The sequence below is a fragment of the Curtobacterium sp. L3-7 genome (genome assembly GCF_048756585.1).
GTDB lineage: Bacteria > Actinomycetota > Actinomycetes > Actinomycetales > Microbacteriaceae > Curtobacterium.
This window is the reverse complement of sequence record NZ_CP151474.1, coordinates 2,085,539-2,142,039: the sequence shown is the minus strand read 5'-3', so window position 1 is coordinate 2,142,039 and position 56,501 is coordinate 2,085,539. Positions and strand designations below refer to the sequence as shown.

Below are 56,501 nucleotides of genomic sequence, written 5' to 3'. Positions count from 1 at the left end.
GGTGAGCGTGAAGCGCGTGCCGTCGCGGTCCGTGGACACACCGGACAGGCGGTAGTCGGCGTCGTCCGACGTGCCGAAGCCGACGACGCGGGCGGCCGTGAGGCCGCGCATGGCGGCGACGCGGTCGTCGTCGACGTTGAGGAGTACGGCCGCGCTGGCCGGCAGGTCGGTGACCATCTCGGACTTCGCGCGCTGCGTCGCCTCGATGCCGCCGAACTCCCCCGCGTGGGCGAGGCCGACCTTGAGGACGACACCGACGTCGGGTTCGGCGATGCGGACGAGCTTGGCGATGTGGCCGATGCCGCTCGCACCCATCTCGACGACCAGGTACCGGGTGTCGTGCGTGATCCGGAGCATCGAGATCGGTGCGCCGACGTGGTTGTTGAACGAGCCCTCCGGCGCGACGGTCTCGCCGTGCTGCTCCAGGATGGTCCGCAGCATGTTCTTCGTGCTCGTCTTGCCGTTCGAGCCGGTGATCCCGACGACCTCGAGGCCGCCACCCGCGCGGACGCGGGCGACCACCTCGTGTGCCAGTGCGGCGAGGGCGGCGTACCCGTCCGCGACGACGATCTGGGCGGTCGCGGTGCCGTCCGGCAGCGCGGTCTCGTGCTCGGTGATCACGAGGGCTGCGCCGGCTTCGGCGGCCGACGGCACGAACCGGTGTCCGTCGGTCTCCTCGCCGAGCAGGGCGAAGAAGACGCTGCCGGCAGTGACCAGGCGGGAGTCGGTCTCGACGGGGCCGTCCACGACCGTGTCGGCGGCACCGCGAACGAGCTCGCCGTCGACCGCGGCGGCGATCTCGGCGAGGGAGAGGGCGATCATCGCGTTTCCTCCACCGGGCCGGCGTTCGGCTCCCAGCCGGCCTCACGGAGGGCCGCACGGGCCTCGTCGCGGGCGGAGTACGGGGTCCTGACGCCCTGGATGTCGCGGTAGTCCTGGTGGCCGGGGCCCGCCCACAGGATCGAGTCCCCTTCGCCGACGAGCCCCACCGCGGTGCGGATCGCCGCTTCCGGCGGGCTGACCTCGTGGATCTCGTGGTCCGGGAACGCTGCGCGAGCGGCGTCGACCAGGGTCTTCCTGATGGACGCGGCGTCCTCGAAGCGGGGGTGGTGGTCGGTCACGACGAGGATGTCGGAGCCCTCGGCCGCGACCCTGGCCATGTCGCCGCGCTTCGTCGTGTCGCGATCGCCGTCGGCGCCGAACAGCATGACGACCTTGCCAGGGGTGAACTGGCGCACGGCGGCGAGGGTGTTGAGGAACGCGTCGGGGCTGTGCCCGAAGTCCACGTAGACGCTCGGCCCGCGGTCGCCGGAGACCCGCTCGGTGCGGCCGGGCAGGTAGCACTCGATGGCGCTGACCGTCTGGTCCGCACCGTCCTCGTAGTGCCGGTGGTTGCTCTCGAGCGCGTGCGCGATCGCACCCAGCTCGAAGCCGCCCTCGACGAGCATCACGATCGCCAGCGCGGCGTTCGCGGCCATGTGCCAGCCGATGAGCGGCACACGGGTGGTGAGTTCGCGACCCTCGGGGCCGGTCAGACGGAACTCCGTGTACGCGGCGTGCGCGTCGACGATGTCGACGTGCCACTCGGCCTCGACCTCGGGGTGCACCGTGATGGTCGTGACCGGGATGCGAGAGTCCTGGACGACGCGCTGACCCCAGTCGGTGTCGAGCGAGACGACGCCGCGACGACCGTGCTCCGGCTGGAACAGCGGCAGCTTCGCCTGGTAGTACTCCTCCATGTCGGCGTAGTCGTCGAGGTGGTCGTGGCTGAGGTTCGTGAACGCCACGACGTCGAAGACGATGCCGTCGACACGGTGCCGGCTGAGGGCCTGCGCGCTCACCTCGACGGCGACGGCGCGGACCTCGCTCTCGCGCATGCGGGCGAGCAGTGCGTGCATCTCACTCGCCTCGGGGGTCGTGAGCCGGCTCGTGACGCTGAGCGAGCCGATGTGGCGCTCCGCGGTGGAGCTGAGGCCCGAGACCAGGCCGAGCTGCTTGAGGATCCCCTCGAGGATGTACGACGTGCTGGTCTTGCCGTTCGTGCCGGTGACCGCGAACAGCTGCGGCAGGTCGGTCGCCTCGTCCGGGTGCGTGCGGTAGACCCACGCCGAGACGTCGCCGAGCGCCGCTCGGGGGTCGTCGACGACCAGGACCGGCAGCCCGGACGGCTCGGCCAGCGCCACGCCGTCGGCGTCGGTCAGGACCGCGACGGCACCGCGCTCGGCGGCCTGGGTCGCGAACTCCGCGCCGTGCCGGTTCGCACCGTGCACGCCGACGAACAGGTCACCCGGCTGCACCTCGGCAGCGCTCAGCGTGACGCCGGTCGTCTCGACCGCGTCGAGCGAACCGACGACCCGCAGGCCGAAGGCGTTGGCCAGCTCGGCCACGGCCCTCGGGGTCGGGTGTTCGGGTCGGAGGACCGGGGGGATCCGTGCGGACAAGTGCTCCTTCTTCCTCTCCACGTGGACGGGTGGGTCTACCACGTCGACGGGTACGTCTTCGCCTCTGTCGTGGAGGGGGCGACACGGTACTTCTCGAGCACCTGGGACATGAGTGTGCGGAACGCCGGAGCCGCTCCGCTGGACCACTTGTTGGCCTGCGGCTTCGTGAACGTCACCGTGACAACATACTGGGGGTCCTCGGCGGGTGCCATTCCGGCCACCGAGGTGATGCGCTCCGAGCCGTAGCCCTTCGAGCCCTCCGCGACCTCGGCGGTCCCCGTCTTCGCGGCGATGTTGTAGCCGGAGATCGGCTTCATGCCCACGAGCGTGCCACCGGTGACCACGCTCTGGAGCATGTCGGTGACCTGCGTCGCTGCACTCGCGGACACGACGCGCTCGCTCTGCACGTCGGGCGCGTCGATCGTGGTGCCGTCCGCCGTCGTGCAGCCCTTGACGAAGTGCAGCGGGATGCGGACGCCGTCGTTGGCGATGGTCTGGTAGATGCTCGCGACCTGCATGGCCGTCGTCGAGATGCCCTGCCCGAACATCGAGTTGATGTCCGTCTGCTGGTCCCAGTTCGGGCTCGCGCCGTACTGCATCCCCGGCTGACCCGGGTAGTCGATCGCGGACTCCGGCTGGAACAGGCCGAACTTCTTCATGACGTCGTAGCGCTGCTGCTCGGTCAAGCGGGAGCCGAGCTCGGTGATGCCGACGTTCGACGAGTCACGGAGGATGCCCGTGAGCGTCAGGTTCTCGGTCTCGTGGAACTCGGAGTCGTGGATCGTGCCGCCCCAGGGGAACGTGCGGGAGTACGGCACGGTGACACCGGTCGTCGGCGTGGCCTTGCCCTGGTCGATCAGCGCGGCCGCGATGGCCGCCTTGATCGTCGACCCGGGTTCGTACGTGTCGGTGAGTGCCCTGGACCCGAACGCGCCCTTGTCGGTGGTGCCGTCGACGTTGTTCGGGTCCACCGTCGGGTAGTCGGCGACCGCGAGCACCTCGCCGGTCTTCGCCTTCACCACCGTGGCGGTCGCGGACACCGCGCCGAGCTGCTGGGCGGCATCGGCGATGTCCTGCGCTGCCATGTACTGCAGGTCGCTGTCGATCGTGGTCTCGAGCGTGCCGCCGTCCTTCGCCTCCTTGGTGGTGACCGTGCTGCCCGGGAGCTGCACACCGTCCTCACCGCGCTCGTACGTCTCGGAGCCGTTCGTGCCGGCGAGGCACTTGTTGTACGCGTACTCCAGACCGGCCTGGGCGCCGTCGGTGCCCATGAACCCGGTGATGTTGCCCGTCGTCGCACCGGTCGGGTACGTCCGGGCCGATTGCTGCTGCGGGTAGAGCCATGGCACGTCGAGGGCCTGGACCGCCTCGTAGTGCTTCACGTCGAGGCCCTTGACCAGGTAGGCGAAGTCCGACTTCGGGTTCGCCTCGATCGCCTTCTTCATGGCGGCCGCGTCGCCGCCCGATGCCTCCGCGATCGCGGCGAGGGCGTCGTCGACGGTGATGTCCTTCGTGCGGGTCCCGCCGAGCTTGCCCTCGAAGTCCTTCACCAGGCGCGGGGCGGTCGTGATGTTGTACCGCGTGACACTGTCGGCGAGCTCGGTGCCGTTGCGGTCGACGATCGACCCACGCGCGCCGTACAGCGTCACGGGGATGCTGCGCTTCGCGCTGGAGGCCTTGTTGAGCTCGGCCGCCTGGACCACCTGGATGTCGACCAGGCGGATCACGAACACCGCCACGAGCGCGATCACGGCGACGATCACGACGCTGTATCGGAGTCGGCGGTTGCGGATCGTCTTCGTCACGCGGTGCGGTCCTTCCCGGGTGGTACTGACCCCGTGGTCACCTGGTGGACGGCGCCTGGAGCTGGTTCGGGTCGGACTCTACGGACGACTTGGACGAACCCGAGTCCGACGCGCTGGCGCCGCTCGTGTTCCCAGCGTCGTCCTTGGCCGTCGCCGAGCTGTCCGTCGATCCGGTCGCCGCGCCGTTCTCCTTGCTGGTCGACGTGTCACCCTGCTTCGCGACCATGGGGACGTCGTCGAGCAGCGAGTTCGGGACCTGGTTCGCGGTGTTGCCCGTCGCCTCGTCCGGGGTCGCCGGGGTGGGCGTGCCGTACACCCGGCCGGTCTTCGGGTCGAGGTACACCGGCGTCGAGTTCGCGATCATCCCGAGGGCCTGGGCGTTGCGCGCCAGGTTCTGCGGTGAGTCGAGCACCCGGAGGTCCTCGGACAGCGACTGCTGGGTGCGGCTGAGCCGGGTCTGCTCCGCGGTCAGGGAGTTCAGCTCGTAGGCGCCCTGGCTGAGCACCATGCTGATGCCGAGCTGCGCCAGGAGCAGGGTGCCGAGCGCCGCGACCGCCACGATCGCGTAGGCGATGCGCGGACGTGCCCGACGCTGCGCCTTGGTCGGGGTGACCTCGACGAGCTCCGGTCGGTTGCGGGACGGGCGCGGTGCGCGCGACGGGGCGACGACGGGGTCGACGAGTGCGAGGTTCGTGCTCATGTCACTTCCGGATCCGCTCGGCCGCGCGGAGACGCACGGGTGTTGCTCGGGGGTTGGCGGCGCGTTCGGCCTCGTCGGCCAGTTCCGCGCCCTTGACGATCAGGGAGAAGGTGGGGGCGTGCTCGGGGAGCTCCACCGGCAGGTCGGCCGGCGCGCTCGACGTCGTCCGCTTGACGAGGGCCCGCTTGACGATGCGGTCCTCGAGCGACTGGTACGACTCGACGACGATGCGGCCACCCACGGCGATGGAGTCGAGAGCCGCCGGGATCGCCCGCTCCAGCACGCTGAGCTCCGTGTTGACCTCGATGCGGAGCGCCTGGAACACGCGCTTCGCGGGGTGGCCCTGCCGCTGGATGGCCACGGGGGTGGCGTCGTGGAGGACCTGCACGAGGTCGCCGGACATCGTGAACGGCGTCTCGGCGCGGCGCTCGACGATGGCCTTGGCGTAGCGGCCGGCGAGCTTCTCCTCGCCGTAGCGCTGGAAGATCCGCCGGAGTTCGCCCTCGTCGTAGTCGGCGAGGACCTCGGCCGCGGTGATGCCCTGCGTCCGGTCCATCCGCATGTCGAGCGGGGCGTCCTGGCTGTAGGCGAAGCCGCGCTCGGCACGGTCCAGCTGCAGCGAGGAGACGCCGAGGTCGAACAGCACGCCGTCCACCTCGTCGAACCCCTCACCGCGGATCGCGTCGACGATCTCGTCGTAGACGGTGTGCACGAGGCGTACCCGGTCGCCGAAGCGGGCGAGCCGCTCCCCCGCGATGCCGAGCGCGTCGGTGTCCCGGTCGAGGCCGATGAGCGTCAGCTCCGGGAACCGCTCGAGCAGCCCCTCGGAGTGCCCGCCCATGCCGAGCGTCGCGTCGACGACGACCTTGCCCGGTCCCTCGAGCGTCGGCGTGAAGAGGTCCACGATGCGCTCGAGCATGACGGGGGTGTGCGGGAATCGTTCGGTCTCTGCCATGTCCAGCCCTGCTCTTCGTGGGCCGCGGGTCCGGATCCCCATCCATACCGACCTGACACCGGGGAAGGTGCATCAGGGCGGACGGCTGGGAGTCCCGATCCGCGGATCAGAAGATGCCCGGGATCACCTCCTCGTCGTTCTCGGCGAAGGCCTCTTCGGCCTCGGCGTAGTAGGCCTCCCACGCGGTGGTCGACCAGATCTCGGCACGGTCACCGCTGCCGATGACCGTGAGGTCCCGCTCGAGCCCCGCGTACTCACGGAGGTTCTGCGGGATCGTCACGCGGTTCTGCTTGTCGGGCTGTTCTGCGCTGGCCCCCGAGAGGAACAGGCGCATGTAGTCCCTGGTGCGCTTCGACGTCATCGGCGCCTGACGGATGCGTTCGTGGAGTTCCTCGAACGTCCTGGCGCTGAAGACCACCACGCAGCGCTCCTGCCCACGGGTCATCACGAGACCCCCGGACAGCTCGTCCCGGAACTTGGCGGGGAGGATCACGCGACCCTTCTCGTCCAGCTTCGGGGCATGGGTACCGAGCAGCACGTCGGGGCCTCCCCTCAGCTCCACCGGTTGTCGATGAGCCCCACGGTACTCCACTTCCCTCCACCACGGTGCAAATCGGCTCCCCAAAACACCCCTGGCACCCCTTTTGGGGTGCAGACGGGAGGCTCGACCCACCTCGAGCAGGCAGCACAGGCCCGGAATTCCGCGGTTCTCCCGCCTCGGGTCACGTGGGGAGGAAAGTGGAGGGTTTTCGCAGGCCGCCCGACTCGGGATCCCGCCCGGGCACGAAAAAACGGGGCCGGCCCGTGTGGGCCGACCCCGTGGAGGAGTGTGGAGTGGAGTCCTACTGACTCTGGTCGTTCCGCTTGTCCCAGCGGTCGTTCATGCGGTCCATGAACGAGCCACCCGACGGCGACGATCCGCGAGCACCACCGGACGACGGCGTCCGGGGCGCCTTGGACTTCGGCGCTCGCATCCCCGGGCGCAGTGCGAAGAGCACGCCCGCGAGCATGACGACGAAGCCGACGATGCCGATGAGGGGCTGGCGCATGACCAACCCGAGGATGACGACGGCGACTCCAGCGAGCGCGCCCAGGACACCGAGTGTGATCGACGTGTAGGTCGGTCGCCCCTGTCGCCGGGTGACGCGCGCCACGAAGTCGGAGTCGTTCTGGTAGAGGCTGCGCTCCATCTCTTCGAGAAGTCGCTGCTCTTGCTCCGAGAGTGGCATCTTGATTCCCTCTTTGTCCCTGGGATCAACGCGTGGTCAGTGGACCGATTGTATGTCTCGGCCACCCACTAGGGTAGGGATCGTGGCTGAGAGTACGCGATTAGTGGACCTCGTTTCGGCTCGGATCGATCGAGCGCTCGACGAGCAACGTGATCGCCTCCTCGCGATCAGTCCCGACCTGGCTCCGTTCGACGAGTACGCGCGGGACCTGCTGTCCGGCGGCAAGCGGTTCCGGGCACTGTTCTGCTACTGGGGATGGCAGTCGGTCGCCGGCCGTTCCGGCTCGTTCGACCCGCTCGCCGAGGGTGCGAGGCAGACCACGGCAGAGGCGGTCGTCACCGTCGCCGCCGCGCTCGAGGTCTTCCACGCCGCGGCCCTGGTGCACGACGACATCATGGACCGCTCGGACACCCGTCGTGGTCGTCCCGCCGCACACCGCCGCTTCGAGTCCCGCCACGAGGAGTCCGGGTGGGTCGGCGACCGCGCGCTCTACGGCACCAACTCCGCGCTGCTCCTCGGCGACCTGCTGCTCTCCTTGAGCGACGCCGTCTTCGACGAGGGCCTCGCGCTCCTCGACCCGGTCCGTGCGCGCATCGTCCGTCAGGAGTTCCACGCCATGCGGCTCGACGTCACGGCGGGCCAGTACCTCGACATCCACGAGGAGACGGCCTGGCCGACCGTGGACGAGAGCGAACAGCTCCTCCGCGCGCAGCGGGTCATCGTCTTCAAGTCGGCGAAGTACTCGGTCGAGGCACCCCTCGTCATCGGTGCACTCGTCGCCGGCGCGACCGAGTCCCAGCTCGAGGGCCTCCGCGCCTTCGGGCTCCCGCTCGGCGTCGCGTACCAGCTGCGCGACGACATGCTCGGCGTCTTCGGTGACCCGGAGCTCACCGGCAAGCCCGCCGGTGACGACCTGCGCGAGGGCAAGCGCACCGTCCTGATCGCCACGGCACGCAAGGCGCTGCCGGGTGGAGCACGCTCGCTCCTCGACGAGCTGCTGGGCGACCCGGACCTCGACGAGGACCAGGTGCAGATGCTCCGCGCGACCCTCACCGAGTCCGGCGCCGTGACCGCGGTGGAGCGCTCGATCGACCGGCACGTGCAGCGTGCGAAGGCGGCGCTCGACGCCGCCCCGCTCACGCCGTCGGCGCGGGAGCAGCTCGCGACGCTCGCCGACACGGTCAGCCGCCGGTCCGCCTGATCCGCACCACCAACGGTCGGGTGGCGCGGTGCCAGCCGGCACCGGGCCTCCCGACCGGCGACGGGTCGCCGGGAGCCGACGGCGGCTAGAGGAGGGACTGCGCGATGCGGCGCACCTCGGCCTTGCGGCCGGCGCGCAGCGCGTTGATCGGCGAGTCGCCGATCGCGTCGTCCACCGTGAGCATCCAGCGCACGGCTTCGTCGTCCGAGAAGCCGTTGTCGTTCAGCACGATCAACGTGCCCCGGAGCTCGGGCCGCGGCTCACCGTCCTCGAAGAACTCGCTCGGGACGCGCAGCACACCGCCGATGCGGGCGGGCAGCAGGGTGCGCTGCTCGAACAGGCGGTGGACGCGGCCGGGGCTCACGCCGAGCATCTCGACGAGGTCCGGGACCGTCAACCAGCGTTCGGAAAGGGTCATGTCATCCGTGGGTGTGGCACTCACACGCCCATGTTGCCAGAGTGCCGCGGAACCGAGCACCAACTCACGAGTCACATTCGTCACACACTTCACACTCGACTCTCTGGTTGACTTGCGATTCACGACATGCCAGCGTGGAGCCACCTGTGAGTGCGCGCCTGCGTGCGCACGGCTCACCCGGAGACAGGAGCACACCGTGGACACCGAAGCCCAGGACCGCGCTCGACGCGCACGATCTGCACGATTCGCCACCATGCCGATCGTCCTCGCCGGGACGATCGCCGTGACCGCAGGCCTCACCGGCCCGGTCGCCCACGCCGAACCCCGCCACGACGACGACTCGAACAACAAGCGCCACGTGGACGAGGACCAGAACGTCGGGCACCGCTCGGTCTTCGGCACCGCGGTCGCCCGCCCGTCCCAGACCACGGTGACCACCGTCGCGTCGGTGCAGCAGGCGCCGACCACGTACACCGTGCGCCAGGGCGACACCGTCTCGGGCATCGCCGCCCGCTACGGCCTCTCCGCGCAGGAGATCCTCGTGCGCAACGGACTGGGTTGGAACACGATCATCCACCCGGGGCAGTCGCTCCACCTCGCCTCGACGCCCGTCGCGACCACCGCCAGCGCGACCACCTCGTCGAGCGCGACGTACCACGTCAAGCAGGGCGACACGATCTCGGGCATCGCGGCCAGGGTCGGCGTGCCGACCAGTGCGCTCCTCGGCGCGAACAAGCTCTCGCTCGGCAGCGTCATCTACCCGGGCCAGTCCCTCACCGTGCCCCGCGCCGGGTCCTCGGCACCGGCGGCAGCGGCCGCTGCTCCGACCTCGGCTGCTCCGGCCGCCGCTGCTCCGGCCGCGTCGAAGGGCGGATCGGTGACCATCGGCAACGGTGACACCATCGCGTCGATCGCGGCCTCGCACGGCGTGTCCGTCTCGGCGCTGCTCTCCGCCAACGGCCTGACCTACACGAGCACGATCTACGCAGGCAAGACGCTCGTCCTGCCGTCGTCCGGACCGTCGCTCACCACCGAGCAGCGCGCGAACGCCGAGACCATCGTCAGCGTCGGGCGCTCACTCGGCGTGTCCGACCGGGGCCTCGTGATCGCGCTGGCCGCCGCCATGCAGGAGTCCGGTCTCCGGAACCTGTCGCACGGCGACCGCGACTCGGTCGGACTGTTCCAGCAGCGTCCGAGCCAGGGTTGGGGCACGGCGGCACAGCTGCAGGACCCGACCTACGCGACCAGGCTGTTCTTCGGCGGGAAGTCGAACCCGAACGCCGGGAAGACCGCTGGACTGCTCGACATCCCGGGCTGGTCCACGAAGAGCGTGACGGACGCCGCGCAGGCCGTGCAGCTCTCCGCGTACCCGGAGGCGTACGCCCAGTGGGAGAAGTCGGCGACCGCCTGGCTGGCGACGCTCTGAACACGACCGCGAGCGGGCCCGGCTGCCGGTCCCGTGAGCGGTCCGGGGTCATCCGTTCGATCGAGATTGCATCACGACCGGTGCGCCGATGCGGTGTCGTGCACTCCGGATTCGTAGAATGCCGCCGATGAGCACGAACGCCGCCACGGATCCGATGATCGGTCGCATGATCGATCAGCGGTACCGCGTCCGATCCCGCATCGCGCGCGGGGGCATGGCGACCGTGTACCTCGCGACCGACGTCCGACTCGAGCGCAGGGTCGCGATCAAGATCATGCACGGCCACCTGGCCGACGACGCGGCCTTCCGCGAGCGCTTCATCCAGGAGGCCCGTTCCGCAGCACGGCTGTCGCACCCGAACCTCGTCGGCGTGTACGACCAGGGCGCAGAGGGCGACACCGCCTACATCGTCATGGAGTACATCCCGGGCATCACGCTCCGCGACCTCCTGCAGGAGCACCGCGCGCTGACGCCAGAACAGGCCACCGACATCATCCGCGCCGTGCTCGCCGGGTTGGCGTCCGCACACCGAGCCGGGATCGTGCACCGCGACCTCAAGCCCGAGAACGTGCTGCTCGCCGACGACGGCCGGATCAAGCTCGGCGACTTCGGGCTGGCCCGTGCGTCGACGCAGAACACCGCGACCGGAGCGGCGCTCCTCGGCACGATCGCGTACCTCTCCCCCGAGCTCGTCACGCGCGGCGCCGCCGACTCCCGCAGCGACATCTACGCCGTCGGCATCATGCTGTACGAGATGCTCACCGGCGAGCAGCCGTACAAGGGCGAGCAGCCGATGCAGATCGCCTACCAGCACGCCAACGACACCGTCCCCGCCCCGAGCGCCGTGGTCCCCGGCGTTCCGTCGGAGCTCGACGACCTGGTGGCATGGGCCACGGCGCGCGACCCCGACGACCGTCCGCGGGACGCCCGCGAGATGCTCGACCACATCACCGGGAACCAGCAGCGCGCGACCGGGCAGTACCGCACGGCGGTGCTCCGACCGGAGAACGCCACCGCGATCCTCCCGGCCGGCGCTCCCGGTCCTGACGCGTCCGACGCCACCACGGTCCTCGAGCCGCACGGCGGACGACAGCCATCGGGTGAGACCACAGCGGCGAAGCGTGCAGGCAAGAACACCCCGGGACCACGACGCATCGGGGTGGACCCGAACGCGCTCTCCCCCGCCGGGCAGCGGCTCGCGGACAAGTCTGCGAAGCGACGCAAGCGCGGCTGGATCCTCCTCGCCGTCTTCGTCGTGCTGGCGCTGGTCGGTGCCGGCGTCGGCTGGTACTTCGGCCCCGGCCCTGGTGGCAACGTGCGGATCCCGCAGGTCGCCGGCAAGTCCGTGTCCCAGGCGCGCCAGTTGCTCGAGGCACAGGGCCTGCAGGCGGCGGACAAGACCGGTACCCGGTTCGACGCCGTCGTGGCGAAGGGACAGGTGTCCGCGACGGCCCCCGCGGCATCCCGAGAGGTCCGCAAGGGCACCTCCGTGCAGATCCTGGTGTCCAACGGACCGAAGATGATCGCCCTCCCCGCGATCGTCGGGCAGTCGGTGTCCACCGCGCAGGCCGCGCTCGACGACGACTTCGACCTGCAGGACCCGCAGTACCAGTTCTCGGCCGACGTCGCGAAGGACACCGTCATCGCGGCGACCGGGCGGGACGCGGACGGCAACGGCGTCGACCTCACCACGGTCACCGAGTACGGCGAACGCGGCCCGATCACCCTCACGGTGTCGCTCGGCCCCGTGCCCGACGTCGTCGGCAAGTCCGCCGCCGATGCACAGGCGGCGCTCGAGGCCGTCGAGCTCACGGTCGGGTCGCAGGACCAGCAGTACAGCGACGACGTCCCGGAGGGACAGGTCATCTCCGCGAAGCCGCAGGACGACCCCGTCGTGCAGGGCACGGCCGTCGACCTCGTCGTGTCGAAGGGCCCGGCGCCGATCGCACTGCCCGACGTGCACGGCAAGACGATCAACCAGGCGACCTCGACCCTCGAGAACCTCGGGTTGAAGGTCTCGGTGCCCGACTGCACGAACATCCTCTGCGGGTTCTACGACTGGAAGGCGAGCCTGCCGGTCAGGTCCACGGACCCCGCGGCGGGGACCACGGTCCACAAGGGCGACACGATCACCCTGGCCTACGACCAGTAGCCGCGCGGTTCCGCCCGCGAGACGACGGACGGGAGGCCCGGTGCCAGCCGGCACCGGGCCTCCCGTCCGTCTCGTGGTCCCGACTACCGCGCGGTGTGCGGGTGCGCGCTCAGTTCCTCGGCCACGAGGAACGCCAGCTCCAGCGACTGCATGTGGTTCAGGCGCGGGTCGCACAGGGACTCGTAGCGGGTCGCGAGGGTGGCCTCGTCGATCTGCTCCGACCCGCCCAGGCACTCCGTGACGTCGTCGCCCGTGAGCTCGACGTGCATGCCACCCGGGTACGTGCCGGCTTCGCGGTGGACCTCGAAGAAGCCGAGGACCTCGTCCACGACGTCGTCGAACCGGCGCGTCTTGTAGCCGGTCGGCGTCGTCAGGCCGTTGCCGTGCATCGGGTCGGTCACCCACAGGGGGTTCGCGTCCATGCCCTTGATCGCCTCGAGGAGCTTCGGCAGCTCGTCGCGGATCTTGCCGGCACCCATGCGGGTGATGAAGGTCAGACGGCCGGGCTCGCGGTTCGGGTCGAGCTTCTCGATGAGCGCTTCCATGTCGGCGACCGACGTGGTCGGGCCGAGCTTGACGCCGATCGGGTTCCGCACGCGGGACAGGAAGTCCACGTGCGCACCGTCGAGGTCACGCGTGCGCTCCCCGATCCAGATGAAGTGGCCCGACGTGTCGTACGCCTCGCCGGAGCGGGAGTCGATCCGGGTCATCGGGCGCTCGTAGTCCATGAGCAGGCCCTCGTGCGAGGCGAAGAACTCGACGTGCTTGAGCTGGTCGAAGTCCGCGCCGCACGCACCCATGAACCGGATGGCGCGGTCGATCTCCTTCGCGAGGTGCTCGTAGCGCGCGTTCGCCGGGTTCGACGCGAAGCCCTTGTTCCACGAGTGGACCTGGCGGAGGTCCGCGAACCCGCCCTGCGTGAATGCGCGGACGAGGTTCAGCGTGGACGCTGCCGTGTGGTACCCCTGCACGAGGCGACGGGGGTCCGCCTGACGGCTCTCCGGCGTGAAGTCGTAGCCGTTCACGATGTCCCCGCGGTAGGCCGGCAGCGTCACGTCGCCACGGGTCTCGAAGTCGCTCGAGCGCGGCTTGGCGAACTGCCCGGCCATGCGACCCATCTTGACGACGGGCATCGAGGCGCCGTACGTCAGCACGACGGCCATCTGCAGGATCGTCTTGACGCGGTCACGGATGGAGTCCGCGGTCGCACCGGCGAAGGTCTCGGCGCAGTCACCACCCTGCAGCAGGAAGGCCTTGCCCTGCGCCGCAGCAGCGAGGCGGTCGCGGAGCTGGTCCACCTCGCCCGCGAAGACGAGCGGCGGGAGCGTGGCGAGCTCGGCCGAGGCGGCCTCGGCGGCGGCCTGGTCGGGCCAGCTCGGCTGCTGCTTGATCGGGAGCGTCCGCCAATAGTCGAGGCCCTCGATCACGTCCGGATCCTGCAGGGCGACGAAGTCGGTCGACTCGAACAAGGGAGTACCTCGGTGTTCTGGGAGTTGGTCCGTCCCGGCGGGGATGCCGGGACCATCAGAGCCTAACGTGCAGCCGTGCCCTGGCGTTCCCGCATGACCTTCTCGCGCGCCGAGCTCGCGCGCTCCTTGACGCTCGTCGCGTAGACGTCGGCGTACTCCTGCCGGCTGAGCCCGGCGAGCTCGTGCATGACCTCGTCCGTGACGCTCCGCAGGATGAACCGGTCGGTCTCGAACCCCTGGAAGCGGGAGAAGTCGAGCGGCTTGCCGAAGACGACGCCGACGCGCTTGAACTTCGGGATGCGCTGCCCGATCTGCTGCACCTCTCGCGTGCCGATCATGGCGACGGGGATCACCACGACGCGGCCCTCGAGGATCATCCGCGCGATGCCGGTACGGCCCCGGTAGAGCTTGCCGTCGGGGCTGCGCGTGCCCTCCGGGTAGATGCCGAGCTGCTCACCACGCGCCAGGACCTGGAGCCCGGTGCGGAGCGAGGCCTCCGACGCCTTGCCGCCGGAGCGGTCGATCGGCAGCTGACCGATCGCGTTGAAGAACGTCTTCGTCGCCCAGCCCTTGAGCCCACGGCCGGTGAAGTAGTCGCTCTTCGCGAGGAACGACATCCGGCGGTCCAGCACGGCCGGCAGGATCACCGAGTCGATGAAGGACACGTGGTTGGACGCGAAGATCACCGGTCCCGAGGTCGGGACGTACTCGCGCCCGACCACCCACGGCCGGAACAGCGTGAGGATGAGCGGACCGAGCAGGAAGTTCTTCAGCAGCCAGTAGAGCATCGTCGACTCCGGTTCGGGTGGTGCGTCAGGCGGTGCGGGCGTGGATCCGTGCGAGGTCCGCGGCACCGACGACGCCGGCGTCGTTGACCAGCTCGGCGATGACGAACTCGGGCTCCGGGTGGTACCCACGGGCCGGCAGGTTGTTGAGGTAGGCCTGACGGATGGGCTCGAGCAGCCGCTCCCCCGCGCTCGCGACGCCGCCGCCGAACACGAACAGCTGCGGGTCGAGCACGGCGGACAGCGAGGCACACGCCTCACCGAGGTGCCGGCCGAGACGACGGAGCGCCGCGAGCGCACCGGGGTCGTCTGCCAGGATCAGGTCGCCGACGACCTTGCCGTCCAGGTGGCCGCCGTTGTCGTCGCGGGCCTGGGCGAGCGCGACGCCGATGCCGCCGGCGTCGGCGACGTCGTTCGCCATGCGCTGCAAGGCGCGACCGGAGCCGTACTGCTCGATGCAGCCGCGGGCGCCGCACCCACACGGCAGGCCGTTCGGGACGATGCGCAGGTGGCCGATCTCACCACCGGTGCCGAAGCCGCCGCGGAACAGACGGTCCTCCGTCACGATGGCCCCGCCGACACCGGTGCCGATGGTGAGCATCGTCATGTCCGACACGAGCCGGCCGGCACCGAAGCGGAACTCCGCCCAGCCGGCGGCGTTCGCGTCGTTGTCGACGGTGATGTGCAGGTCGCCGAGCCGCTGCTGCAGCTTCTGGCGGAGCGGTTCGTTCCGCCACCGGATGTTCGGCGTGTAGTAGACGATCGACTGCGACGCGTCGATGAACCCCGGCGCCGCGACACCGACGGCCCCGACGTCCTGGGAGTCGCGAAGTCGCGAGACCATCGCGACGACGTCGTCGAGCATTGCGTCCGGGTCCGCAGCGTTCGTGGCCACACGGTCCTCGGCGATGATCTCGCCCAGTTCCGTGACGACCGCTCCCGCGATCTTGGTGCCCCCGATGTCGATTCCGATGGCGTGCACGAGGACCGAGCCTACCGGTTCGGTGCGTACTCATCGAACGCGCGACCTCGGGCCCTATGCTGGGAGCAGAGCTCTCGAAGATGAGAAGCACTCGAATCGAATCGGCCGACAAGGGAGTCACCGTGAACGATCAGCGGCCCGCCACAACCAGCGCAGCCACCACCCCGTCCAGCCAGGCCCCCGTCGCGCCCGACCACGGTTCGGCAGCGCGTCTGCTCGCCGACCGCGCACGGCTCACGCCGGACCGTCCGATCCTCGGTGAACGCCACGGCGACACCTGGACCACGATCCCCGCGTCCGACGTCCTGGCGCGTGTCCGCGGCATCGCCAAGGGGTTCGTCGCCGCCGGGCTCGAACCCGGCGCGCACGTCGCGATCCTCTCGCGGACCCGACTCGAGTGGACGCTCGTCGACTTCGCGATGTGGACCGCCGGGCTGGTCTCGGTCCCGGTCTACGAGACGAGTTCCCCCGACCAGATCCGGTGGATCCTCGGGGACTCCGAGTCCGTGGCGATCGTCGTCGAGCAAGAGGATCACGCCCGCCGCGTCGCCGGCATCGCACCCGACCTGCCGCACCTCGGGCAGCACTGGACGATCGACGGCGGTGGACTCGACGACCTGACCCGACTCGGTGAGGACGTCACCGACGAGGAGCTCGACGCCCGCACCGCAGCGGTGCACGGGCACGACGACGCCACGATCATCTACACCTCGGGCACCACCGGTCGCCCGAAGGGGTGCGTGCTCCGGCACGACAACTTCACGGGCACGGTCGAGGGGGCAGCCGAGGCGATGCCCGAGGTCGTCGCCGACGACGCGTCCACACTCCTCTTCATCCCGATGGCCCACGTGTTCGCGCGGTTCATCGCCGTGATGAGCGTCGCCGAGGGCGTCCTCGTCGGCCACGAGCCGGACACGAAGGACCTCATGCAGGCCGTGTCGACGTTCAAGCCGACGTTCCTGCTCGCGGTGCCGCGGGTGTTCGAGAAGATCTACAACTCCGCCGAGCAGAAGGCGGACCTCGGTGGGCGGGGCAGGATCTTCCGCGCAGCCGCCGACACCGCCGTCGCGCACTCCCAGGCCCTCGCGGCCGGCAAGGTGCCCCTCGTGCTGTCGCTGAAGTTCCGTCTGTTCGACAAGCTCGTCTACGCCAAGCTCCGCGACGCGATCGGTGGTCGCGTCCGGTACGCCATCAGCGGCTCCGCTCCCCTGTCGCCCCGGCTGTCGCACTTCTTCCGCTCGATCGGGGTGCTCATCCTCGAGGGCTACGGCCTCACCGAGACCACGGCGCCCGCCACCGTGAACCGCGCAGCCGAGCTCCGCATCGGGAGCGTCGGTCGGGCACTCCCCGGCGTCGAGATCCGCATCGCCGACGACGAGGAGATCCTGATCCGCGGCGTCGACGTCTTCGACCGGTACTGGAAGAACCCCGAGGCGACCGCGAAGGCCTTCGCCGACGGCTGGTTCCGCACCGGCGACCTCGGCCGGCTCGACGGCGACGGCGTGCTCACGGTCACCGGACGCGCCAAGGAGCTCATCGTCACCGCGAGCGGCAAGAACGTGGCACCGGCGCCGCTCGAGGACGGTGTGCGCGAGCACCCGCTCGTCGGGCAGGTCGTCGTGGTCGGCGAGGGCAAGCCCTTCGTGGCCGCGCTCGTGACCCTCGACCGGGACATGCTCCCCGGGTGGTGCGAGGCACGCGGCATCAGCCCGGCACTGTCCGCTCACGAAGCCGCCTACGACGAGCGTGTGCTCGCCGCAGTACAGGACGCCGTCGACACCGCGAACGGGCGGGTCTCCCGTGCCGAGTCCGTCCGGTCGTTCACGATCCTCGACACGGAGCTGACGGAGGCGTCCGGGCACCTCACGCCGAAGCTGACGATCAAGCGGAACGTCGTGCTCAAGGACTTCGCGGCGGACATCGAGCACATCTACTCGGGCTCGAAGGTGCAGACGACGGCGACGCCGGTGGTGCAGGGACGCAGGCGGTCCCGCGCGTAGGAGGTCGGTTGTTCCGGCCTCCTACGCGCGAATCGGCTTTCGATTGCGGGTGCGATGGGTCGGAACGCGACCGCAAGGAGGCCCGGTGCCGGTCTCAGGGACCGGCTCCGGGCCTCCAGTGCGTTGCGTTCATGGCGTGCGGTGCGTCGTCGACGGCACCGCGCGCGGTCAGCCGTTCTGCTGCTGCTGCACGTCCGTGGGCTCGAGCACGGCGGTCGCCGACGTCGTCGACTGGACCGGCTCGGGGCGGCGGTTCGTGCGGGTGCGGTGCGAGCTGAGCTCGTCGTCCTGAGGTGCCATCGTGCGTCCTGTGGGGGGTGGGAAACCGTGTCGGTGGGGATCCCGACCCGGACACGGTACCTCCTCGTCAGGACATGGCGACAATCCCGCGTCCGGGTGTCACGAACGTGCGGGGAACCGCAGCCGCGCGTGCGGGATCAGCGGCGCATGACGACGGGTGCCGCGGCGTACCGCGTCGCCTCGCTGCCGTCCGGGTGCCGCAGGGTGACCTTGACCCAGTACCGCCCCGGTGCCATCGAACCGAGCGTGAACTTCGCCCCGTTCGTCCCCTTCGCGACCGCGACGTCCTTCGCGATCGCCACGTACCCGCGGCTCCCCGGCGGGTGCATCCCGACCGCGACCGTGGCCGTCGAGCCGGCGACCCACGCCGCGTCGTGGAACTGCACCGTCGTCGAGCCCGCCGCCGCCGGGTCGGCGCGGAGGTGCAGGGATCGCAGGTGCCACGTGGCGGCTCCCGGGTCCTCGTTCGGGTCGAACCGCAGGCTGGTCACCGTTCGACCACCCCAGCCGAGGCGGGGAGCGATCGCGTTCTCGTCGAGCGGGTCACCTGCGGTGAGGTCGAGGGTCACCTCCGACTGGTTGCCGGAGTCGTAGGTCAGGATGTCGTTGCTGATCTGCGGCGTTCCCGACCCGGACACGTTCCAGATGAGCCGCGCCATCTTCCCGCCACCGGGATTGCCGGACAGGTCGAACTTGCCGTCGTAGGACATGTCGAACTGCAGGTAGTGGTAGGTGTTGCCGGAGAACGCGGACCCCGGGAACAGCACCCTGGGGTCGTTCTGCGCGGGCCCGGCGTTCCGCGCCGTGATCCCCCGTGCGTCGCGCGTCAGGAGGGTGGCGTCCTGGTAGCGCACCGCCCCTGTCGCCGGTGCCGATCGGAAGTCCCACGAACGACCGCGCTGCACGGCAGCGAGGTCGGCGCCCTGCGACGGGTTCGGCGAGTCGACGACGAGTTGCGGCGCCGGGGTCACGGTGTACGCGCCGTACGCTCCCGGCGGCATCGCCGCGTGCGGGTGCGCCGCGTCCGGTGCGGCGTGCAGCCGGACCCAGTCGATCTTCGCCGTCCCCGCCTTCGCGGTGTGCGCCGGCAGGACGACCGGGTCGAACCGGACGACGACCATCTTCGCCGAGCGCCACGCACGCTTGCCGAGCAGGGTCGACGAGGCGGCGAGGTCGAGGTCGTAGGTGTTCTTCCCCTGCACGGTCGGGAAGGTGACGCCGCCGCCGCAGGCCGCGGTCTGCTCCCGGCAGGTGAACCAGTAGACCGCGCCGATGCGGTTCGCCAGCGGCTGGTCCATCGAGAACGACAGCCGCGTGTACTTCGCGGTGTCGACCGGCTGGAGTGCACCGTCGCGACCGAACGGCACGCTGCCGGAGATCGAGTGCACGAGCATCACCGAGTCGCCGTCCGTGAGGTCCACGTTGAGCGAGCCGCCGGAGACACCGGACGGCGCCGCCGTGAAGCTGGTGTTCGCGTCGCCGGAGTTCGTGAAGTCCCAGGCGTCGCCGTAGACGTCGGTGGCGTAGTCGGCCGCCTCGCGCTCGGTGCTGGTCGCGGCCGTCGCCGGTGCGGTCGACGCACCCGTCGCCGTCGCCGTCGTCACGGCGGTCGCCGCCGCGATGACGGCCAGCGTCAGTGCGACCACCCGCCGCGTGGTCGTGGTCCGTCGTTCCATGGTGCGCCCCTGCCCCGTCGTGGTGAACGGGTCGAACCTACGTGGAACCAGGCCGGAGCGGACCCCCACGATCGGGTGTCCGCCACTTCGGGGACAGGTCGGCCCTAGTGGAACCAGTCCTGTTCGCGGATGTCGCGGAGCGCCTGCCTGCGGGTCTCCGGGGCCAGCGTCATCACGTAGACGGTGCCGTCGAGGTGGTCGACCTCGTGCTGGAGCGCCTCGGCCATGAGCCCCGTGCCCTCGAGCACGACCTCGTTGCCGTCGACGTCCACGCCACGGACCTTGGCGTAGGGGTGACGGGTCGTCGGGTACGAGAGCCCGGGGACGGACAGGCAGCCCTCGTCCATGAGCTCGGGCTCCCCGGACACCTCGACGACCTCGGGGTTCAGGACGTACCCGACCTCGCCGTCGACGTTGTAGGAGAACGCGCGCAGGCCGACACCGATCTGCGGGGCCGCGACGCCGGCGCGCCCCGGCTCCTGCACGGTGTCGACGAGGTCCTGTACGAGGTCGCGGATGCCCGCGCTGCCGAGTTGCTCGGGTCGGATCGGGTCCGCCGGGGAGCGGAGGACGGGGTCGCCGAAGAGGCGGATGGGACGGACGGTCACGTTACTGCAGCACCACCAGGAGGTCGCCGGCGTCCACTTGTTGGGTCGCCGGGATCGCGAGACGGCCGACGGTGCCCGCGACGGGCGCCGTGATGGCCGCTTCCATCTTCATCGCCTCGATGCTCGCCACCGGCGCACCGGCTTCGACGACGTCACCGACGGCGACCTTGAGCGTCACCACGCCGGAGAACGGCGCCGCGACGTGCTTCGGGTCGGACTTGTCCGCCTTCTCGGCGGCCTTCGTCTCGACGTGGATCGAGCGGTCGCGGACGTACACCGGGCGGAGCTGGCCGTTGAGCGTCGCCATGACCGTCCGGATGCCGCGCTCGTCCGCTTCACCGATCGCCTCGAGCCCGACGAGCAGGTTCACGCCCTTGCCGAGCGGCACGACGTGCTCCTCGCCGGGACGCAGGCCGTAGAGGTAGTCGACGGTCGAGACGACGGAGAGGTCGCCGAAGTCGTCCCTGACCTGCTGGAACGCCTTCGTCGGGCCGGCGAACAGCAGCCGGTTCAGGGCCTGCCGGCGGTCGGCGCCCGGGGTCTCGAGTGCCGTGCGCTCGTCGTCGGGCACCGGGGTGATGGTCGGGACGATGTCGCGTCCGGCCAGCACCTTCGTCCGGAACGGCTCCGGCCATCCGCCGGGCAGCTCACCGAGCTCACCGGCCATGAAGCCGATCACCGAGTCCGGGATGTCGTACTTCTGCGGGTTCTCCTCGAAGTCGGCCGGATCGGCGTCCACGGCCGCGAGCTGCAGCGCGAGGTCGCCGACGACCTTCGACGACGGCGTGACCTTCGTCGGGCGACCGAGGATCCGGTTCGCTTCGGCGTACCAGTCCTCGACCTGCTCGAAGCGGTCGCCGAGGCCGAGCGCGATGGCCTGCTGTCGGAGGTTCGACAGCTGACCGCCCGGGATCTCGTGCTTGTAGACCCGTCCGGTCGGACCCGCGAGACCCGACTCGAACGGTGCGTACACGCGACGGACCGCTTCCCAGTAGGGCTCGAGGTCGCCGACCGCGTCCAACGAGATGCCGGTGTCGCGCTCGGTGTGCGCGAGGGCCGCGACGAGCGCGGACATGCTCGGCTGGCTCGTCGTGCCCGCCATCGGTGCCGCCGCGACGTCGACCGCGTCGGCGCCGGCGCCGGCGGCAGCGAGGAGCGTCGCGAGCTGTCCGCCGGCGGTGTCGTGCGTGTGCACGTGCACCGGCTGGTCGAACCGCTCCCGCAACGCGGTCACGAGCTTCTCGGCGGCGCTTGCACGGAGGAGCCCCGCCATGTCCTTGATGCCGATGACGTGCGCGCCGGCGTCCACCATCTGCTCCGCGAGGCGCAGGTAGTAGTCGAGCGTGTAGAGGTCCTCGGCGGGGTCGAGGAGGTCGCCGGAGTAGCAGAGGGCCGCCTCGGCGACCGCGGTGTCCGTCGCGAGCACGGCTTCGAGCGCCGGTCGCAGCTGACTGACGTCGTTCAGGGCGTCGAACACGCGGAACACGTCCACGCCGGTGGCCGCGGCCTCGGCGACGAACGCGTCGGTGACCTCGGTCGGGTAGGGCGTGTACCCGACGGTGTTGCGCCCGCGCAGGAGCATCTGGATCGGGATGTTCGGCATCGCATCGCGCAGGGACGCCAGGCGCTCCCACGGGTCCTCGCCGAGGAAGCGGAGCGCGACGTCGTAGGTCGCGCCGCCCCAGGCCTCCATGCTGAGCAGCTCCGGGGTCAGCCGCGCCACGGACGGCGCCACGGCGACGAGGTCCTTGCTGCGGACCCGCGTCGCGAGGAGCGACTGGTGGGCGTCGCGCATCGTCGTCTCGGTGACGGCGAGGGCGGTCTGCTCGCGGAGGGCCCTCGCCCATCCGACCGGACCCAGCTGCAGCAGCTTCTGGCGCTGACCGGCCGGCGGTTCGGCGGTGAGGTCGACGGTCGGCAACTTCAGCGCCGGGTCGACGATCTGCGCGCCGGGTTCGCCGTTCGGCTTGTTCACCGTGACGTCGGCGAGCCAGTTGACGACCTTCGTGCCGCGGTCCTTGGACACGTGTCCGCTGAACAGCTGCGGACGCTCGCCGATGAACGCGGTCGAGATGTCGCCCCGCGCGAAGTCGGGGTCCTCGAGCACGGCCTGCAGGAACGGGATGTTCGTGCTGACCCCGCGGATGCGGAACTCGGCGAGGGCGCGCTTGGCACGGGCGACGGCGGTCGGGAAGTCCCGGCCGCGGCACGTCATCTTCGCGAGCATCGAGTCGAAGTGCGGGCTGATCTGCGCGCCGGTGGCGACCGTGCCGCCGTCGAGGCGGACCCCGGCGCCACCAGGGCTGCGGTAGGTGGTGATCCGCCCGGTGTCCGGTCGGAAGCCCTGGGTCGGGTCCTCGGTCGTGATGCGGGTCTGCAGCGCGGCGCCGTGCACGGACACGGTGTCCTGCGACAGGCCCAGGTCGGCGAGGGTCTCCCCCGCGGCGATGCGCATCTGCGACTGCACGAGGTCGACGTCGGTCACCTCTTCGGTCACGGTGTGCTCGACCTGGATGCGCGGGTTCATCTCGATGAAGACGTGCTGTCCGGCACGCTCCCCGACGGTGTCGAGCAGGAACTCGACGGTTCCGGCGTTCACGTAGCCGATCGACCGGGCGAAGGCCACGGCGTCGCGGTGCAGTGCCCGGGCGATCGACGGATCGAGGTTCGGCGCGGGCGCGATCTCCACGACCTTCTGATTGCGGCGCTGCACGGAGCAGTCCCGCTCGAAGAGGTGGATCGTCCCGGAGTCGGTCCCGGTGGCGTCGGCGAGGATCTGCACCTCGATGTGCCGCGGACGCAGGACCGCCTGTTCGAGGAACATCGTGGGGTCGCCGAACGCGCTGTCGGCCTCGCGCATCGCTTCTTCGAGCGCCGGACGCAGCTCGGCCGGGGTCTCGACGCGGCGCATGCCACGACCGCCACCACCGGCGACGGCCTTCGCGAAGACCGGGAACCCGATCGCCTCGGCGCCGGCGACCAGCTCGTCGACGTCGCGGCTCGCCGGGGTGCTCGCGAGGACCGGCACGCCGGCCGCGATCGCGTGTTCCTTCGCGGTGACCTTGTTGCCGGCCATCTCGAGGACGTGCTCGCCGGGTCCGATGAACGTGATCCCGTTCGCGGCGGCAGCGGCGGCGAGGTCCGGGTTCTCGGACAGGAAGCCGTAGCCGGGGTAGATCGCGTCCGCACCGGATTCCCGGGCGACGCGGATGATCTCCGACACGTCGAGGTAGGCGCGGACCGGGTGGCCCCGCTCGCCGATCAGGTACGCCTCGTCCGCCTTGAGACGGTGCAGGGAGTTCCGGTCCTCGTATGGGTAGACGGCGACGGTGCGGGCGCCGAGTTCGTACGCCGCGCGGAACGCGCGGATCGCGATCTCGCCACGGTTGGCGACCAGGATCTTGCGGAACACGCGGGCCCTTTCAGCGCTGGGTCAGGTGAGACAACCCTACTGGCGGTAACGTTGCTCAACGTGCATGTACTCAGCGTGAGCTCTCTCAAGGGCGGTGTCGGCAAGACGACGGTCACACTCGGTCTGACCTCGGCCGCGTTCGCCAAGGGTCTGCGAACGCTGGTGGTCGATCTCGACCCCCAGTCCGACGTCTCCACCGGCCTCGACATCAACATCGCCGGCCACCTCAACGTGGCTGACGTGCTCGAGAACCCGAAGGAGAAGATCGTCCGCCAGGCCATCGCGCCGTCCGGCTGGACGAAGGGTTCGCAGGGCAAGATCGACGTCATGGTCGGCTCCCCCTCCGCCATCAACTTCGACGGGCCACACCCGTCGATCCGCGACATCTGGAAGCTCGAGGAAGCGCTCGCCAACGTCGAGCAGGACTACGAGCTCGTCCTCATCGACTGCGCGCCGTCACTCAACGCCCTCACCCGCACCGCGTGGGCCGCGTCCGACCGAGTGACCGTCGTCACCGAGCCCGGGCTCTTCTCCGTGGCCGCCGCCGACCGTGCCCTCCGCGCGATCGAGGAGATCCGCCGCGGACTCTCCCCCCGCCTGCAGCCGCTCGGCATCATCGTGAACCGTGCCCGCGTGCAGTCCCTCGAGCACCAGTTCCGCATCAAGGAACTCCGCGACATGTTCGGTCCGCTCGTGCTCTCGCCGCAGTTGCCCGAGCGTACGTCGCTCCAGCAGGCCCAGGGTGCCGCGAAGCCCCTGCACGTGTGGCCCGGCGAGTCCGCACAGGAGATGGCGCGCAACTTCGACCAGCTCCTCGAGCGCATCATGCGGACGGGCAAGATCGGCCCCTACGCCGACGGCGCTGCCGCGGCCATCGCCGAGTAGCGCTGCTCCGCACCGGAGACCCCCGCAGGGACGACCTGCCACGATGGGACGACCGGTCACGATGGCTCGACCGGTCATGACTCCCCGCTCAGGTTGCGGCGAAGGTCACGAACCGTCGGCTGGACCACGAACAAGCGACGGTTCCTGACCTCTCGCCGTGTGGACGGCGACGTGGCGCGACCGCTCGGCGCGCGCTCGGCGACGTGTCGTGACCCCTCAGCGCGCGCTCGACAGGTGCCCCCCGACCGGACGCCGCTGATACCCACCCAGTCCCGGCAAGCGCTACCGCTCACCGCTCACCGGTCACCGGTCACAACTCCCCGCTGACGTCCCGCGACGTGTCGGAAATCGTCGATCGACGTGCGCGCGAGCGACGGTTCTCGACCGCTCGACGGGTGACGTGCGGGGAGTCGTAGCCACTCGGCAAGCGGGGGGGAAGGGCGGCGTCAGGAAGCGCCTGCGCCTGCGCGGCGTCAGGAAGCGCGCGTGGCTCGGCGTGCGGCGAGCTCGTCGGCCGGGTCGGCCGCGGGCGTCGCGTCGAGTTCGACGAGCGAGGACTCCACCTCGCGCAGGACCTTGCCGACCGCGATGCCGAACACGCCCTGCCCGCGGGACACCAGGTCGATGACCTCGTCGTCCGAGGTGCACAGGTAGACCGATGCGCCGTCGGACATCAGCGTGGTCTGCGCGAGGTCGGACACACCGGACTCGCGGAGCTGGTTGACGGCGGTCCGGATCTGCTGGAGCGAGATGCCGGTGTCGAGGAGTCGCTTGACGAGCTTCAGGACGAGGATGTCCCGGAAGCCGTAGAGCCGCTGCGAACCGGACCCCGCGGCGCCGCGGATCGTCGGCTGCACGAGCTCGGTGCGAGCCCAGTAGTCGAGCTGGCGGTAGCTGATGCCGGCTGCCTTGGCGGCGACGGTGCCGCGGTAGCCGTTCTGCTCGTCGTGCTCCGGGAGTCCGTCGGTGAAGAGCAACCCGAGGTCGTACCGCGTCATGTCTGACGGGGTACCGGGGGTTTCGTTCCCACTCATTGGACTGCCTTCCAGGACGATCGAGCCCTCATCCGAAGCTTCAACGACGGGTTGAGAGTTGTGCCGAGGTCCACGGTAGCGACTCCGATGGCTCCGACGCGGGACATCCGACTCGGCGCGTCCGGCGTGTCGAGGATACGCCCCGGCACACGGGCCCCACCAGGGCGGTTCACGCGCCCATCCGGCCGATGGCGGCGCGGATCAGGTTGGACCGGATGACCTCGAGGTGCCCGGAGATCTCCCGCGCGAGCTCGAGGGCCTTCGCCTTCGAGGTCGCGTCGCCCCGCCGCGAGACGGGCATCAGCGCGGACTCGATGAGGCCGACCTCGCGCTCGGCGGTCGAGCGGAAGGTGCGGAGGTGCCGCGGCTCGATGCCGGTCCGCTGCAGCTCGACGAGGGCCTTGAGCACGACGACCGAGTCCTCGCCGAAGGTGTCGGTCGCCGGCAGCAGCGAGGCGGACACCGCGTCGGAGAGCAGCATCGGTGTGGCGCCGGCCGCTCGGACGAGGTCGTCGCGGGAGTACCGCTTCTCGCCGCCCAGGATGGACGGCTTCGGCCCGTCGCCACCGCCGGGCAGCACGGGCTCGCGCCCGGCGTCGAGGTCGGCGAGGTACTCCTTGATGACCTTGAGCGGCAGGTAGTGGTCCCGCTGCAGGCCGAGGACGACACGAAGCCGGTCGACGTCGGCCGGGGAGAACTTGCGGTAGCCGCTCGCCGTGCGGACGGGTGTGACGAGCTCACGCTCTTCGAGGAACCGCAGCTTGGAGCTCGAGAGGTCCGGGAAGTCGGGCTTCAGCCGAGCGATGACCTGGCCGATCGTCAGCAGGTCCGCGGCCGGCGAACCCGACCGCGCTGCGGCCGAGCGGGCGGCCACTACGCGTTCGCCAGGCGCGCCAGGTCGACCCGGGATGCGTAGAACGTCAGGCGGAACTTGCCGACCTGGACCTCTGCCCCGTCGGACAGCGGCGCTTCGTCGATGCGGTCGCCGTCGAAGTACGTGCCGTTCAGCGAACCGAGGTCCTTGACCGTGAAGGCCGTCCCGGCACGGAGGAACTGCGCGTGCTTCCGGGACACCGTGACGTCGTCGAGGAAGATGTCCGCATCGGGGTGGCGGCCGGCCGTCGTGACGTCGGAGTCGAGCAGGAAGCGGGCACCGACGTTCGGGCCGCGACGGACGACGAGCAGCGCCGACCCGGAGGGCAGGGCGTTGATGGCGTCGCGTTCTTCCGGCGAGACACCGGACTCGGGCGTGAGTGCCGCGCCCATGTCCATGCTGAAGGTCAGCGTCGTGTCGACCAGCCGCTGCTCCGGGGGTCGTTGTCCCTCAGGCTGCGGGACCACTGGATCTGGCATCGTGGACCTCCTCCTCTTGGCAACCCAGCGTATCGGAAACGACCGACCGAGCGAGAGTCCCGTACCCGGGTGACACGACCTGTCCGCGACGAGCGGACAGCGGTGCGCGACCGGACGACGGACAGGAGGCCCGGTACCAGCTGGTACCGAGCCTCCCGTCCGTCAGTCGCCTGCCTGCAGGCCGGACAGGATCTCCTTGATCTCGGAGTCCTTGAGCTCGACCCACGGCGAGCCGTCCGGGTCACTGGTGGAGGCCTGCGGACTGTCGCCCGTGTTCCACCACTTCGCCTGGTAGGGCACGCCGCCGAACAGCACACGGTCGCCGGTGTCGTACTGCTTCGTCCCGGACCACGCGTCGTACGTGCCGGCCGGCAAGGTGACCTGCTTCACCGGCTTCTCGCCCTTCAGGACGGGGCCGATGAGCTGCCACGGCGTCTCGTAGGCGCTCAGCACCGGGTCGTCCGGCAGGTCGCCCGACGTCCACCACTTCGCCTCGTAGACGTTGTGGTGCCAGACGATCTTGGTGCCCTCCAGGTACGAGGCGTCCGCGTTCCACACCGGGTACGGGCTCGTCGACGGGTCATCGGTCGGCTGCACGGTGGACGAGGGCTCCGCCGTGGTGACGTCGGACGCCGCGGCGACGATCCCGCCGGTGAAGCCCTTGCCGAGGGCGTCGGCGAAGAGCTTCCCGCCCTGGTCGATCCCGGAGCAGGAGTTCGACACGGTCGAGAGGTTCACGTAGTTCGACCCGCAGGTGGTGTCCCGGTTGAGGGACCACATCGACATCCGGCCGAGGCCCTGGTCCCGCGCCCAGGTGTTGAGCTTCTCGGCGTCGGCGAGCGTGAAGACCTCGTCCTGCACGTCGTTCTGCCCGATCATCGGCGTCGCCCCGACCTTGTGCCAGAGCGTGCCGGCGGAGAGCGGCGTGCCGGAGCGCTGGTAGAGCACGCCGAGCTGACGGTGCACCTGCTGCAGGGTCTGCACCGAGGCGGAGTACATGCTCTGGCTCGCGCCCTTGCCGTCGCCGTAGTCCATCGTCATCGCGTTCACGCCGGCGAGGTCGACGCCGGCCCGCAGGAACTGCGCGACCGCCGTGGTGCCGTCGCTCGTCAGTCCGGACGGCGCGGCCGGCAGGGTGAGCCACACCGCGAGCGGGTGGCCTGCTGCACGACGCTGCTGCTGCAGCTCGGCGACGGCCTTCGCACGGCGCTCCCCCGCGGCGTGGTTCGTGAGGTCGTCACCCTCGACGTCGTAGTCGACCGTGCTGACGTCGTACCGCTGCACGACGGTGCTGTACGCGTCGACGAGGTCGCTCCGGTCGGTGCAGGTCGTGGCGAGCTCGTCGTTCGACAGCCCGCCGAACGACACCCCGACCTCGCCCTTCTGCTGCTGCAGGCGTGCGATCCTGCGGTCGAGGTCGAGCTGGTCGGACGCACCCTGGAGCGAGTAGTACGACCCCCAGGTCGGCGTGCAGGCGGCATCGTGGTCGGCGACGACGAAGGACAGCATGACGTCGCGGCCCTTGGCGGACTTCACGTCCTCGAACGCGAACGTCGGGGTCGCGGTGACGTCGGTGTACGCGGCGAACCAGGACTCCTGGGTCTCCGATGCCTGCGCGGACTGCCAGCGGTCGAAGCCGACGTACCCGGCGGCGACGAGGGCGAGTGCCACGACGGCAGCGAGGCCGACGCGGAGCGGTGAGAGGCGTCTCGTGGTCGACATCGTCAGGCCGCCGTCTTCTCGTTCGTGGCGGAGTCGGTGGTCGCGCGGACCGCACCGACGACGTCCGCGTGGTGGTGCCTCGGCATGCTCTTGCCGCGGTCGCCGAAGTAGAGGACGGCACGCCAGTCCTCGGCGACGGGCTGCAGGTCGGGTGCTCCACCCCTGGCCGCCCGCGCGGTGGCACGTGCGGCGCGACGTCGGGCTCGGCGCGCTGCTCGAGCGCTCGGGTCGTAGTACATCCACGCCGTCGCCCAGATCCAGACGTCGACGACCGAGTTCCAGATCCCGATGTAGGCGACGATCGCGTACATCGCCAGCAGGGCGTTGAACGCGGCGAAGACCGCGTTGCCCCAGTTCTCGGCGTGGAAGTCGCGGACGAAGGTGAAGACCGAGAACACGACCATCGCGTACGGCGCCAACACGTACAGCGCCGGCGACGCCGTGCGGTCACGGACCTTCGGCGTGCGGGCGAACGGGATCTTCTTCGCGGTGAGGGCCTGCTGGATGCTCTTCAGCACGCCGGCGACGTTCACGGGCATCAGGATCAGGTTGAAGCCGTAGATCCGGAACACGTCGGTCCGCTTGTACCCGCAGTACTCCAGGTCGCTCGAGAGCAGCCAGAAGTACGGCAGCGCGGCGAGGAGCACCATCGGGCTGAGGAGCCGCGAGTCGTACGGGTAGGCGAGCAGGAAGATCAGGCCGAACGACGCCCACGCGATCGACGCCATGTAGTTGACGCGGAGGGACATCTCGACGATGCCGACCCGCTCGCCGCGCTGCCGACGTTCGCGGACCTGCCTGAGGTACTTCGGCAGGATCAGCAACCCACCGTTCGCCCAGCGTCGCCGCTGCACGATCAGAGAGCCGAAGTCCGGCGGGGTGGCGCTGTACGACAGGCGCTCCGGGTAGTTCACGAGGGTCCAGCCGTGCATCCCGAGGTCGACGCTCGACTCGGTGTCCTCGATGACGGTGCGGTCCTGCACGTAGCGCTTCACCTCGAAGCCGCCGACCGTCTCGACCTCCTCGATGTCGCGGAGCGCCCGGGTGCGGATGACCGCGTTCGCGCCGACCCAGAACGTCGCGTTGTGGCGCGACATGCCCTGGTGGAGGATGTGCTGGATGTCGGTCGTGGCCCCGGCGAGCCGCTCGATGCGCGTGGCGGCACCACGGAACGACGAGTACGGGGTCTGGGTCACCGCGACGCTGGCGTTCTCCGGCTGCTCGAGGAAGTAGACCAGACGCAGGCAGTAGTCGCGGAGCAGCACCGAGTCGGCGTCGAGCGTCAGGACGTAGTCCGACGCCGGGACGAGCAGGTCCGCGTCCGCCGGGTCGGCGACCGTGCGGAGGATCGTGCCGGACGCGGTCTCGTCGAACGCGTACCCGCCGCCGAGCAGGCCGATGTAGGCGTTGAGGTTCATCGCCTTGTTCGCCTCGTCGGAGAGGTTCGCGTAGCGCTTCCGCTCGAACGTGGTCAGTTCGGCGGTGAACGTCCACGCGAGACGGCGCTGGAGCTCCACGACGCGGGCCGAGGTGATCTCGGTCAGCGTCGAGCCGTCGAGCGGCGTGGTGCGCCCCTCGACGGACGGCGTGCTCGCCGCGGTGTCGAGCGCGTCGACGATCGCCGCCTCGAGGGCCTCCGACGTCAGCCGGAACTCGTCGGCCAGCCCGACCAGGACCTGGTCGTGGAAGAAGTGGTCGACGTGGTCGACGACGTCGTGCTCGCGGGCGTGGCGGCGCAGCCAGGCATCGGCCCAGCGGTGGTGCTCGACGAGCGTGCGCAGCGAGTCGACCGTGGCGAACGGGGTGTGCGACGCCTCGACCTCGGCGGAGAGCAGGGCCTCCTGGAAGCGCTCTGCTGCCGGCGCGAGCTGCGTCTGGATGGTCGTCGCGACCGCGCGGGTCCGCTCGAGCTTCGCGCGCGTCTCCTGGTCGGTCGGGAACGGTGCGTCGTCGACGAGCAGGACGATGCGCAGCGACGGGTACTCCTGCAGCGCGGCCGACCAGAGCGTCGTCGCGACGACCTCCGGTTCTTCTGCGTAGCTCGGGACGAGGACCGTCAGCGGCGACTCGTGCCCGGTGCCGAAGTGGCGGTCCAGTTCGGCGCGGGGCACGCGGACGTGGGTGGCGAAGCGCTCCATCGCACCCTGCCGCGCGATGAGGTGCATGAGCGCAGAGAAGGTCAGGAAGGTGACGACGACCAGGTACGAGAGCGCTTCGGTGGTGAACCGGAAGCTCTCGGTGCCGTAGTCCAGGAACTGGCGGATCACGGTGTACACGACGTACGCGATCCAGAAGGCGATCGTGAGGATGATGGCGATGCGACCGGAGACGAGCTTCCGGTCGGAGGGGCGTTCGTGGAGGGTGTCGAGCGGGCGGGTACGTCGCTCGGAACCCCACTGCCGACGGCGCACGGGCGCGTCGTCATGCTGTTCGGGCATGGGTGTCCTTCGTTCGACCGGACCAGCGTTCGTTCGGGGTGGAACGCTGTCGGGAGTCCGGGGTCGTGTCCGACGTTAGGGGGACACGAATCGGCGTGCAGACACCCGGAAGGGGGGTTCTGAGCCTGCTTTGCGGGTTCCCGCAATCCCGCGCGGGACCCCGTAATCGCATTGTGCAACGCGTGTCGCGGCGGGCCGGACGGGAGGCTCGGCTCGGCTCCGCCACGGACGTCGCGGCAGGAGGTCGCGGCAGGACGTCGCGACGGCCGATCACGGCACGCGTCCGCAGCAGGCGGTCGTCAGCGACCGCGCGCGAGCAACCAGAGCAGGTACGGGGCGCCGACGACGCCGGTGACGACGCCGACCGGCAGGGCGTTCCCGGGGATCGCGAACTGGGCGATGAGGTCGCTCGCGAGCACGATCACGGCGCCGACCGCGGCCGAGACACCCAGCGCCACACGACCGCCCCCGACGAGCCGTCTGGAGATCGGCGCCGCCATCAGGGCGACGAACGACACCGGCCCCGCGGTCGCGACGGCTGCCGCGGTGAGGCACACGGCGGTCAGGAGGAGCAGGAGTTTCGCACGGTTCGGTCGCAGGCCGAGTGCAGCCGCCACGTCGTCGCCGAGCGTCAGGACGGTCAGTCGCGGTGACTGCAGGAGCGCCAGCACCATGAGCACGACGAACGCCACCACGAGCACACCGACGACGCTCCGGTCGACCGCGTTGAGACTGCCGGAGAGCCAGAGGAGTGCCGTCCCCGCCTGTTGCACGGAGCCGCTCGTGAGCATCCAGCCGGTGACGCTCAGGGACATCGCCGCGACCCCGATGCCGACGAGGACCACGCGGTTGCCCGTGATGCCCCTCCGCCACGCGAGCGCGGCGATGACCAGCGACACGACGAGGGCACCGACGAGCACCGTCCAGAACAGTCCGATGCCGGAGACCCCGAACAGCACGATCGCGGTCAGCCCGGACGCGCTCGCGCCGGAGGTGATGCCGATCACGTCGGGGCTGGCGATGGGGTTCCTGACGACGCTCTGCACGATGCCGCCCGCGACGCCGAGGCTGGCCCCGACGAGGAGCGCCGCGAGGGTCCTCGGCCCGCGGAGCTGCCCGATCACGAAGTCCGAGATCGTGTCCCCGTGGCCGAACAGCGCCTGGACGACCTGAGCGGGCGACAGCGGGATCTCGCCGACGCCGAGCCCGACGAGCACGAGCGCGACCAGCACGACGAGGACGGAGCCGAGCACGACGAGCTCACGACGCGCTGCCCCGAGCCGGGGCCGAGTCCGGGCCCGGGTCTGGTCGGTGGTGCTCACAGCCCCGTCACCGCCTTCGACCGGACCAGGGCGATGAACACCGGCGCACCGATCAAGGCCGTGACGATGCCGACCTGCAGCTCCCCCGGGTACGCGACGACCCGGCCGATGACGTCGGCGACGAGCAGCAGTGCCGGCGCGACGATGGCGGACAGCAGGATCGTCCACCGGTGGTCGGGACCGCTCAGTCGGCGGACGGCGTGCGGCACGGCGAGCCCGACGAACGCGATGGGCCCGGCAGCGGCGACCGCCGAGCCGGCGAGCAGCACGGTGACGAGTCCACCGACGGCCCGGACGAGCACGACGCGCTGGCCGAGCGACGCCGCGAGCTCGTCGCCGAGCGCGAGCGTGTTGAGCGAACGACCGAGGGCGAACGCGATGCACAGTCCGACGAGCACCGGGATCGTGACGACCCCGGCGGTCCCGAGGTCCTTGCCCGCGAGCGCGCCGACCTGCCAGAACCGCAGCTGGTCGAGGAGGCTCTGGCTCGTCACGAGGACCGCGGTCGAGATGGATGCGAGCGCCGCCGCGACCACGGCCCCGGACAGCGCGAGGCCGACGGGCGTCAGCCCCCGCCTGGCGACCGCGGCGATGCCGTAGACGAGCAGTGCGGCGAGCGCGGCACCGGCGAAGGCGAACGGCAGGTACTCGGCCGTCCCGCTGATGCCGAAGACCGCGATGCCCGTCACGACTGCGAGGGCCGCGCCGGAGTTGATGCCGAGGATGCTCGGGTCGGCGAGCGGGTTGCGGGTGACCCCCTGCATCACGGCGCCGGCGACCCCGAGGGCTGCGCCCGCGAGCAACCCGACGAGGGTGCGCGGGACGCGGTTGCCGAGCACGATGAGCCCGATCTCGTCGTTCCGGCCCGGGTGCAGCACGGTGTCGAGCACCGTCCCCAGCGGGATCGGCCGCGACCCGAACGCGACGCTCATGGCGACGGCCACGGCGAGCACCAGGACGGCGATGACCGTCGCACCGACGAGTCGGGGCACGGAACGGGGCGCCGGCGGCGCTGGTGACGGGGAACGCATGAGGAGTAAGGCAACCCTAACGTCTCGCAGGCAGCGACGACCCCCGCCCTCCCCCTCGGTGATCCCCGAGCGAGTCGTGAGCGCGCGCAGGGCTCGCTCATAGCTTCGTCATGGGAAACGGGCTTGTACTCGTATCCATCGACGCCCGACCGGGTCGTCGAGAGCGACCGGAGAGCACCGATGAACGAGACCCCGAACCCCGACGCCGAACCGGGCACGACCCCGATCGACGCACAGGACGCAGCACCCCGCTCCACGTGGGAGGCCCCGCACGCCGACGCGTCCACACTCCGTCCCGCCTACGCGTTCGACGGCTCCGGTCCGTACCTCTACGCACCAGACGGCTCCGGCCCGTACGCCTACTCGCACGACGGTCGCGGCCCGTACCTCATCGGCAGCCCCGCCCTCGCCGGCGTCCACCAGGGCTGGGCCCACGCGGCGCAGCACGGGCAGCAGTACCCGTCGCAGCAGTACCCGTCACAGCAGGGGTGGAGCGGTGCGTTCGGCACGCGCCCCGGCACGAAGAAGCGCAAGCTCGGGCTGGTGATCGGGTCCGGCATCGCCGCCCTCGCGATCGTCGGCGCCGCCGGCGGGACGGCGCTCGGGCTCTCGTCGGTCGGCACCGAGACCACGTCGAGCCAGTCCCAGGGCACGACGACCACGCCGGACACCGGCAGCGGAAGCGGCACGAACGGCTTCACGGTGCCCGGCGACGGGAGCGGAAGCGGCAGCGGGAGCGGCTCGTCCGGCACCAGCACCGAGTCCGCCGCCACGGCGGCCACGGCAGCCCAGAAGAAGGGCGTCGTCACGATCAACACGATCCTGGACTACGACCAGTCCTCGCAGGCCGCCGGCACCGGGATGGTCCTGACCTCCGACGGCACGATCCTCACGAACAACCACGTCATCCAGGGTGCGACGAGCATCACGGTCACCGACGAGACCACCGGCAAGGAGTACAAGGCCGACGTGGTCGGTGCCGACGCCACGAACGACGTGGCGGTCCTCAAGCTGGAGAACGCGTCCGGCTTGTCGACCGTCACGCTCGACGACGACGGCGAACCGAGCACCGGTGACGCCGTGACCGACGTCGGCAACGCCGAGGGCACGGGCAACCTCGTCGCCGCGGAGGGCACCGTCACCGCGACCGACCAGGACATCCAGGTGCAGAGCGAGTCCGGCACGGGCACCGAGTCCCTCACCGGCCTGATCGAGATCGCCGCGGACATCGTCTCCGGCGACTCCGGCGGTCCGGTGCTCGACAGCGAGGGTGAGGTCGTCGGCATGGCGACCGCTGCGTCCTCGGGTTCGGCCGACGTGACGGGCTACGCGATCCCGATCACGACGGCGAAGGCGATCGCGGACAAGATCCTCGCCGGTGACGCATCCGGGACGATCACGATCGGGCTGCCCGCGTTCCTCGGCGTCCAGGTGAGCGGCACGTCCACCACCTCGGGCGGGGTCGCGGTCGCCGGGACCGTCGAGGGGTCCGGCGCAGCGGCAGCGGGCCTCGCTGCCGGTGACACGATCACGTCGATCGACGGCACCGCGATCACGAGCTCGGACCAGCTGACCCAGGTGATCCAGTCGAAGTCCGTCGGCGACAAGGTCTCCGTCGGCTACACGAACAGCGCCGGCACGGCGAGCACCGTCACGGTGACGCTCACCGCGGGCCCTGCCGCCTAGCCCTCTTCAGCTGGAGCAGACAGGAACGCACGCACCAAGGACCGGTAGACGTTGGCCGGCGACTCCGCCCAGAACGCGGAGGCGCCGGCCTCCGTGCGTCCGACGCGCGCGAAGCCATTTCCCTCGGCGTGCACGATCGTGATCGGTCGGGGCTTCCCCGGCCGACGCAGGTACGACACCGTCCACGGCGCCGCCCAGAACCGGGCGAGCCGCGGGTCGGCATCGGCGATCGACGCCGGAAGGTCGGGAGCGTCGTCGCCACCGGCCAGCCGCCTGCCGAGCAGGTCGGCCCGGAGCGACCCCGTGCGGAACGGGAAGGTCCATGCCGGACCGACACCGAGCCTCCCGGCCGCGATCGCGACCACGCGCTCCGGCGCGAGCCGGGTGATGACGGAATCCGCGTCGTCCGTCCCGTCCACGACGGTGCCGGACCAGGCCTGGAGGCGCGACACGCGCCCGCCTGGCAGGTGCTGTTCCAGCGTGGTCGGCTGGACGTCGCCGGCCCACGGTTCGATGAGGGCCTGGGTCGTCGGCGGGACCGTCCCGAAGCGTCCGACCAGGCCGGCGTCGACGAGTCCGCGTCCGCCGGGACTGCGCAGGAGCGTGGGGCTCCAGCGCTTCCCGGCCATGCTCTGCAGCGTGGTGAGGGCGTCGGAGGCGATGTGCGGTCCGTCGAGCTCCGGTGCCGGCTGCGCGGCCGGCAGCTCCTCGAGGTCGCGGGGCGACGACGCGGAGACCGGGCCGACGGCGCGGACGGAGTCGAGGACGGCGAACACGACGTCGTCGGTCTCGTCGAGCCGCGCGAGCGGACGTTCGACGGTCACGTCGACGCGGTGCCGTCCGGTGACGAACAGCAGGTGGGCGCCGACGATCGAGGTCGATTCGTGGTCCTCGTCGCCCTCCTCGCCGGGGCGGACGTACTCGACCAGGCGAGCGGGTGCGCCGACCGTGCCCCAGACGTCGCAGCCGACGAGGAGCAGGCCGTCGACGGACCCGGGGAGCCGTTCGATGAGCGATGCGTTCTCGTCCCCGATGCCGCGATCGCTCGGGCGGGACCGGACGGTGACGACGACGTCGTCGCCGCGCAGCCGGAGGTCCGCGTGGGACGCGTCCTCGCGTCGCCAGGAGTCTGGGCGGCGGAGCGTCACACGGGCGGTGCGGTCCTCGGTGCCGGGTGGGACGGGGACTGCCATGGCCAGAGGCTACGACGGCACGAGTGCGTGCCCGGCGACGGCTCGCCGCGACCGCTCGCTTCGAACGACGTCAGCGAGGACGACGCGGCGGGGGCGGTGGGACGCGCTTCGCGGCGACGACGTCGGCGAGGGCGACCTCGACCCGGCCGCGGCGGGTGTCGATCGTGATGGTGTCCGGGGTGCGTGCGACGAGGTCTCCGAGTGCGTCGGTCGCGCCGTCGCCGTGGTGCGCCCGGACGACGACGCGTGTCCCCAGCTCGACGTCGGCGAGCACCGCGAGGGCGAGTGCCCGTGCGATCCGCCCCTGTTCGTCCGCTCCCACGCACCCGACCCTACGGGCTGCCGCGGGCTGGTACCGGACGCCTAGGGTGGGGGGATGGACAAGGCCCGGGTGGACAGCTGGATCTGGGCGGTCCGGATCACCAAGACCCGGTCCGCCGCGACGACCGCGTGCAAGGCCGGACACGTCCGGGTCAACGGCGAGCGGGCGAAGCCGTCGCAGCCGGTCAGCCCCGGTGACGAGGTCCGTGTCCGTCAGGCCGGGTTCGACCGCATCGTCGTCGTGAAGAGCATCATCCTGAAGCGCGTCGGAGCCACCGAGGCGGCGAAGCACCTCGACGACAGGACCCCGCCGCGCCTGCCGAAGGAAGAGGCCGGCTTCGTCCCGATGCGCGATCGCGGCGCCGGACGTCCGAGCAAGCGGGAGCGCCGGGACCTCGAGAAGCTCCGCGGCTACTGATCGCCCGGACGGTCCAGCGCGTCAGACGAACCGGACGGTCTGCTGCAGGCGGTCCCGGATCTCGAACACGTCGACCGCGCCCTCCGGGGACCACACGCCGTTGAGCACCTGCCCGAGCGCACTGCGCCGGACCACGTAGGCGGTCGGCTTCTTCGGGGAGCCGACGAGCTGCACGTCGTGGTCGACCGCGGAGTCCGGGACGACGAGCAGCCGGCCGGTGAACCGCACGCGGGTCTGCTTCTGGACGGCACGGGCCGCGCGGACGAGCTCCTTCACGGGGCGCTCCCCCGGCTCGAGCGTGTCGCCGACGATCTCGCCGTGGTCGATCCGTACCGGCCCGCCCCAGTCGATGGACTCGAGCGCCCACAACCCGCTCGGCATGAGCACGACGTGGTCGAGCTTGCCCTCTGCACCCGCATCGAGGTCGTGCCAGACCGTCACGCCGATGCCCATGTCGGCGACGATCGAGGCGGTCGCCTCCTCGGCGAGCGCCTCACCGAGCAGCCGGCGGATGAACCGGGGGGCTGATCGGATGAGTGACGGGGCGTACGGGTCCTCGATCGGGTCGCCGAGTCCGACCCACTCGCGCTCGGCAGCGAGGAAGACCTCACGGGATCGACCGCCGGGGTGTCCGTGGGAGCGGGCACGCGGGCGGGAGTCGCGACGCGCCGTGGGTGGTGCGTACTCGTCGCGACCGGAACCGGGCCTCCACGACGAGCTGCCGGACGGAGCCGACGGGGCGGACGTCGGGCGCGACCCCGTGTCGTAGGCGCGTCGCGCGGCCGGTGTGCCGATGCGCTCCCATGCGACCTGCACCCGGCGGAAACGGATGGCGTCGCCGCCGAGGTCCGGGTGGGTCTCGCGGGCCGCTCGGCGGTAGGCGCGGCGGAGTTCTTCGTCGTCGGCGGTCGCGGCGACGCCGAGGACTTCGTAGGGGGTGGCGTCGGCCGGGCTGTCGGTCATGGCCTTGGAACATTACCCGAGGGAGCGTCGGGAGCAGCCGCACGGATGCTGGGCAGTCCCTGGAACGATCAGCCCATGTCGAGGGTGAGTGGGAGGCCGACGAACCGGGCGTACGCCGTCGCTGCCGTCTCGACGGCGCGGCGCACCGCAGGGGTGATCGGCGTGAACGGTGTCACGGCGACGTGGACGTCCCGCGTGCGTTCGGCGCGCTTCCAGGTGCCGACGACCTGCCCGCGGTGCACGACCATCGGCAGGAAGATGCCGTTGCCGCCCGGCACGACACGGTCGGCGTGCACGGCGTCGAGGTGCCCGGTCCGGTCCGCGTACCCGAGCAGGTACTCGTCGAACCCGGGCAGGAGCTGCCCGGTCGGGACGCCGCCCGGCTCCGGCCGGTCCGCGAGCGCGAGGAGGCCGCCGCCGAGGTCCTCGATCGCGTCGCCCGCTGCCGCGACACCACGTCGGACGTCCCCGAAGGGCAGCTTCGTCCAGCTCGCGGCGTCGACCTCGGTCGCCGGTCCCCTGCCACGGAGGAAGCCGAGGAGTGTCCGGCGCAGGGCGTCGTCACGGTCCGGGACGGGCGACGCCGCCGGTGCCCACTCGTCGAGGAGCACGAGGTCCTGCCCGACACGGCTCATCGGGCCCCACGCCACGAGCCCCTCCTGCGCCAGCCGGAACAGCAGGTGGTAGCCGCGCCCGCCGGCGGGGTCGATCCCGGCGTCCCGGTAGCAACCGAGCACGCCGTCGCGGTCCAGGGACCGGCCGCCCTCGAGTGCCGCGACGGTGAGCGCCCGGGCACGGTCGACGGTGGCCTCGTCGAGTCCGAGCTCCGCCGCGCGCCTGGCGGTCTGGCGGATGGTCCTGGTCGCGGTCAGGGAGAGGAGCATCCGGAGGTCGTCGGCACGCAGCATGTGCAGGGTCCCGCGCATCGGCCACGACCGGACGAACTCCCCCCGGTCGAAGGCCGCGTGCACGTCGGCCCGGGTCAGGCCGAGGGCCCTGACGCCGATCGCCCACAGCGACTGGCGGAGGTCCTGCCCTTGCAGCGCCGTCATGTGGGTGACGACGTCGAGCGCCGTCGCGCCCCGCACGCCGATGCGCTGCGCGGCGAGGCGCATCGAGCGGAGGGCCGCCGGGGTCGGCGACCGGGTCACACCACTGCTCTGGTGATGTCGTCGGCGTGTTGCTCGATGTACGCCGCGTCGGCGCGGTACAGGTCGGCGTGGCCGTGCTCGAGGTCGCTGACGAACTTCGGGTTCCCGGCTGCCGCCTCGGTCTCGAGCATGGTGAGGAGTGCGGTGATCGAGGCGAGCATCGTCGGTGCGAGGACCGACCGGGACGCCTGGTCGAGCCCGTAGGCGCGGCAGAACTCCGATGCCCGCGAGAGTCGTGCGTCGAGCGTCGGGGCGGTCGCGCCCTCGACGGCTCCGGTGGTGAACGGCGCGAACCGGTAGACCGCGCTCGCGACGTCCCAGACCCGCGGGCCGGGGTGGGCCGTGTCGAAGTCGATGATGCCGACCGCGGCGATCCCGTCGTAGACGCAGTTGTACGGCGCGAAGTCACCGTGCACGACGGTCTCGACCGGGGTGGACGGGGTCTGCGACCACACGTCGGCGTCCTCGTCGAGCGGGAAGGTCGCCGCGGCGTCGTGGTAGTGCCGGAGCATCCGGGCACTCGTGACGAGAGCGGCTTCGCTCGCGACGTCCTCGGTCCACGGGTACTCCCCCGCGACCCCCGGGACGAACGAGACCGTCTCGAGCGTGTTGTCGAGTTCGATCGGTTCCGGCGCGGCCACGAAGCCCTGTTCGTGGAGGTGCGCGAGGAGCCGGTGGACGGTGGGCGTCCACGGCCCCGCGGGACGGTGGACCCGGTCGTCGGCCTTGGTGATGCGCTCCATGAGTGCCCGCTCCTGTCGTGGTCGTCGTCGTTGACGTGCCATGGCCGGCGTGATCGCCTCCGTTGACGGGCACCGGCGTGGAGGCAAGCGTATCCGCCCCGGTGCTGCGATGTCGCGATCCATCCGCATGCATGCGCATGTGCGTTCATCGGCCAGGTACCCGCGTGCATGCAGCCTTGCATGCAAGGCGTAGGATCGGAGATCGTGAACAGCACGGCGACGACCCAGGCGGCATCCGACCGCGCCTACGACCACGTCAAGCGGGCGATCATCCGCGGGGACCTCGCCGGCGGGACCGCCATCAGCGAGAACGCCATCTGCCAGGACCTCGGGATCTCCCGGACGCCGGTGCACGAGGCGTTCCTCCGGCTCGCCGCCGAGGAGCTCATCGCGCTGGAGTCCCGCAAGGGCGCCGTCGTCCGCCCGATGTCCCCGAACGAGGCGGCTGACGTGCTCGAGATGCGCGAGGCGATCGAGTCGACGGCCGCGACCCGCGTCGTCTCCGACGGCCGCGTGGCGGACCTGGCCCCGAGCCTCCAGGCCATGCTCGCCGAGCAGGAGGCGGCCGTGCGCGACGGCGACGTCGACCGGTTCATCGAGGTGGACGCGGAGTTCCACGGTGCCGTGATCGGCGCGTCGCGGAACGCGATCGCCGTCCTGTTCGCCCGGACGCTGCGCGATCGGCAGCAGCGGCTCCGGCACCAGCTGATGCGGGTGCAGCCGTCCCAGTTGCAGGCGTCGCTCGACGACCACCGTGCGCTCGCCCGCGCGCTCGAGGACGGCGACGCCGCCCGCTACGCGGAGGTGCTCGGCGCCCACGTCGCGTCGCACCGGGGCGCACTGTGAGCGCCACCGGGTCGATCCCGACGACCGGCTCGCTGGCGGTCCCCCGTGCCCGCGTGATGCCGTGGGTCGCCGTCTGGGGTGCCGTGTTCGTGTGCTCGTGGGGCGGCAACCAGTTCAGCCCGCTGCTGCTGATGTACGAACAGCGCGCGCACTACTCGTCCGTGCTCGTGAACGTGTTCCTCGGCGTGTACGTGCTCGGGCTCGCGCCGGCGCTCCTCGTCGCCGGGTCCCTGTCCGACCGGCACGGCCGCCGCCCGCTCATGCTCGCGGGCATCGCCTCCGCCGTCGTCGGCAGCGGTCTGCTCGCGCTCGGCCCGTTCGGCCCCGGCTTCCTGATGGCGGGGCGCCTGTTCGCGGGTGTCACCGTCGGCATCGCGATGGCCGTCGGCAACAGCTGGGTGAAGGAACTCTCGCAGGGCCGGTTCGACCCGACGGCGGACGCCGGCTCCGGGGCCCGTCGCGCGTCGCTCGCGTTCACCCTCGGATCCGCCTCCGGTGCACTCGTCGCCGGGCTCATCGCGCAGTGGGGCCCGATCCCCGAGGTCCTGCCCTTCCTCGTCCACATCGCCGTCGCGCTGCCGTTCGCCGTCATCGTCTGGCGGACGCCGGAGACCCAGCGCTCCGGTGGGCTCGCCGGCCCCTGGTGGCGGCAACTCCGCGTCCCGAGCGCCGGGCACCGTCGGTTCACCCGCGTGGTGCTCGTCGGCGCGCCGTGGATCTTCGGGTCCGCCGCGATCGGCTACGGGTACCTGCCGACCCGGCTCGAGGGGGCGACCGGCACGTGGGGGCTCGTCTTCGCGACCGCGGCGACCGTCGTCGCCCTCGGGGTGTCGAGCGCGATCCAGCCGCTCGCGAAGCACGTGCACTCGATCGCGTCGGCGCGGGGCATCGCGACCGCGGTGTTCCTGATGACCCTCGGGATCGCGGTCGTCACCGTCGCGATCGAGCTGCAGTCGGTGTGGATCGGCATCGCGGCGAACGTGGTGATCGGCGTCGGGATCGGGATCGCGCTCGTGTCGTCGTTGCTCGAGGTGCAGCGGATCGCGGGCGCTCGGGACCTCGCCGGGTTGACCGGGGTGTTCTACGCGGCCGCGTACGCCGGGTTCCTCGCGCCGGCCGTCATCGCGGCGGTGGCGAACGTCGTGGCGCTGCCGCTCGTGCTCTGGGTGATCGTTGCGCTCGGCGTCGTGTCGTGGATCGCGGTGCTGGTCTCGTCACGCCGCCACATCCCGGCGTAGCCGGCGGCGAGTCGCGCCGCCGCGCCGCCGGCTCGGCGGAGCGAGGACGGGCGCTACAGCTGGTCGCGGAGCCACGAAGGGCCGCGGGTCGTCGCGCCGATCGCCTCGACGCGGGCGCGCAGCTCCCGGTCGGCCGTCACGACGACCACGGGGGCATCACCGGCGTCGATGGCAGCCGAGGCAGCGGCGACGATCGCGTCGTCCCCTGACCCGTCCGCGAGCACCACTGACACCCCGGACCCCGGCTCCGACGTCGCCCCGCGGGCGTCCCCCTCGAGCACGACGGTCCACCGCGGCCACCACCGCGTGAACCCGAGGTCGAGCAGCGGCGCCGGGACACCCGCCGCGGCGAGCGCCGTCACGCCGTTGACCAGGCGGGACGCGGCACCCGCTCGGTCCTTCCACCAGCCGTCCGGCACGCTGCCGACGACGTTCGCGGCATCGACCACGACGCGCGGGGCGACGCCGATCGCGGAACGGAGCGCCGGCCACGACGCGCCGAAGCCCGGGTGCAGCGGCAGGTCGTCGACCTCCTCGACGGGGACCCAGGACAGCGCGAGGCTCTCCCGGTCCGCGATGACCGGCTCGAACGGCCGGGAGGCCCGCCCCACCACGGTCGTGTACGTCCAGAACCCGAGGTCGAGCACCGACGTGTGGCGCAGGTCGACCCCGTCGAGCGGCACGCCGGCTTCCTCGGCGGACTCCCGGAGCGCTCCGGTGACGGCGTCCTCGTGCTCGTGTCGGGCACCGCCGGGGATCCCCCACGTGCCGCCGTGGTGGCTCCACTCGACGCGGTGCTGGAGCAGGACGCGTCCGCGGCCGTCGTCGACGAGCAGGCCGGCTGCACCGAACACACCCCACGCCTTGGTGCCGTCGGGTCCGTACGCCCAGGCGTCGCCGGGGTCGCGGGGACCTGGCGGCGGACCTGGGGGCAGCGCGTCTGGCACGCCCCAAGCCTGTCACACGGCACCCGTCATGTGACCGCGGAGGTCGTGTACCGTTTCGTCCGAAGACACGGGGTGCCGCATCCGGCGGCTGAGATCACACCCGTCGAACCTGCTCGAGTTCGTACTCGCGAAGGGATCGTCCGATGAACACTCCTGCGCCCGCTCCTGCCTGGGCCGACCGTTCCGCCGAACTGCTCGAGGCCGTCAGGTCCAGGGCGCCGCTCGTGCAGTGCATCACGAACTCGGTGGTGCAGAACGTCACCGCGAACGTGCTGCTCGCGCTCGGCGCCTCGGCCGCGATGGTCGACGTCCCCAGCGAGGCCGGTCCGTTCGCCCGGGTCGCCGACGCGCTGCTCGTCAACACCGGCACCCCGCACGCCGAGCCCCTGGTCGCGTCCGTCGAGGCCGCCCGCGCAGCGGCCGAGCACGGCATCCCGTGGGTCCTGGACCCGGTGGCGGTCGGGTCGCTCCCGGTGCGCACCGCCCTGGCCCGCGAGTTGCTGGGCGTCGGTCCGACGGTGCTCCGCGGCAATGCGTCCGAGGTCCTCGCGCTGCTCGGCGACTCCGCCGGTGGGCGCGGGGTCGACAGCACGGCCGGCACCGACGACGCGCGTGCGTCCGCCGTCGACGCTGCCGGGAGGCTCGTGGGCGCCGTGGCCGTGTCGGGTCCCGTCGACCTGGTGTCCGGCTCCAGTGCCCCAGGCGGCTCCGGCACGGTGGTCCGGATCGCGAACGGGACCGAGCTCCTCACCCGGATCACCGGCGGCGGGTGCGCACTCGGCGCGGTGATCGCGGCATTCACGTCCGTCGCCCCGGACGACCCGCTCGCCGCGACCGTCGCCGGCACCGCGGTGCACACCATCGCCGCGGAGCTCGCCGCGCGGGACGCCGGCGGTCCGGGGACGTTCCAGCCGCTGTTCCTCGACCGGCTGGCGTCGCTGACGCCCACCGACGTCGTCGCCACGGCACGCATCACCGAGGAGGTCGCCGCATGACCGGGCTCGGTGTCTACCTGGTCACCGACGGCACGCTCTGCGACCGGCACGGACACGGGGTGCTCGGCGTGGTCCGGGCTGCCGTGCACGCCGGGGTCGGGATCGTGCAGGTGCGGGACAAGAACGCGAGCGCGAGGGACCTCCTCGCACTGACGGCCGCCGTCGCCGACACGGTGGGCGACCGTGCGGCCGTGGTCGTCGACGACCGGCTCGACGTCGCCCTGGCCGCTCGGCTCGCCGGGCACCGGGTCGCCGGGGTGCACCTCGGGCAGTCGGACGTCCCGGTGACGGCTGCGCGCGCGCTCCTCGGTCCGGACGCCCACGTCGGGCTGACCGCGAACACCCCGGCGCACCTCGACGTCGTCGCCCGGCTCCCCCGCGGGACGGTGGACCTGCTCGGCGTCGGTGTCGTGCACCCGACCGCGACGAAGGCCGACCACCCGCCGGCACTCGGGCACGACGGGTTCGCACGCCTCACCGCCGCGACGGACGTGCCGTGCGTGGCGATCGGCGGCGTCGACCTCGACGACGTGGCGCCCCTGCGCGCTGCCGGTGCAGCGGGGGTCGCCGTCGTCTCCGGGATCTGTGCGGCACCGGACCCCGGCGCGGCGGCCGCCGCGTACGTGGCTGCGTGGGGCGGCTCGCGGTGAGTCGGCCACCCCGGGTGCTGAGCATCGCCGGCACCGACCCGACCGGCGGTGCCGGACTGCAGGCCGACCTCAAGGCGATCGCCGCACACGACGGCTACGGCATGGCGGTCGTGACCGCCGTCGTCGCGCAGAACACCCGCGGCGTCCGGTCCGTGCACGTGCCGGACGTCCGTGTCCTGCGCGACCAGCTCGACGCCGTGTCGGACGACGTCGTCGTGGACGCGGTGAAGATCGGCATGCTCGGCACGACCGCGGTCGTGGGCGAGGTCACCGACTGGCTCCGCACGAACCGCCCGCCGTCCGTGGTCGTCGACCCGGTGATGGTCGCGACGAGCGGCGACCGGCTGCTCGACGCGGACGCCGAGCGGGCGATGACGGGGTTGTTCGTCCAGGCCGACCTCGTGACGCCGAACCGGTCCGAGCTGGCCGTGCTCGCCGGGCTGGCTGGCGTCGACGACGCGGACCCGATCGCAGCGGCACGGGGTGTGGCCGCCGCGTGGGACGTGCTCGTGCTGGCGAAGGGCGGGCACGCCGGCGGCGACCGGTCGGACGACGTCCTCGTCACACCGGACGGCACCGTCCGAGTGTTCTCCGCGGGGCGGGTGGACACGACCAACACGCACGGCACCGGGTGTTCCCTGTCGAGTGCGATCGCGACGCTCGTGGCCAGGCACGGCGACTGGGAGGTCGCCGTCGGCACGGCGAAGGACTGGCTGACGGCAGCGCTCGCCGGCGCGGACGCACTCGAGGTCGGCAGTGGCAACGGGCCGATCGACCACGGGGCGCTCGTCCGCGCCGCCCTGCCGTCCCCCCGGTTCACCGACGCCTGGTGGGACGACGTCCGCGAGCTGCTCGACGCGACGATCGCGGCCCCGTTCATCCGGCGGATGGCCGACGGCACGCTGGAGCCGGACGTGTTCGCGGGCTACCTCGCGCAGGACGTGCACTACCTCCGCGCGTACGAACAGCACCTCGCGGCGATCGGGCACCGCGCGACCGGGAGCGATGCCGCGTTCTGGGCGGCCGCCGCTGCCGGCTGCGGCGAGGAAGCGGCGACCCTGCACCACCGCCGACTCGCCGGCACCCACGCCGACGACCCGGTGCACCCGACGTGCGCCGGCTACCTCGCGCACCTGGCGGCGGCCGCGACGCACCCCGACGTAGCCGTGCTCGCCGCCGCCGTCCTGCCCTGCTTCCGCGTGTACGCGTGGGTCGGGGCGCAGCTCGGCACCACACCGGTCGGACACCCGTTCGCCGACTGGATCGCGGCCTACGGCGACCCGGACTTCGCGGCGTCGAGCGCCCGTGCGACGGACCTCGTCGAGGAACTCGCACGCGCGGCCACGCCGGCGGTGCGGGGCGACATGGCCCGGGCGTTCCACGAGTCGACCCGGTGGGAGCTGGCGTTCTTCCTGATGCCCTACGAGCTCGGCATGCCCTGGGACTTCGGCGCCAGCCGGACGAGCTCGACGTCGAGCGACCCGTCGGAGGCGGTGCAGCGCATCCAGGTGTGATCCGGCTGGCGTCGACGGTCCGTCGGCGAGCCGGGGTTCAGCAGGCGGAGACCCCCTGGTGCCACGGTGTCCCACGGGATGTGCGAGTGCCCGAACACGAGCACGTCGACGTCCGGGTACGCCGCTGCCGCGCGACGCTCGCGGCCGGTCGCCGCACCGGTCTCGTGGACGACGGCGAACCGGAGCCCCTCGACGTCGACGTGCGCGGCGAGCGGCAGCCGGTCGTCGAACTCGGGGCCGTCGTTGTTCCCGCGGACCCCGACGAACCGCGCGGCCCTCGCCTCGACGGCGTCGAGCGTCGCCAGGTCCACCCAGTCCCCCGCGTGCACGACGAGGTCCGCGGCGTCGATGTCGTCCCACAGTCCGGCGGGGAGGTCCTTCGCCCGCTTCGGCAGGTGCGTGTCCGACAGCAGGACGATCGAGGTCGTCATGCCTTCGGCAGGTCCGGGTCCACGTCCGTGTCCGTCGCCCGGGCCGGCATCGGCAGACCGGCCTCGTCCGAGGCGCCCAGCCGCTCGAGCAGGCCGGCGAGCAGCGCGATGTCGTCGTCCGACCAGCTCGCGATCCGTTCGTCGAGGGCGTCGCGGTGCAGCTTCACGGATCGGGCGAGTGCCGCGCGTCCCTCGTCGGTCGCCTCGAGCGGCTTCGCGTTCCCCGTGCCGCCGTCGGTCGTCCGGATCAGCCCGGCGGCGAGCAGCCCGGCGAGCTGCCGGGAGATCGTCGACCGGTTCAAGCGGAGGTACCGGGCGATGTCGATGGCCATGCAGCCGGGGTGGAGCACGACGAAGTCGACGAGCGACTGGTCGACGATGCTCAGCGCGGCGTCGTCCCCGCGGGCCCTGATGCTCGCCCGCCGGGTGATCCGGGAGAGCTCGGTGTAGGCGCGTCCGATGTCAGCGTCCCGGACGTCGGACCTCGGGTGGTCCATCCTGACTCCAACCTGTCGTTCCGTGCCCGTCACCATACCGGTGGGGTACAACCCTGGACCCCGGTGAACCGCCGAGCAGTGCGCGATCCGCCGACGGTCTGCGCGAACCCGCAGCCGGGCTAGTCGCCGCGTGCCGCCGCGTGCAGGGCCTCGATGTCGAGCTTCACCATCTGCCGCATCGCCTGGTACGCCCGCGCCGCGCCCTCCTGGTCGCCGCCGGCACTCATGATCTCGCCCATGTCCGCCGGGGTCACCTGCCAGGACACGCCCCATGCGTCCGTGATCCAGCCGCACGCCACCGGGGTGCCGCCGGCGTCGACGAACGCGTCCCAGATGCGGTCGAGTTCTGCCTGGTCCTCCACGTCGACCTGGAACGAGATCGCGTCGGTGTGCGGGTGCCCCGGGCCGGCGTTCATCGCGCGGTAGGGCTGCCCGTTCAGGCGGAACTCCACCACCAGGGTCGTCCCGTCCGGGAGCTTCTCGACGTGGTCGAGGGACGAGTCCGGGATGACCGAGGTGTAGAACGTGGCGGCCTGCTCGGCCTGCCCGTCGTACCAGATGAAGGGGACGATCTGTCGCACGGTGGGTCCTGTCGTCGGGCTCAGTCCGCGACGCTGCGACTGAGGAGCGGTGCCTTGTCCGGATGGTCGTCGAACCACTTGCCGACGAACCAACACATCGGGACGATGCGCTTGTCGTTCCTGGACTCGACGTCGGCCACGGCGTACTCGACGAGCTCGGCGGCGTAGCCGTGCCCGCGGTGTGCCGGGACCGTGTACGTGTGCGGGAACGCGACGGCGTCGTCGTTCTCGCGGTAGTCGAGCACGCTCACCAGCGCGCCGTCGACGTACATCGCGTACCTCGAGCGGTCTGCCTCGTCGCGGAACTCGTGTGCCATGCCGCCATCATGCCTCGGAATTCACCGAGGGGCACGGCGTTGTCTTGGGGCATGACGACCATCGGGATCATCGGAGCAGGCAACATCGGCGGACAGCTGGCACGACTGGCGGTGCAGCACGGGTACGACGTGGCGATCGCGAACTCGCGCGGCCCGGAGACGCTGGCGGACCTCGTGTCCGAACTCGGCGACCGGGCACGGGCGGTCACGCGGGACGAAGCGGCGGCAGCAGGGGACCTCGTCGTGGTGACGACCCCCCTCGCGGCGATCGAGACGATCCCCGTGGAGCCCCTCGTCGGCAAGGTCGTGATCGACACGAACAACTACTACCCGCAGCGCGACGGACACATCGCGGCGCTCGACGACGAGACGACGACCACGGCCGAACTGCTGCAGGACCGCCTGCCGGGCGCCCGCGTCGTCAAGGCCTTCAACCACATCGCGGCCGCCGACCTGACGACGGCCGGGACGCCCACGGGCACCGCCGGTCGCCGTGCCCTCGTCGTCGCAGGCGACGACGCCGACGCCAAGCGCGTCGTGTCGGACCTGCTCGACGAGTTCGGCTTCGACCCGGTGGACATCGGCCCGCTCGCCGAGGGATGGCGCATCCAGCGCGACACCCCCGGCTACGTCAAGCCGTACGCAGTCGTCGAGCTCGAGCAGGCCGTGGCCGACGCGAAGCGCTACCGCGACATGTGAGCCCCGGCGCGGTCGCGGGCTCGACGGAGCCCGCGGCCGCGACGGCGCCCACGGCCGTGATCAGGCCGCGTCGAAGATCACCGTCATCTCGGCGATGTCGTCCTCGCTCGGCGTCCACGCGGTGCCGGCGTCCACGTTCTGCGTGATCTGCTCGGGCTTCGTCGCACCCGCGATCACGCTCGTCAGCCCCGGCTGCGCCAGGAGCCACGCGAACGTCGCCTGCAGCATCGTGACGCCGCGCTCGTCGCAGAAGCCCTGGTACTCCTCGAGCACGTCCCACGGCGCGCTCTCGAGGAGTTCCGGCTTGAGCTTCGACAACCGACCGTCGACGGGGCCGCCGGAGCGGGTGTACTTGCCGCTGAGCAGCCCGTTGTACAGCGGGAAGAACGGCAGGAACCCGAGCGCGTACGCGCGGACCGCCGGCAGGACCTCGGCCTCGGCGCCGCGGGCGAGCGGGCTGTACTCGTTCTGCGCGGACACGAACGCCGTGGTGCCGGCGATCGACGCGGTCAGCTCGGCTTCGGCGATCTGCCACCCGGCGAAGTTCGAGTGCCCGACGTAGCGGATCTTGCCCTCGCGGACCAGGTCGTCGAGGACGGACAGTGTCTCCTCGATCGGCGTCACCGAGTCCGGCCGGTGCATCTGGTACAGGTCGATCCAGTCCGTGCCGAGGCGCTGCAACGACGACTCGACGGCGAGCCGCACGTAGCGCCGGGACCCGCGGACGCCCCAGTCCGGTCCGTTCGCGCCACGCATGTCCATGCCGAACTTCGTCGCGAGGACCACCTCGTCGCGACGTCCGGCGATCGCCTTGCCGAGCATCGACTCCGACTGCCCGGGGGTTCCGCCGTAGATGTCGGCGGTGTCGAAGAGCGTCACGCCGGCGTCGAGTGCGGCGTGCACGACGGCGTCGGTGCCGTCCTGCGTCTCGGTGACCGTGTCCGGCCTGCCGAAGTTGTTGCAGCCGAGGCCGACGGTGGAGACGACGAGCCCGGAGGGGCCGAGTGGACGGTGTTCGATCGCTGCCATGCACCGACCGTACCGGCGTCCCCGGAACTGGGGCTGCGACACCGGCACCGGTTGCCGTTAGAACTGACGATGGATCAGCCTACGGAGGGAGCCGAACAGTGGCGTCGCATCGCTTACCCGATTCCGAACGACCCCGCCGTCCCGTCCCTGCCTGGGTGACGACCCCGTTCGTCGACGGCGCGGCCGATCAGGAGGCCCGACCCGCGTCCGCCGCCTCGGCACCCGTCCCCGAGACGGTCGAGTCCACCCCGCCGCAGATCGTCGCCGCCTCGACACCGGCTCCGTCCAGCGCTCCCGACGCCGCCGCGGTGCTCGATCCGGACGCCGTCGCGCCCGACTACCCACCCGTGGAGGAGCACCTCCCGCCGGCCCCGACGTCGCCGACCGTGCACACCGTGCCGTTCGACCAGCTCGTCGCCGAGTCACCTGCGCCCGTCTCCACTGCGCCTGTCCCAACTGCGCCCGTCTCCCCGGTCGACGCGCCCGTGCTCGTCGGTGCGCCCGCAACCCGTCCGACCGCGCCCGCCGGACCTGTCGTCCCGCAGGCAGGGCAGCCGCGGTTCTCGGTGCCCGGGCTCGAGCACGTCGTCGTCGCGGGGACCGAGCCGCCTCCCGTCGGTCCGGTCGGGTACCGGACCCCCGCACGCTTCGCCCACCAGCAGGTCACCCGGGCGCTCCCGATCACCGAGGCACCGGCCCCCGCCGACCTGGCTCCCGCCGTCCTGGCCCCGGCCGCCGGTCCAGCGGCCGCCCCGGCCCCGGTCGTCACGGGAGCTCCCGAGGCGACCCGCGCCGCGACCCGTGACGAGCCGGAGGCGACCGTCGACGCCCAGGCCGAGCCGAGCCTCCCGTCCGACGCGGAGGCGACCACGAAGCGGACCGCACGCCGCCCGCTCGGCGCGACGCCGGGTGGGATCCTCGGCGCCGTCGCCGGGATCGCGGCGCTCGGACTCGCGGCCTGGTGGTTCCTCGCCCCCGCGTCCGTGCACGCGGCGGGTGTCGCGATCGGCGCGCTCGGCGTCGTGCTCTCGATCGCCACCCTGCGGAACCCGGCGGCGACGTGGCAGCGGCCGGTCGCGCTCCTCGGGGCCGTCCTCGGCGGCGTCGGCACGCTCGCGCTGCTCTGGGCCGTCGCGACCGCCGTCCTCCCGATGGCCGGCGTGACCTTGCCGGACCTCACCGGCTCGGGCCTGACCCCCACCCTCGTCCCGTAGCGCGCCCGCTCCGGCTCCCGCGCCCCTGTCGGAGCATCGAGTGCGCCGAAACGGGGACCTCCCGCCCCTCGCGCCCACCACTTCCGCGCACTCGATGCCCCCGACCCGGCGACCAGGCGGGCACGAACCCGGTCAGACCGCGCGGACGACCCCGCGCGACAGGATCGCGTTCGTCAAGGCGTCGATCGGCTCGCGCTGCACGGTCGGGTTCGCGATGAGGACGTAGTCGACCGCCGGCAGGTCGGGCAGCCCCAACCGCTGCGACACCTTCACGAGGTCGGCGGGGATGAGCGAGTGCGGGAACACCGCGACGCCGATCCCTGCGCGCACGGCGGCGAGCACGCCGTTCACGTCACGCGTGTTGCAGGTGATCCGCCACGTGCGACCGGCGGCTTCGAGCGCGTCGATCGCCATCTGCCGACTGATGCTCGGCGCCTGGTACGCGATGAGCGGCACCGGCTCGTCCCGCTCCACCGCGATGCCGTCCTGCGCCATCCACACCATCTGGTCCGTCGCGACCCTGGTGCCCTCGGCAGACTCCCCCGCGGTCTGCTTGATGAACACCAGGTCGAGCTGCCCGGCGTGCACCCGACGCAGGAGCGGTGACGACTGGTTCACCGTCAGCTCGAGGTTCACCTGGGGGTGCAGTCGCCGGAAGTCCCGGAGGATCCGCGGCAGCTGCGTGATCGCGAGGTCGTCCGCTGCGCCGAACCGGAGCCGCCCGCGTGTGGCCGACCCGGAGAAGTAGGCATCAGCGGTCGCGTGGGCCGCGAGGATCGTCCGCGCGAACCCGGCCATCGCGTCCCCGTTGTCCGTGAGGCTGACGCCGCGGGTGTCCCGGGCGACGAGGGTCCGCGACACCGCCGTCTCGAGCCGGCGCACGTGCTGGGACACCGTCGGCTGGCTGATGCCGAGTCGCGCCCCCGCCTGGGTGAAGCTCTGCGTCTCGGCGACGGCGAGGAAGGTCTGCAGCAGGACGGGATCGAGCACGGGCACCTCATTCGACATCGCAATGGAGTGATAGCAACCATACGGGGATCGAATGGGTTCGTCGCAAGTAGTTTCGATGGAGTACCGATTCCGCCACCGACAGCCGGAGACCCCACCCCGTGAGCGCGTCATCGACGACCCTCTATCCGCCGACCGAACCCCTGCCGATCCAGGCCACCCGACCGCCCTGGCGGCACACGCTCATCGCCCTGTCGGTCCCGAACTTCCGGCTCTTCACCGCGACCAACCTCGTCGCGATGACCGCCGGGTGGATGCAGCGGATCGCGCAGGACTGGCTCGTCCTGCAGCTCACCGGCTCGGTCGCGCAGGTCGGCATCACGGTCGCGTGCCAGTTCGCCCCGATGCTGTTCTTCGGTCTGTTCGGCGGGGTCATCGTCGACCGCTTCTCGAAGCGCGCGCTGATGATGATCACGCAGGGTGCCTTCGCGGTGCTGTCGGCCCTGCTCGCGGTGCTGACGCTCGCCGGGGTGGTGCAGGCGTGGCACATCTGGGCGATCGCCTTCGTGGTCGGGATGGTGACGGTCATCGACAACCCGGCTCGCCAGGTCTTCGTGACCGAGATCGTCGGCCACGAGCACCTCAGGAACGCCATCAGCGTGAACTCCTCGGTGTTCCAGCTCGGCGGGATGATCGGCCCGGCGCTCTCCGGGGCACTGCTCGTCGCCGTCGGCGCGGGGTGGTCGTTCGGCGTGAACGCGGTCGCCTGCGCCGCGGTCGTCGTGACGCTGGGGTTCCTGCGCGTCTCGGAGCTGCACCGCACCCCGCCGGCACCGCGGGCGAAGGGCCAGCTCGTCGAGGGGCTCCGCTACGCGATCGGGAAGCCGACGATCATCGTGCCGGTCGTCCTCGTCGCGTTCTTCTCGGTCTTCGCGCTGACGATGCCGGTCCTGCTGTCCGCCTTCGCCTCCCAGGTGTACGACGTCGGGGCCGGCGGCTACGGCGTGTTCAACTCGGCGATCGCCGTCGGCGCCCTCGTCGGCGCCCTGCTGTCCACGCGTCGCGCCGTGGTCAGGTTGCGCACCATCGTCGGCGGCGTGTTCGGGACCGGGATCCTGCTCGTCGTGTCGGGCAGCATCCCCGTGATCGCGCCGTTCACCGTGATGCTCGTCGCCGTCGGCATGTCACAGCTGCTCTTCCAGACGGCCTCGAACTCGCTCGTGCAGCTGTCGTCGAACGTCGCGATCCGCGGCCGCGTGATGTCGCTCTACATCCTCGTGCTCCTCGGCGGACAGGCGATCGGCGGACCGCTCATGGGTCAGGTCGTCGACCACTTCGGCGCCCACGTCGGCATGGTCGTCGCCGGAGGGGTGCCGGCCGCGGCAGCGGCCGTCATCGGCCTGGTGCTCGCCCGTCGCGGTGGGTTCCACCTCGGCGTCCGGATGCGGCACCACGTGCCGCTCCCGGCGATCGTCGGGCACCGCTGACGGACAGGAGGCTCGTGGCGGGCTCGCACCGGGCCTCCTGTCCGGTGGTGGTCGGTTCCATCCGCTCCCGCACAACCAAAAGCCGTCCGAACCGCGGAATTCCGCGGTTCGGACGGCTTTCGGTTGTTCAGCGGGCCGTGCCAGCCACCCGCGACGGTGTCGACGAACCTCAGTAGGCGACGCCGAACCGTGCCTGGTGGTGCGCCGGGGTCTCGATCTCGTCGACGAACGCGATCGCGAAGTCCTCGCCCGAGATGTCGGAGTTGCCCTCGGCGTCGGTGAGGAGCACCTCGTCGGTGGTCCGGTAGGTGCCACGACGCTCGCCGGGGTTGTAGCCGCCGAAGGCCGCTGCCGGGCTGACGTAGAACCAGTCCACGGACGTGTCGGATGCACGGAGGTCGTCGAGGATCTGCCCGTGGCTCTTCGCCTCGCCCTTGAACGCGTCCGGGAACTCGGCCGTGTCGAACAGTCGGGGGCCACCGTCGGCGACGAGCAGCGACCCGGCACCGCCGACGATCCCGAGGCGCGCCCCCGCGGCCTCTGCGGCGTCGACGAACGGCTGGAAGCGGTCCTTGAGCTCGCTGCCGTCGGCCTGCACCGCGTGGAGTGCGACGACGATGACGTCGGCGCCCTTCGTGACCTCGGCGACGAAGGCGGCGTCGAACGCGTCGCCCTGCGCGAGGGTCAGGCCCTCGGCGGGTTCGAGCTTCGTGGTGTCGCGGGCGACGGCGACGACCTGGTGGCCGCGGGACAGCGCTTCGCGGGTGATGGCGGAGCCGGCGTACCCGGTGCCTCCGAAGACGACGATGGTGGACATGCGTGTTCCTCTCGTGGTGGTGCGTGCTTGCTTGACTCACCTTAGGGGCGTTACTCTCTTTTGGTAAGTAGGCACCTCGTGGTGCGTAACGGAGGTCGTCGTGAGTGCACTCGAGTACAGCCCGTACGCGGCCGACTGTCCCAGCCGGCAGCTGCTCGACCGGATCGGCGACCGCTGGAGCGTGTTGACGATCGGCACCCTGGCGGACGGACCCCAGCGGTACTCCGTCATCGCGAATCGCGTACAGGGGGTGTCGCAGAAGATGCTCACGCAGACACTGCGGGCCCTCGAGCGCGACGGGCTCGTGACCAGGACGGTGTTCCCCGAGATCCCGCCGCACGTCGAGTACGAGCTGACCGACGCAGGGCGATCGCTCCGCACCGTGCTCGAGCCGCTCGAGCGGTGGGCGACGACGCACATGGCCGACGTCGAGGTCGCGCGTGACGAGTACGACACCGCACGTTCGGAATCTCGCCGGCGCTGACGTGGTTGCGTGGAGGCATGCGATCGATCGTCTACACGAAGCCCGGTGACTCGTCCGTCCTCTCCCTCGCCGAGCGCGAGCCGCAGGACCCAGGCGCCGGGGAGGTCCGCGTCCGCGTCGTCGTCTCCGGCGTGAACCCGACGGACTGGAAGGCCAGACAGGGCGGAACGTACGGCGACGCACTGCCGTTCCCGGAGATCACCCCGAACCAGGACGGCGCCGGGATCGTCGACGCCGTCGGCCCCGGTGTCGACGAGCTCGCCGTCGGTGACCGGGTGTGGCTCTACATGTCCGTGTCCGGTCGCCCCACCGGCACCGCACAGGAGTACACCGTCGTCCCGGTGGCCCGCGCGGTCCGACTCCCGGACGGGGTCTCGTTCGACGTCGGCGCATCGCTCGGCGTTCCCGCGATGACGGCGCACCGGGCACTGACCACACACGAAGAGGGCCCCTCGCGCCTCGGACCCGGCGCGCTCGACGGCGTGACCGTGCTCGTCGCGGGCGGTGCCGGTGCGGTCGGGCACGCGGCGATCCAGCTCGCACGGTGGGCTGGCGCGACCGTCATCTCGACGATCAGCTCCGACGAGAAGGCCGCGCTGGCGACGGCCGCCGGTGCGCACCACACGGTGAACTACCGGCAGGACGACGCCGCCGCGCGGATCCGCGAGATCGCCCCGGACGGCGTCGACATCGTCGTCGAGGTGTCGATCCCGCAGAACGCAGCCCTCGTCGCGGACGTCCTGGCGAACCACGGCGTCGTGTCGATCTACGCGAACAACGGCGGCGACGAGGCGACGCTCCCGATCCGCCCGAACATGAGCGTCAACGCCCGGTACCAGTTCCTGCTGCTCTACACGATCGGCGACGAGGCCCTGACGGCTGCTGCCGAGGACGTCACCGAGGCGCTGCACGACGGAGTCCTGCCGGTCGGCGCGGACGCCGGGCTGCCCATCACCCGGTTCGATCTCGCCGACACCGCCGCGGCACACGACGCGGTCGAGCAGGACACGGTCGGCAAGGTGCTCATCGACGTGCAGCCGGAGTAGCGGCACCTCCTTGCCATCGCGGGTGTGATGGGTGGAGCATCGACCAATGCGCATCAGTGTCGATCCGCTCCACCCCGTCACCTCGGGCTCCGCCACCCGCGAGACCGCCTCGAAACCCGCCCGTGACTCGAGCGTGCAGACCGTCGCGAAGACCCTGGCGATCCTCGAGGCGGTCGCCGAACGCGGCAGCGCCACCGCCAAGGAGGTCGCCGAGGTCCTCGGCTTCCCGCTCCCCACGGCGTACCGCCTCCTGCACGCCCTCGTGCACGCCGAGTACCTGGTGCACCGGCGGGAGGAACGGCGCTTCGAGCTGAGCCACAAACTCGAGGCCCTCGCCCGCTCGGCCCGGTCGAACGGAGCCACCGTCCAGGCGGATGGGTGACACACCGGGTCCACAACAGACCCGACTTGTCCCTCGAACAGGGGGCACACCACGATGGCATGACATCCGATGAGAGGAATCGTCATGCAGCATCGCGCTCTCCGAGCACTCACCATCACCGCAGCCGCCGCCCTCACCCTGGTGGGCGGGTCCCTCGGCGCGACCACCGCCAACGCAGCCACCGCCTCCCCGCAGGTCATCGGCGGCGAGCAGGCGCCGAACACGCCGTGGGAGGTGCAGCTCGTCTTCCAGCAGGGCGGCACCGCCAGCTACGGCTGCACCGGCGAGGCCCTCAACGCCGAGTGGGTCCTCACCGCGAACCACTGCGTCGACGGCACCACCGCGATGAACGTCTACCACTCGAACAGCACCGCCGACCGGGGCCCGGCGACCGCCGCCGACGAGCTCTACAGCGCACCCGAGGGCGACATCGCCCTCGTGCACCTCTCCACCCCGGTCACGCTGAGCTCGTACGCGCAGCTCGACCTCGGCTACACGACGAAGACGTCGGGCACGGGCACGATCATGGGCTACGGCAACCGGGCGGACAGCGAGCCGAC

At 71.3% G+C, this 56,501-nt stretch carries 54 protein-coding genes and 1 riboswitch (2 of these 55 running past the window's edge); of the genes, 19 read left to right on the top strand and 35 right to left on the bottom strand.

The genetic code is table 11. From position 1 onward, the window contains the following. The 7 genes from AAEP80_RS10440 to AAEP80_RS10410 form a co-directional block, all read right to left on the bottom strand. On the bottom strand, positions 1-822 hold the 5' portion of the coding sequence (locus AAEP80_RS10440) for a UDP-N-acetylmuramoyl-tripeptide--D-alanyl-D-alanine ligase (protein WP_420364361.1). The gene continues 636 nt to the left of window position 1, outside the view; 822 of the gene's 1,458 nt are visible here — the first part of the coding sequence; it begins with the start codon at positions 820-822; the stop codon falls past the left edge of the window. Then, a complete protein-coding gene (locus tag AAEP80_RS10435) occupies positions 819-2,387 on the bottom strand; it encodes a Mur ligase family protein (RefSeq protein WP_420366860.1) in 1,569 nt (522 codons plus the stop codon). The genes AAEP80_RS10440 and AAEP80_RS10435 overlap by 4 nt, the downstream gene beginning before the upstream one ends. Positions 2,388-2,476: 89 nt before the next feature. Continuing rightward, positions 2,477-4,246 (bottom strand): peptidoglycan D,D-transpeptidase FtsI family protein, encoded by a 1,770-nt coding sequence (locus AAEP80_RS10430; protein WP_281264179.1) that lies wholly within the window; start codon positions 4,244-4,246, stop codon positions 2,477-2,479. Between the two features lie 37 nt (positions 4,247-4,283). Beyond that, the gene (locus AAEP80_RS10425; protein WP_413602202.1) at positions 4,284-4,946 is read right to left on the bottom strand and encodes a hypothetical protein; all 663 of its coding nucleotides are present in this window, start codon (positions 4,944-4,946) and stop codon (positions 4,284-4,286) included. Between the two features lies 1 nt (position 4,947). Then, on the bottom strand, positions 4,948-5,901 hold the full coding sequence (gene rsmH / locus AAEP80_RS10420; protein WP_402728432.1) for a 16S rRNA (cytosine(1402)-N(4))-methyltransferase RsmH: 954 nt from the start codon (positions 5,899-5,901) through the stop codon (positions 4,948-4,950). A 106-nt stretch (positions 5,902-6,007) separates the two neighbouring features. Then, positions 6,008-6,439 carry a division/cell wall cluster transcriptional repressor MraZ gene (mraZ, locus tag AAEP80_RS10415; RefSeq protein WP_144759890.1) on the bottom strand — a complete coding sequence of 144 codons (432 nt, stop codon included), beginning with the start codon at positions 6,437-6,439 and terminating at the stop codon, positions 6,008-6,010. Between the two features lie 304 nt (positions 6,440-6,743). Continuing rightward, positions 6,744-7,130 carry a DUF3040 domain-containing protein gene (locus tag AAEP80_RS10410; RefSeq protein WP_420364360.1) on the bottom strand — a complete coding sequence of 129 codons (387 nt, stop codon included), beginning with the start codon at positions 7,128-7,130 and terminating at the stop codon, positions 6,744-6,746. 82 nt (positions 7,131-7,212) lie between these two features. Between AAEP80_RS10410 and AAEP80_RS10405 the strand changes: the two genes are divergently transcribed. Further along, on the top strand, positions 7,213-8,331 hold the full coding sequence (locus AAEP80_RS10405) for a polyprenyl synthetase family protein (RefSeq protein WP_281264175.1): 1,119 nt from the start codon (positions 7,213-7,215) through the stop codon (positions 8,329-8,331). 85 nt (positions 8,332-8,416) lie between these two features. On the opposite strand, the gene AAEP80_RS10400 is transcribed toward AAEP80_RS10405, so the two are convergent. Continuing rightward, positions 8,417-8,749, bottom strand: coding sequence for an Rv2175c family DNA-binding protein (locus tag AAEP80_RS10400; protein WP_281264174.1), 333 nt, complete (start codon positions 8,747-8,749; stop codon positions 8,417-8,419). A 253-nt stretch (positions 8,750-9,002) separates the two neighbouring features. Between AAEP80_RS10400 and AAEP80_RS10395 the strand changes: the two genes are divergently transcribed. Beyond that, positions 9,003-10,175, top strand: a complete 1,173-nt coding sequence (locus AAEP80_RS10395) for a LysM peptidoglycan-binding domain-containing protein (protein ID WP_420364359.1) — start codon at positions 9,003-9,005, stop codon at positions 10,173-10,175. A gap of 127 nt (positions 10,176-10,302) precedes the next feature. Next, complete coding sequence (gene pknB, locus AAEP80_RS10390; RefSeq protein ID WP_420364358.1) at positions 10,303-12,327, top strand: Stk1 family PASTA domain-containing Ser/Thr kinase; 2,025 nt, start codon at positions 10,303-10,305, stop codon at positions 12,325-12,327. Between the two features lie 83 nt (positions 12,328-12,410). Here pknB and AAEP80_RS10385 read toward each other — a convergent pair whose 3' ends face one another. The 3 genes from AAEP80_RS10385 to AAEP80_RS10375 all read right to left on the bottom strand — a co-directional run bounded on the left by AAEP80_RS10385 (position 12,411) and on the right by AAEP80_RS10375 (position 15,563). Beyond that, complete coding sequence (locus tag AAEP80_RS10385; RefSeq protein WP_420366859.1) at positions 12,411-13,754, bottom strand: class II 3-deoxy-7-phosphoheptulonate synthase; 1,344 nt, start codon at positions 13,752-13,754, stop codon at positions 12,411-12,413. A gap of 104 nt (positions 13,755-13,858) precedes the next feature. Then, on the bottom strand, positions 13,859-14,584 hold the full coding sequence (locus tag AAEP80_RS10380) for a lysophospholipid acyltransferase family protein (protein ID WP_420364357.1): 726 nt from the start codon (positions 14,582-14,584) through the stop codon (positions 13,859-13,861). Positions 14,585-14,609: 25 nt separating this feature from the next. Next, a complete protein-coding gene (locus AAEP80_RS10375) occupies positions 14,610-15,563 on the bottom strand; it encodes an ROK family glucokinase (RefSeq protein ID WP_413602206.1) in 954 nt (317 codons plus the stop codon). 122 nt (positions 15,564-15,685) lie between these two features. Between AAEP80_RS10375 and AAEP80_RS10370 the strand changes: the two genes are divergently transcribed. Next, on the top strand, positions 15,686-17,563 hold the full coding sequence (locus tag AAEP80_RS10370; RefSeq protein ID WP_420364356.1) for an AMP-dependent synthetase/ligase: 1,878 nt from the start codon (positions 15,686-15,688) through the stop codon (positions 17,561-17,563). Between the two features lie 168 nt (positions 17,564-17,731). Here AAEP80_RS10370 and AAEP80_RS10365 read toward each other — a convergent pair whose 3' ends face one another. From AAEP80_RS10365 to AAEP80_RS10350, 4 genes are all read right to left on the bottom strand, one after another. Beyond that, entirely contained in the window at positions 17,732-17,863 is a 132-nt protein-coding gene (locus AAEP80_RS10365; protein ID WP_413602208.1) for a hypothetical protein, read from the bottom strand. A 137-nt stretch (positions 17,864-18,000) separates the two neighbouring features. Beyond that, positions 18,001-19,539 (bottom strand): hypothetical protein, encoded by a 1,539-nt coding sequence (locus tag AAEP80_RS10360; RefSeq protein WP_420364355.1) that lies wholly within the window; start codon positions 19,537-19,539, stop codon positions 18,001-18,003. Positions 19,540-19,643: 104 nt separating this feature from the next. Then, positions 19,644-20,147, bottom strand: coding sequence for a peptide deformylase (locus AAEP80_RS10355; RefSeq protein ID WP_413602210.1), 504 nt, complete (start codon positions 20,145-20,147; stop codon positions 19,644-19,646). Position 20,148: 1 nt separating this feature from the next. Next, on the bottom strand, positions 20,149-23,559 hold the full coding sequence (locus AAEP80_RS10350) for a pyruvate carboxylase (protein WP_420364354.1): 3,411 nt from the start codon (positions 23,557-23,559) through the stop codon (positions 20,149-20,151). A gap of 60 nt (positions 23,560-23,619) precedes the next feature. Here AAEP80_RS10350 and AAEP80_RS10345 point away from each other — a divergent pair, with 60 nt between their 5' ends. After that, positions 23,620-24,444, top strand: a complete 825-nt coding sequence (locus AAEP80_RS10345) for a ParA family protein (protein ID WP_281264164.1) — start codon at positions 23,620-23,622, stop codon at positions 24,442-24,444. A 473-nt stretch (positions 24,445-24,917) separates the two neighbouring features. On the opposite strand, the gene AAEP80_RS10340 is transcribed toward AAEP80_RS10345, so the two are convergent. The 7 genes from AAEP80_RS10340 to AAEP80_RS10310 form a co-directional block, all read right to left on the bottom strand. Further along, complete coding sequence (locus tag AAEP80_RS10340; protein WP_144759900.1) at positions 24,918-25,442, bottom strand: MerR family transcriptional regulator; 525 nt, start codon at positions 25,440-25,442, stop codon at positions 24,918-24,920. A gap of 205 nt (positions 25,443-25,647) precedes the next feature. Next, complete coding sequence (locus tag AAEP80_RS10335; protein WP_420364353.1) at positions 25,648-26,352, bottom strand: MerR family transcriptional regulator; 705 nt, start codon at positions 26,350-26,352, stop codon at positions 25,648-25,650. Continuing rightward, positions 26,352-26,831 (bottom strand): FHA domain-containing protein, encoded by a 480-nt coding sequence (locus tag AAEP80_RS10330; RefSeq protein WP_413602212.1) that lies wholly within the window; start codon positions 26,829-26,831, stop codon positions 26,352-26,354. Before AAEP80_RS10330 ends, AAEP80_RS10335 begins: the two co-directional genes overlap by 1 nt. 162 nt (positions 26,832-26,993) lie before the next feature. Beyond that, on the bottom strand, positions 26,994-28,553 hold the full coding sequence (locus tag AAEP80_RS10325) for a chitinase (RefSeq protein ID WP_420364352.1): 1,560 nt from the start codon (positions 28,551-28,553) through the stop codon (positions 26,994-26,996). 2 nt (positions 28,554-28,555) lie between these two features. Then, positions 28,556-30,991 carry a glycosyltransferase family 2 protein gene (locus tag AAEP80_RS10320; RefSeq protein WP_420364351.1) on the bottom strand — a complete coding sequence of 812 codons (2,436 nt, stop codon included), beginning with the start codon at positions 30,989-30,991 and terminating at the stop codon, positions 28,556-28,558. Between the two features lie 299 nt (positions 30,992-31,290). Further along, positions 31,291-32,313, bottom strand: coding sequence for a FecCD family ABC transporter permease (locus tag AAEP80_RS10315; RefSeq protein ID WP_420364350.1), 1,023 nt, complete (start codon positions 32,311-32,313; stop codon positions 31,291-31,293). Then, positions 32,310-33,305 carry a FecCD family ABC transporter permease gene (locus AAEP80_RS10310; RefSeq protein WP_420364349.1) on the bottom strand — a complete coding sequence of 332 codons (996 nt, stop codon included), beginning with the start codon at positions 33,303-33,305 and terminating at the stop codon, positions 32,310-32,312. The genes AAEP80_RS10315 and AAEP80_RS10310 overlap by 4 nt, the downstream gene beginning before the upstream one ends. A 219-nt stretch (positions 33,306-33,524) precedes the next feature. Between AAEP80_RS10310 and AAEP80_RS10305 the strand changes: the two genes are divergently transcribed. Next, positions 33,525-35,030, top strand: coding sequence for a S1C family serine protease (locus tag AAEP80_RS10305; RefSeq protein WP_420364348.1), 1,506 nt, complete (start codon positions 33,525-33,527; stop codon positions 35,028-35,030). Here AAEP80_RS10305 and AAEP80_RS10300 read toward each other — a convergent pair. Together AAEP80_RS10300 and AAEP80_RS10295 are read right to left on the bottom strand one after the other, a co-directional pair. Further along, entirely contained in the window at positions 35,027-36,223 is a 1,197-nt protein-coding gene (locus tag AAEP80_RS10300) for a hypothetical protein (RefSeq protein ID WP_420364347.1), read from the bottom strand. The two genes, AAEP80_RS10305 and AAEP80_RS10300, sit on opposite strands and share 4 nt — an antisense overlap. 70 nt (positions 36,224-36,293) lie before the next feature. After that, complete coding sequence (locus AAEP80_RS10295) at positions 36,294-36,545, bottom strand: hypothetical protein (RefSeq protein WP_420364346.1); 252 nt, start codon at positions 36,543-36,545, stop codon at positions 36,294-36,296. 54 nt (positions 36,546-36,599) lie between these two features. Here AAEP80_RS10295 and AAEP80_RS10290 point away from each other — a divergent pair, with 54 nt between their 5' ends. Then, the gene (locus tag AAEP80_RS10290) at positions 36,600-36,962 is read left to right on the top strand and encodes an RNA-binding S4 domain-containing protein (protein WP_420364345.1); all 363 of its coding nucleotides are present in this window, start codon (positions 36,600-36,602) and stop codon (positions 36,960-36,962) included. A gap of 21 nt (positions 36,963-36,983) precedes the next feature. Here the strand turns inward: AAEP80_RS10290 and AAEP80_RS10285 are convergent, their stop codons facing one another. From AAEP80_RS10285 to AAEP80_RS10275, 3 genes are all read right to left on the bottom strand, one after another. Further along, on the bottom strand, positions 36,984-37,925 hold the full coding sequence (locus AAEP80_RS10285; protein WP_420364344.1) for a DnaJ domain-containing protein: 942 nt from the start codon (positions 37,923-37,925) through the stop codon (positions 36,984-36,986). A 68-nt stretch (positions 37,926-37,993) separates the two neighbouring features. Next, positions 37,994-39,076 carry a winged helix DNA-binding domain-containing protein gene (locus AAEP80_RS10280; RefSeq protein WP_420364343.1) on the bottom strand — a complete coding sequence of 361 codons (1,083 nt, stop codon included), beginning with the start codon at positions 39,074-39,076 and terminating at the stop codon, positions 37,994-37,996. Continuing rightward, complete coding sequence (locus AAEP80_RS10275; RefSeq protein ID WP_413602221.1) at positions 39,073-39,819, bottom strand: phosphotransferase; 747 nt, start codon at positions 39,817-39,819, stop codon at positions 39,073-39,075. The genes AAEP80_RS10280 and AAEP80_RS10275 overlap by 4 nt, the downstream gene beginning before the upstream one ends. 204 nt (positions 39,820-40,023) lie before the next feature. Between AAEP80_RS10275 and AAEP80_RS10270 the strand changes: the two genes are divergently transcribed. Both AAEP80_RS10270 and AAEP80_RS10265 read left to right on the top strand, forming a co-directional pair. Further along, positions 40,024-40,665 (top strand): GntR family transcriptional regulator, encoded by a 642-nt coding sequence (locus tag AAEP80_RS10270; RefSeq protein WP_281264149.1) that lies wholly within the window; start codon positions 40,024-40,026, stop codon positions 40,663-40,665. Further along, complete coding sequence (locus AAEP80_RS10265) at positions 40,662-41,903, top strand: MFS transporter (protein WP_420364342.1); 1,242 nt, start codon at positions 40,662-40,664, stop codon at positions 41,901-41,903. The genes AAEP80_RS10270 and AAEP80_RS10265 overlap by 4 nt, the downstream gene beginning before the upstream one ends. Positions 41,904-41,956: 53 nt before the next feature. Here the strand turns inward: AAEP80_RS10265 and AAEP80_RS10260 are convergent, their stop codons facing one another. Then, entirely contained in the window at positions 41,957-42,850 is an 894-nt protein-coding gene (locus tag AAEP80_RS10260; RefSeq protein ID WP_420364341.1) for an NUDIX domain-containing protein, read from the bottom strand. Between the two features lie 58 nt (positions 42,851-42,908). After that, positions 42,909-43,004: riboswitch (TPP riboswitch) on the top strand. On the opposite strand from AAEP80_RS10260, the gene thiM reads away from it, so the two are divergent. From thiM to thiD, 3 genes are all read left to right on the top strand, one after another. Further along, positions 42,994-43,845 (top strand): hydroxyethylthiazole kinase, encoded by an 852-nt coding sequence (gene thiM / locus AAEP80_RS10255; protein ID WP_420364340.1) that lies wholly within the window; start codon positions 42,994-42,996, stop codon positions 43,843-43,845. (Overlaps the previous riboswitch by 11 nt.) Continuing rightward, positions 43,842-44,495, top strand: a complete 654-nt coding sequence (thiE, locus tag AAEP80_RS10250) for a thiamine phosphate synthase (protein WP_420364339.1) — start codon at positions 43,842-43,844, stop codon at positions 44,493-44,495. The genes thiM and thiE overlap by 4 nt, the downstream gene beginning before the upstream one ends. Further along, positions 44,492-46,009, top strand: coding sequence for a bifunctional hydroxymethylpyrimidine kinase/phosphomethylpyrimidine kinase (gene thiD / locus AAEP80_RS10245; protein WP_420364338.1), 1,518 nt, complete (start codon positions 44,492-44,494; stop codon positions 46,007-46,009). The genes thiE and thiD overlap by 4 nt, the downstream gene beginning before the upstream one ends. Here the strand turns inward: thiD and AAEP80_RS10240 are convergent. The 4 genes from AAEP80_RS10240 to AAEP80_RS10225 form a co-directional block, all read right to left on the bottom strand. Beyond that, positions 45,916-46,440, bottom strand: a complete 525-nt coding sequence (locus AAEP80_RS10240; RefSeq protein WP_420364337.1) for a metallophosphoesterase family protein — start codon at positions 46,438-46,440, stop codon at positions 45,916-45,918. The two genes, thiD and AAEP80_RS10240, sit on opposite strands and share 94 nt — an antisense overlap. Then, on the bottom strand, positions 46,437-46,937 hold the full coding sequence (locus tag AAEP80_RS10235; protein WP_420364336.1) for a MarR family winged helix-turn-helix transcriptional regulator: 501 nt from the start codon (positions 46,935-46,937) through the stop codon (positions 46,437-46,439). The genes AAEP80_RS10240 and AAEP80_RS10235 overlap by 4 nt, the downstream gene beginning before the upstream one ends. A 119-nt stretch (positions 46,938-47,056) precedes the next feature. Further along, positions 47,057-47,518 (bottom strand): VOC family protein, encoded by a 462-nt coding sequence (locus tag AAEP80_RS10230; protein WP_420364335.1) that lies wholly within the window; start codon positions 47,516-47,518, stop codon positions 47,057-47,059. 20 nt (positions 47,519-47,538) lie between these two features. After that, positions 47,539-47,835: a GNAT family N-acetyltransferase gene (locus AAEP80_RS10225; RefSeq protein ID WP_281264140.1), complete on the bottom strand. Its 297-nt coding sequence runs from the start codon at positions 47,833-47,835 to the stop codon at positions 47,539-47,541. A gap of 51 nt (positions 47,836-47,886) precedes the next feature. Between AAEP80_RS10225 and AAEP80_RS10220 the strand changes: the two genes are divergently transcribed. After that, on the top strand, positions 47,887-48,534 hold the full coding sequence (locus AAEP80_RS10220; protein ID WP_420364334.1) for an NADPH-dependent F420 reductase: 648 nt from the start codon (positions 47,887-47,889) through the stop codon (positions 48,532-48,534). A gap of 60 nt (positions 48,535-48,594) precedes the next feature. On the opposite strand, the gene AAEP80_RS10215 is transcribed toward AAEP80_RS10220, so the two are convergent. After that, positions 48,595-49,563, bottom strand: a complete 969-nt coding sequence (locus AAEP80_RS10215; protein WP_420364333.1) for an aldo/keto reductase — start codon at positions 49,561-49,563, stop codon at positions 48,595-48,597. A gap of 155 nt (positions 49,564-49,718) precedes the next feature. Between AAEP80_RS10215 and AAEP80_RS10210 the strand changes: the two genes are divergently transcribed. Beyond that, positions 49,719-50,777, top strand: a complete 1,059-nt coding sequence (locus AAEP80_RS10210) for a hypothetical protein (RefSeq protein WP_420364332.1) — start codon at positions 49,719-49,721, stop codon at positions 50,775-50,777. A 132-nt stretch (positions 50,778-50,909) separates the two neighbouring features. Here AAEP80_RS10210 and AAEP80_RS10205 read toward each other — a convergent pair whose 3' ends face one another. Next, complete coding sequence (locus tag AAEP80_RS10205; RefSeq protein ID WP_123653040.1) at positions 50,910-51,767, bottom strand: LysR substrate-binding domain-containing protein; 858 nt, start codon at positions 51,765-51,767, stop codon at positions 50,910-50,912. A 119-nt stretch (positions 51,768-51,886) separates the two neighbouring features. Here AAEP80_RS10205 and AAEP80_RS10200 point away from each other — a divergent pair, with 119 nt between their 5' ends. Then, entirely contained in the window at positions 51,887-53,212 is a 1,326-nt protein-coding gene (locus AAEP80_RS10200) for an MFS transporter (RefSeq protein WP_420364331.1), read from the top strand. 169 nt (positions 53,213-53,381) lie between these two features. Here the strand turns inward: AAEP80_RS10200 and AAEP80_RS10195 are convergent, their stop codons facing one another. Beyond that, positions 53,382-54,029 (bottom strand): NAD(P)-dependent oxidoreductase, encoded by a 648-nt coding sequence (locus tag AAEP80_RS10195; RefSeq protein ID WP_281264134.1) that lies wholly within the window; start codon positions 54,027-54,029, stop codon positions 53,382-53,384. 100 nt (positions 54,030-54,129) lie between these two features. Between AAEP80_RS10195 and AAEP80_RS10190 the strand changes: the two genes are divergently transcribed. The 4 genes from AAEP80_RS10190 to AAEP80_RS10175 all read left to right on the top strand — a co-directional run. Then, the gene (locus tag AAEP80_RS10190) at positions 54,130-54,513 is read left to right on the top strand and encodes a winged helix-turn-helix transcriptional regulator (RefSeq protein ID WP_420364330.1); all 384 of its coding nucleotides are present in this window, start codon (positions 54,130-54,132) and stop codon (positions 54,511-54,513) included. A 17-nt stretch (positions 54,514-54,530) separates the two neighbouring features. Then, positions 54,531-55,559, top strand: a complete 1,029-nt coding sequence (locus tag AAEP80_RS10185; RefSeq protein ID WP_420364329.1) for an NADPH:quinone reductase — start codon at positions 54,531-54,533, stop codon at positions 55,557-55,559. A 46-nt stretch (positions 55,560-55,605) separates the two neighbouring features. After that, complete coding sequence (locus AAEP80_RS10180; protein ID WP_420364328.1) at positions 55,606-55,941, top strand: helix-turn-helix domain-containing protein; 336 nt, start codon at positions 55,606-55,608, stop codon at positions 55,939-55,941. A gap of 84 nt (positions 55,942-56,025) precedes the next feature. Further along, positions 56,026-56,501, top strand: the 5' portion of a protein-coding gene (locus tag AAEP80_RS10175) for a S1 family peptidase (protein WP_420364327.1). 259 nt of this gene lie beyond the right edge of the window; 476 of the gene's 735 nt are visible here — the first part of the coding sequence; its start codon is at positions 56,026-56,028; its stop codon lies off the right edge, out of view.

What these genes read in the sequence shown, in the direction of transcription:
- AAEP80_RS10425 (WP_413602202.1), bottom strand. Translation starts at nt 4,946, where the DNA reads ATGAGCACGAACCTCGCACTCGTCGACCCCGTCGTCGCCCCGTCGCGC.
- rsmH (WP_402728432.1), bottom strand. Translation starts at nt 5,901, where the DNA reads ATGGCAGAGACCGAACGATTCCCGCACACCCCCGTCATGCTCGAGCGC.
- AAEP80_RS10410 (WP_420364360.1), bottom strand. Translation starts at nt 7,130, where the DNA reads ATGCCACTCTCGGAGCAAGAGCAGCGACTTCTCGAAGAGATGGAGCGC.
- AAEP80_RS10400 (WP_281264174.1), bottom strand. Translation starts at nt 8,749, where the DNA reads ATGACCCTTTCCGAACGCTGGTTGACGGTCCCGGACCTCGTCGAGATG.
- AAEP80_RS10395 (WP_420364359.1), top strand. Translation starts at nt 9,003, where the DNA reads ATGCCGATCGTCCTCGCCGGGACGATCGCCGTGACCGCAGGCCTCACC.
- pknB (WP_420364358.1), top strand. Translation starts at nt 10,303, where the DNA reads ATGAGCACGAACGCCGCCACGGATCCGATGATCGGTCGCATGATCGAT.
- AAEP80_RS10380 (WP_420364357.1), bottom strand. Translation starts at nt 14,584, where the DNA reads ATGCTCTACTGGCTGCTGAAGAACTTCCTGCTCGGTCCGCTCATCCTC.
- AAEP80_RS10365 (WP_413602208.1), bottom strand. Translation starts at nt 17,863, where the DNA reads ATGGCACCTCAGGACGACGAGCTCAGCTCGCACCGCACCCGCACGAAC.
- AAEP80_RS10360 (WP_420364355.1), bottom strand. Translation starts at nt 19,539, where the DNA reads ATGGAACGACGGACCACGACCACGCGGCGGGTGGTCGCACTGACGCTG.
- AAEP80_RS10340 (WP_144759900.1), bottom strand. Translation starts at nt 25,442, where the DNA reads ATGACGCGGTACGACCTCGGGTTGCTCTTCACCGACGGACTCCCGGAG.
- AAEP80_RS10330 (WP_413602212.1), bottom strand. Translation starts at nt 26,831, where the DNA reads ATGCCAGATCCAGTGGTCCCGCAGCCTGAGGGACAACGACCCCCGGAG.
- AAEP80_RS10325 (WP_420364352.1), bottom strand. Translation starts at nt 28,553, where the DNA reads ATGTCGACCACGAGACGCCTCTCACCGCTCCGCGTCGGCCTCGCTGCC.
- AAEP80_RS10320 (WP_420364351.1), bottom strand. Translation starts at nt 30,991, where the DNA reads ATGCCCGAACAGCATGACGACGCGCCCGTGCGCCGTCGGCAGTGGGGT.
- AAEP80_RS10305 (WP_420364348.1), top strand. Translation starts at nt 33,525, where the DNA reads ATGAACGAGACCCCGAACCCCGACGCCGAACCGGGCACGACCCCGATC.
- AAEP80_RS10300 (WP_420364347.1), bottom strand. Translation starts at nt 36,223, where the DNA reads ATGGCAGTCCCCGTCCCACCCGGCACCGAGGACCGCACCGCCCGTGTG.
- AAEP80_RS10290 (WP_420364345.1), top strand. Translation starts at nt 36,600, where the DNA reads ATGGACAAGGCCCGGGTGGACAGCTGGATCTGGGCGGTCCGGATCACC.
- AAEP80_RS10285 (WP_420364344.1), bottom strand. Translation starts at nt 37,925, where the DNA reads ATGACCGACAGCCCGGCCGACGCCACCCCCTACGAAGTCCTCGGCGTC.
- AAEP80_RS10275 (WP_413602221.1), bottom strand. Translation starts at nt 39,819, where the DNA reads ATGGAGCGCATCACCAAGGCCGACGACCGGGTCCACCGTCCCGCGGGG.
- thiM (WP_420364340.1), top strand. Translation starts at nt 42,994, where the DNA reads ATGAACACTCCTGCGCCCGCTCCTGCCTGGGCCGACCGTTCCGCCGAA.
- thiE (WP_420364339.1), top strand. Translation starts at nt 43,842, where the DNA reads ATGACCGGGCTCGGTGTCTACCTGGTCACCGACGGCACGCTCTGCGAC.
- AAEP80_RS10240 (WP_420364337.1), bottom strand. Translation starts at nt 46,440, where the DNA reads ATGACGACCTCGATCGTCCTGCTGTCGGACACGCACCTGCCGAAGCGG.
- AAEP80_RS10235 (WP_420364336.1), bottom strand. Translation starts at nt 46,937, where the DNA reads ATGGACCACCCGAGGTCCGACGTCCGGGACGCTGACATCGGACGCGCC.
- AAEP80_RS10225 (WP_281264140.1), bottom strand. Translation starts at nt 47,835, where the DNA reads ATGGCACACGAGTTCCGCGACGAGGCAGACCGCTCGAGGTACGCGATG.
- AAEP80_RS10220 (WP_420364334.1), top strand. Translation starts at nt 47,887, where the DNA reads ATGACGACCATCGGGATCATCGGAGCAGGCAACATCGGCGGACAGCTG.
- AAEP80_RS10215 (WP_420364333.1), bottom strand. Translation starts at nt 49,563, where the DNA reads ATGGCAGCGATCGAACACCGTCCACTCGGCCCCTCCGGGCTCGTCGTC.
- AAEP80_RS10195 (WP_281264134.1), bottom strand. Translation starts at nt 54,029, where the DNA reads ATGTCCACCATCGTCGTCTTCGGAGGCACCGGGTACGCCGGCTCCGCC.
- AAEP80_RS10185 (WP_420364329.1), top strand. Translation starts at nt 54,531, where the DNA reads ATGCGATCGATCGTCTACACGAAGCCCGGTGACTCGTCCGTCCTCTCC.
- AAEP80_RS10180 (WP_420364328.1), top strand. Translation starts at nt 55,606, where the DNA reads ATGCGCATCAGTGTCGATCCGCTCCACCCCGTCACCTCGGGCTCCGCC.